We start from the raw sequence: 57671 nt of genomic DNA, 5'->3' as shown, positions 1-57671 counted from the left end.
CAAACGGAGAAAGTGTTGCATCACACTAACCTGTTGCAACCCAATACTAACGAAACGATCTATTTCATTGCCCCCACCAAACCCGGCGAATACACCTACGAGTGCTCGGTCCCCGGCCACTTCTACGTGATGCAGGGTATTATGAAAGTGGTGCCGTAAGTTGCCCATTAACTACCGCTTAAGAAACGGCGCTCGGTCACGTACATGAACGGGTGCCGTTTTTCGTATGTTCGTAATCCGCTTCGCAGGGAACCGGCACTACTACTTTCATCGTCTTTCATGAACAAACACACTACCGCATTTTTGGCAGCATTAACGCTGTATAGCATGGCGCACGCACAGACATTACCCAAGCCCCCGGTGGCTTCGATTAAACCCAAGGAAATAGCCGCTCCCGGTGGTACCCGCCTTGATAATTACTACTGGCTCAACGACAGGGAGAACAAGGAGGTCATTGACTACCTGAACGCCGAAAACGCCTATACTGGTGCCGTTCTGGCTCCGCAAAAGGCACTGGAGGAAACGCTTTTCAACGAGATGAAAGGCCGCATCAAGCAGCAGGATCAATCGGTACCGTATAAGGATGGTGCGTATTATTACCAGACCAACTTTGTGCAGGGTGGCGAATACCCGATCTATGTTCGCAAAAAAGGCTCGCTGACGGCCCCTGAAGAACCGATGTTCGATTGTAACGCGCTGGCAAAGGGGCACAATTATTACAATCTGGGCGGCTTCGAAGTGTCGGATAACGACGAACTGGCTATTTTCTGCGAAGATACCGTCAGCCGCCGCCTGTATACGTTGCGGGTGAAGAACCTGAAAACCGGACAGATTTATCCCGAAACAATCCCGAACGTGGAAGCGGGCGACTTTGCCTGGGCAACCGACAACAAAACGTTTTTCTACGTGAAGAAAGACGTTCAGACGCTGTTGGGCTACCAGGTTTACCGCCACGTGCTGGGCACTGATCCGAAGGCCGATGTGCTGGTGTACGAAGAGAAAGATAACCAGTTTTACATGGGTCTGTACCGGATGAAGTCGAAAAAGTATGTGGCCATTGTTAGCGATCATAACGGCGTCACCACCGAATACCGACTGCTGGAAGCCAGCAAGCCCACCGGCACGTTTAGTGTCTTCTACCCCCGTGAGCGGGGTCACGAGTATGACCTGCAGCACATTGGCAATAAGTTCTACGTGCGCACCAACTACAAAGCGCAGAACTTCCGGCTGATGGAAGTAGCCGACAACCTGGCCACCACAACTAAGCAAGCCACCTGGAAAGAAGTGATTCCGAACCGGCCCGATGTGTTCCTGCAAAACATGGACGTGTTTACCAACCACCTGGTGCTGGGCGAGCGGAAAGACGGACTGGCCAAACTGCGGGTAATCAACCAAAAGACAAAAGCTGACGAGTATCTCCAGTTCACGGATCCAGCCTACGTGGCAGGTATCGGCAACAACCCCGACATCAACACCAACGTGCTTCGGTTCGGCTATTCGTCGATGACCACGCCCTCATCGACCTTCGATTACAACATGGATACGAAGGTCATGACGCTCATGAAAGAGCAGCCCGTTCTCGGTGGCTTCGACAAGAATAACTATGTATCTGAACGTGTCTTCGTGACCGTTCGTGACGGCGTGAAAGTGCCCATATCGATTGTGTATCGGAAGGGCACGCCGAAAGATGGTACCTCACCCGTACTGCAATATGCCTACGGATCGTACGGCAGCAACACTGAACCGGGTTTCAGTGCCAACCGCCTCAGCCTGCTCGACCGGGGCTTTATCTACGCCATTGCCCACATTCGCGGTGGTCAGGAAATGGGCCGCGCCTGGTATGACGACGGCAAGTTGCTGAAGAAGAAAAACACCTTCAATGATTTTGTCGACGTGTCGAAGTGGCTGATTGCCAACAAATACTCGGCACCCGACAAGCTGTTTGCGCTAGGCGGCAGCGCCGGAGGCCTGCTCATGGGTGCCGTGATCAATCAGGCCCCCGAACTGTACCGGGGTGTGGTGGCGGCTGTTCCGTTTGTCGATGTAGTTACGACCATGCTCGACGAAAGCATTCCGCTGACAACGGGCGAGTTTGAAGAGTGGGGTAATCCGAAGAACAAAGAATCCTACGACTATATGCTGTCGTATTCGCCCTATGATCAGGTGTCGAAACAGGCGTACCCAAACATGCTGGTGACCACCGGTCTCCACGACTCGCAGGTGCAATACTGGGAGCCCGCCAAGTGGGTAGCCAAGTTGCGCACCATGAAAACTGACAACAACGTATTGCTGTTGCACACCAACATGGAAGCCGGTCACGGTGGTGCGTCGGGTCGGTTCAACGCCCTGAAAGAAGTAGCGATGGAGTACGCTTTCATGCTGAACCTTGCCGGTAAGGCAATGTAGACAGTTATTAATCAATCCGTATTCCGCAAAATAGGAGTTCCGCTTGATCGACCATGACAATAAAACCCGGCTCGTTTGGAGCCGGGTTTTATTGTAACTACTTATCTAGCATTGAATTTTTGGTGTCCTGAGGCAGATCAATTAGGGTCTGCCTTTTTTGATAACGCGAACCAAGACAGGCACACATTGGGCTGGCGGACAGCCACAGTTGGTAGGCGTAAGAACCACCACAACATCGGTGAAGCAGCCACTGGCCGAGAAGATACGCACGGTGTATATATCACCCTGTGGGTTGGTTGGGTTTGTCAGTCCGCTGGCCAGCACACTACCTGCGACTGTAGGTAGGGGGCTGTTGGTGGCCAGGAGAGGTGCCGTTGCTGTAAATGAACTGCCCTTCACGATATTGTAGCTGAGGCCGGCAAGTGCTGTTCCTGACAAAATGATCCGGGCATCGTTATTCGCTACCGTCGCCGTTTGGCTGTTACAGGTGGCCGATACAACCGTGAGCGAAGGAGCAACAGGCGTTGGTCGTTCGGTAATAATGACCGGGCAACACGATCCGTCAGGGCACGTACTGATTCCATTTTTGGTAGACACAACGTCGTACTCGCCCGCCTGGGTGGCGACGTAAGTTGTTGCCGTTCCGCTTTGGACGATGGTGCTGGTTGTTGAGCCCGGAGCCGTAAAGCGCCATTCGTAGGTGGCGTAGCCAACCGGAGCATCCAGTTTGAAGGCGTAGTTACTGCCCTGGCAAGCGGTGAAAGGCACCGACACACAGACTGTAGCGGTGGTGCTGCAACCAGCCTGATTGGTCACGGTCACAGTGAAGGGATGCACACCGGATGGTAGACCTGCCGTAGTAACAGTAGCGGTGTTGGCCGTGACCAGTGAAATGCCCACAGGTGCGCTCCAGGTGTAAGTCATTGAACCCGCCGATGTGACGTTGGCCGTTAGCGTGGCAGATTGCCCTTCGGCAATTGTGCTACTACTAGCCGAGGTTAGCACCACGGGATAAATACACCCGCTGCAACTGGCCGGAGTTGTGTATGTCGTACTGGCCGACAACGTACCTAGCGTAGCATTCACGAGTCGAGTGGCCGGTCCGTTGCTAATTCCCGTCAGGCTGAAAGTAACCGTGAGTTGGCCCGCCGTTACGCTGATTACGGCAATGGTTGATCCGTTGTCGGTAATGGTTAGTGAACCCGCCAGGGTGTTAGTCAGTGAGACGGTACCTGTGGTGGTATACGTATTAGTGACTGGGTTACAAACGGGGGGGACAACAACTACTGCCATCGCTGGCTGTGCAGTAGGGTCAATCAGGAAAGCAGGGAAAGGCACAGTTGCCGAACAGCTTTTGGCATCGGTCACGACGATCGTGATGGGGAATGGACCGCTCGCAGTAGGCGTTCCTGACAATATACCGGTAGTTATCGATAGTGTTATGCCTGCTGGCAACGTACCTGATAGTACAGAGAAACTAAGAGGCGCAGTGCCCCCCGTCGCCGTAATGGTCTGGCTGTAGAATACGCCAACTTGGCCTTTTGGTAAGCTGGTGGTGGTGATGCTGGTCGAGCAGATCGAGCAGGCTACCGGAGCCGAATAGGTCGTGTTCAGGCTCGAACAGCCAGGCAGCGAGACACTCACCGTGTGTAGTGAACCATCCGAAGCCAGTCCGTTAAATACGGCCGGGGCCGTTACGGTACCCACCGTGGCCGATATGGCAAACGTCACGCTACGAACCCCGTCACTGACCGTCAACGTGCCGGCCGTGGGGTTGGTCATGGTTACCGTCACCGTGTTAGAGAAGGTGTTGGTCGCCGTGGCACATTGGCCTGTGCTGACCACGGCGCTCAGTGAACAGATCGGTGCTGCCGAGCAGGCTACTGGTGCTGTATACGAGGCTGAGGTTGTTCCGCAACCAGGCAGACTGACTACTAGTGGGTGAGTGGTACCATCCGAGGGTAGTCCGTTAAAGGTCGCCACAAACGTATTCTGACTGATGGCCGTCGTAGAGAAAACCAAGGTCCGTCCGCCCGTCACTACAGACAGGCTGCCACCCGCTGATGGGTTGAGCGCCGTGACGATGGCTGTGGCCGAGTAGGTGTTGGTGGCCGTGGCACACGTACCTACACTCACCGCCACCGATAGCGAGCAGATTGGAGCCGTCGAGCAGGAAGCCGGGGCGGTGTAGGTGGTCGTGGTCGATGAACAACCGGGCAATGTAACCTGGACGGCGTGTAGACTACCATTAGATGCCAGACCAGCGAAAGCAGCCGTAAAGGTGGCGCTGCTGCCCGCGGTTGTCACAAACGTGGCGCTCTGCGGCCCATCCGTGATAGTCAGCGTACCAGCCGTTGGATTGGTCAACACTACCACGGCCGTTGACGAATAGGTATTCGTTGCCGTAGCACAGAGCCCTGCCGTTGCCGTAGCGCTCAGGCTACAGATCGGTGCTACCGAGCAGGATACTGGTGCGTTGTATGTTCTGGTGAGCGTACCACAGGCGGGTAAGGCAGCGGTGATGGTACGTGACGAACCATCAGAGAGGATACCGGCAAAAACAGCCGTGAAGGTAGCCGTGGTCACTGCTGTTGTGGCAAAAGTCTGGGAGGCAGGTCCGTCAGTAATGGTGAGTACACCCACCGTTGGATTAGTCAACGTCACTACAGCGGTGGTGCTAAACGTGTTCGTCGCCGAGTTACAAACGCCCGCCGTCACCACGGCACTGATTGAGCAAACGGGAGCTGTTGAACAGGAAGCCGGGGCGGTGAAGGTAGCCGTTGTCGAGCTACAGCCGGGCAGCGTGATGGTGGCCGTGCGGGTGGCTCCGTCGGAGGTTAGTCCGGCAAAGACGGCCGTGAATGAGCTGGTGTTGGCAGCCAGCACTTGGGTGATGGGGGCTGATCCAGGCAGACTAACGGTGATAGTACCCGCCGGAGCGTTGGTCAGAGCAACGACTACACTAGCTGAGTAGGTATTGGTAGCCGAGGCGCAAATACCAGCGGTAGCAATGGCACTCATAGCGCAGACGGGCGCTGTTGAACAAGAAGCCGGTGCCGTGTAGGTCTGGCTGACAGGCGCACAGGCTGTATTGGAGAAGTTGGCGGTGACGGTATACGTCTGTCCGTTGCTGATCAGGCCAGAGTAGCTAAGCGGTCCTGAGGCGTTACCGGCTGGTAGGGCGATTGTCCGGTTGGCAAAGGCACCTGACGAGATAGTGACAGTGCCGCTAACAGGCAGGTTGGTGGCAACGAGTGATCCTGAGAGGACATAGGTGTTGTCGGCCGTCAGGCAGAGTCCAGGCGTCACGGTTAGGGCCAGGCCGCAGGGAGCCACGGAGCAGGAAGCCGGTGCTGAATACGTAGCTACCGCCGTACCACAACCCGGCAGACTGACCACGACCGTATGCGAACCAGTGCCCGACGTCAACCCGCTTAACGAGTAAGCCACTGAGGTGGCCGAAGACGCCACCGCTACCGTTGTGCTCTTAGCTCCATCGGTTATGGTAGCCGTGCCGCCAGTAGTACCCGTCAGGCTTATCGTGCCCGATACACTGTATTGATTGGTGGCCGGGCTACACGTACCTGGGATGGCGGTAGCTGTCAATGAACAAACCGCAGTCGCGTTACAATACAGATAGGTTACCGTCACGGTGGCATCGGCAGCCGTTCTGATAATGGTATTGACATTGCCAGCACCCGTAACGTTTGAGTTTCCCCGGGCATTGGCGGTCAACGCCAAATTACCGGTGCCTGTAAAGTTGGCCAAATCGGTGGGACTGTTATAAAGAATGCACTTCGAGCCGTCTGAATACACCGGCTTAAAGTAGGTCATGTCATCATCATCGGTAGGGTCACCCGTTACGTTTGTTACCCAACTGGCTGACAGTGTAGGATCGACTAAGTTGTTCAAGTCCGCGTTGACGGCAGTTGACATCGCAAACAGCGTTGACGGATTTGCTCCGGCAGTGTTATCGCCAGGCCATGCTCCCGTTGCTGGTACTAGAATGCCTGCCGCAACGGTTTTGGGGTAGTTGGTAGCCGTGAATGTATTGGTTGTGAGCACCACCCCGTTGAGTGAAAAGGAGGTAACTCCCGCCGTTTCAATGTTTATGTCAGTCACTTCATTATCTGAACTTTCTGCTACCCCCCAGTTTCTAATCGACTGGTTGATGGTAAAGAGCACGTTCTTCAAGATCCTGGTGCCGCCTTGTGTATCGAACTTAGGCAGGGTAAGCGGGTTCGTCCAATTGGTACGCGTCAGCGGAACTGCATACGAATATGACTCTGTACCACCCGTTTCAGGGCTCACGCAAACAGACGGTAGGCACATGGCTGGTGCCGTGTAAGCTGCCGTAGCGCTACAGCTTCCATCACTAAAGGAAACCTCTACAGCCGAAGCAAGGGCATCGGAGTTTAATCCTGCAATAGAATAAGATAGAGGTGATGTAAAAGGAGCTGTAAAGTCCTGGTAGCCTTTGCCCGGAATGCGAACCCGGAGCATGCCAGACGTAGGTGCATTAGTAAACGTGACCTGGCCGGTTAGATTGAATTTGTTTGTAGCAGGGGTACAGGCACCAGGAACCGCCGTGATTACCAGGGTACATGGCGGAGTTGCCGTGCAGGAAGCCGGAGCCGAATACGTAGCTACCGCCGTACCACAACCCGGCAGACTGACCACGACCGTATGCGAACCACTGCCCGAGATAAGTCCCGTCAGCGAGTAAGCGACTGAGGTTGCTGAAGCAGATACGGTAACGCTGGTTGACTTAGCTCCATCGGTAATGGTGGCTGTGCCGCCGGCTGTATTGTTAATTAGGCTAATCGTACCCGTCACACTGTATTGATTGGTTGCCGGTACGCAAGCTGTTGGCGTAGCCGTGACTGTCAATGAGCATGTAGCGGCTCCATAGCCTACATCGAAAGTATGATCATTGGCTCCGAAACCAGCCGTCGAAAAGGAAATAACCCCGCTAGCAGAAGCATCAGAGTCGATGTTATCTGCTATGGTATTGGCTGTTACCAGCGACTTACCACCCGTGGTAGTGGGAAACTTGAGTTGATAGGCCGTGTTTGCCGTTAAGCCAGCAACACTGTAAATAGCGCTGCCAGTAGTTGTACCACTACCCGATGAGAAATAGTAGTTGCCGTTGGCATCGGTTGTGGCTGTAGCGATGGGCGTAGTCGGCGCAGAAGCCAGACAGAGTTGTACCGTCACCCCCGAAATACCGGCTTCACCGGCATCCTGAATGCCATCACTGTCGGTGTCATTCCAGACTCGGTTTCCGATTTCGATGGGAGCTTCAATGCCCGAAAGCTCTATGTCGCCCAGGCCGTTTGCCTTAGCAAAAACGCCGGGAGGATTGTTTCTGTAATAAAGTTGATAATAATCACCAAAAGAACCGTCGGTGGTAGATAACTTCAGGGTACCTGCATCTCCCGAATTCTTATTCATGGCAAAGGCTGACGATATTACCTCACCTTGCCCCTTCAAAACAGCTAAAGATCCTGTTGCCGATTCGTCATGGGGATCACCAGAGGCCGAATTGTCATCATAAAACTCTCGCCCGCCAGGTCCCTCAGGCGTGGAGGTGCTCGATCCTGTAAGCACTGAGCCATTGGCAGAAGTGAAAGCGCCGTTGTTTTCCAGGGTGAAAGCACCAGTGCTACAATTCAGGCCCGCAGCCAGTATATCTCCTGAAGTTGAAATCGTGACTGTATTGGTACTTGATTTTAGAAATCGATAATTTCTCTCACCCCATTGGTGTCCAGACCTGTCCATAAAGCCCAATAACATATCGCCATTGTCGGTAAATTCAATGTCAGAAAGCAATGGAGTTGCATACCGTTGGTCAAGGGTAGTTGATGAAAAGATATCACTATCATTGGTCCAGGGTTTAGGATCATTCTCTTTATCATAGGTTAAAGGCAACGCTGACACTGCAGTTGCGTTGAATGAGGCGGCTCCTGTTGGATTGGTCAACTCGAAGACAGACGCACTTAGGTCTGCTATTGCGCCGCCATTTTCTCCGCTACAAACCACTCCAACATAGAGCTTATTCCTGAAGAACTTTAATCCCCAGGGGCGATATGTTCCTTTCGTACAAGTTGTGGCAGGTACGTCATAACTCGTTACACTTACCACGGATGTTGGGTTGGCAGCATTGTTCAATTCAAGTCTGAATACCTTTCTTGAATACAAATTCATCACAAACAAGTATTTGCCGTCATCGCTGATTTCAATATCGCCTATACCTACTTTCCCCACCTGGTCAAAAGCGGCAGGGTCATAACTTGGGTCTAATGGGTTGGAAGTCAAGCCCCGTTGTTCATTGGTGCCGACTACGCCCAAACCTGAAGGTTTTCCCGTCAGTGGGTCATTTGAACCGAGATAGGTAATGGTAGAATTATCGGCTGCTATTGAGTAACTCGTTCCTTCGCCATAAGCAGGGGCAGATGCTAATGCCCTTGTTCTGCTTGTGACAGAGGCATCCATATCATAAAACTCTGTGACTGTAAAAGAGGTAGTGGTGGGCGTTAGCAAATAAATTCCGCCACTACCCGTTTTCCCCAATCCGGTATGTCTTTTTAGCAAGGCCGAGGTGAATATTTTTTTGGCTTGTTTACTGTAAGCCACACCCCAGGTAGGCCCAATGATTGCTCCATTGACTTTTTGGCTTGGTGCTGTACCTGCCCCGGTAGCTGTACCTGAGGGACCGCTATTGGTATAAGGGTATCCTACAAACCAATCGCCATTTGCTGCCGCTCCAGATACCAACGGGTCACCACTGATGTAGCAGGGTATAAACACGCTGACCCCCGTTGTGCCCGTGTTATAATCGCCAGGGTTGTAAACGGCGAAGTTGACATTGGTGCTATTCCCCTTCACAAACTGCACCGAAGAGCCATAGGTTATACCGCCCAATGAGGAATAATCGATACCACTGTTGACACAAGCCCCAGACGCAGGTAGCACAAACTCTACCCGAACGTCATCGGCACTGCAACCGGCAAGAGAATAGTTTGGGGCTGCATTACCGGATGTTATGACTGTGCCGCAAGGAGTGGTAGCATTGGCCAAATAGGCATTGACCGTAACACCGGATACCAATGGTTCATTTGTATCTCTTGTCCCGTTGCCATTAAAGTCTCGGAAAACTGTTCCGGTAACCTGCGCCTGTACAGAATGTGCCAATAGAATAGCACAAAAAGCAAATAGTAACCGTAGCGGATGTAGCGTTTTTTTCATGTGAAGCACCTTGTGAAAATTTTGACTCACGCCTTAAACAGACGGTGGTCATACCAGATGCGAGACACATATCAACTATCATACAAGTGATCCTAAGTAACGATGACAAGGTGACTATCTGAACATTTTTGTACAGTATCTAAAGTTATCTTGCAACAAGACGCTTATCTCAGGAACGGCAACAAGACTTGTCAAAAGTGACGCCAGATATTATTCATTTTCTCATACGTACTATTACTTAATTAATTAGGGTAATCTTTTGTGATATAAGAAGATATGAATAGTGTATGATTATTATTATCTGTTCACTTATACTTAAGTTAGATGCAGATTGCACGTTATGAATAGTGGAGATCACTCACCGCTATGGACACTTAATCGCCGGATATAACTGATAACTGTTGTGTTGAATCGAATGGGTTTTGTGCTACTGCTCTATTGTGGCCTGTTACTGGTAGCCGTCAAGGGACTATCACAACCATTCACCTTTGCCGAGACACACCCCGTCAACAATCCCGATAGCCTGGAAGCCTGGCTGCAGGCTCACCCTAAGGCCCCGGCAGTAACAAGGCTCAAAAATCTAATTGCCTTAGAACGTACCCACGACTGGGTGAGACTGGGCGACATGGGACGTCATCTGCCAGAAATTTACCAGTTGGCCACACAGACCCGAAACGCCACCGCTCTGGCTGCTTACGAATACATCAAGGCCGAGAAATCGTATCTTCTTAATGATTATCAGCAGGCCACTGTCCACGGCTTCAATGCACTGAGCAGGTTTGAAGCGCTTAACGATGTATCTGGTCTGATTAATACTCATTTTTCACTGTGTTCAGTGAGTGGCAATCGGTTTGGTGAGGTAACAACGGCCGACTCGCTGCTCGCCAACGTGCATTGGAAACAAGCCTTGGCTTTGTTGGCCATAAACCCAAACCCACATGACCAACTCGTTGCCGACTGGATGGCCTTCGATAAGGCCTATAACAGGTCTGATGCTCCCACAATGAGGCAATGTCTAGCCAAGGCACTCCGGCAAATAGCTGCCTATCCGTCATGCCTGTATGCGAAGCGTGTCTTTGAGCGATCGAGTGCCATTCTTTACTTTTTGGAAAAAGACTACCTGAAGTCGTATAATACCGATATAAGACTCTTAAATGCTTCGCAGAAAGCAGATACCTACGAACTAGCCAGTCTTTATCATAACCTGGGTGATGATTGCCTTGCGCTGAACCGACCTCAGGAAGGGCTAACTTATTACGACAAGGCCGCTCAATATGCTAAAGGATGCTTGCCGGTTCGGTACCCTATTATCATTAAATCGTATGAAAGTGCCGGTGAACTAGCGGCCGGAATTGGCCTGCATGAAAAAGCGTATACGTACCTGATGCAGGCGAGAAGGTATGAAAAACAGGCAAATAGCCAGGAGAATAGCCGCCGGATGCAGGAATTGCAGGCCCGATATGAGTCGGCTCGGCGGCAACGCCAAATTGATTTGCTACAGCAAAAACAGGAAATCGCTCAGTTACAGAGCAATACGTACATGGCCGCTCTTGGCCTGGCGGTTGTAGCGCTTGTAGCAATCAGTCTATTAGCCCGGCGGCTTTACCAGAATCGTCGGAAACTACAACAAACAAATCGTCGATTAGAAGCAGCGCTGACCGACGTGCAGCAACTCAATACTACCCTCGGGCACTTCATCGGCATTATCGCCCATGACATGCGCAAGCCCTTGATCTCGTTTCGCAGTCTGGCCGAACTGGTCGGCGATCGGCTCAAAAAACGTGCTTATGGCGATATTCAGCTTATCTCAAGGGCTATCGATCAGGCTGGTAGTCAGATCGAAACCATGCTCGACAACCTCCTGCGCTGGGCACTTGCGCAACGCGAAACGATTCCCTACAAGCCCGAAAACATACCATTACTTTCCCTACTGCACCGCGTAACCGATCTATACCAAAATCTGGTTCAGTTTCAGAACATTCAAATCACAGTCGCCTGTCCTGATACGCTGCACGTCTGGGCAGACGACAATGGCCTGCAACTGATCGTCCGTAATCTGCTCGATAACGCCCTCAAACACCTCGGGGCAGTAGGCGAGGTACGCATCACAGCTACCGTCACGGCTGATCGACAGGCTCTGATCCAGATCAAAGACTCTGGGGAAGGAATCGCCTCTAATCGGCTGGCTTTTTTGCTGAGCTTTTTCGCCGGGGATATTGAAGGGCATGTGGGCCAGAAAGGATTGGGGCTTGGCTTACTGCTGGTCCGTGATTTTGCCGCCCGTAACCAGGGGCATGTCGAGGTAGTCAGTCAGCCTGGGCACAACACCTGTTTTTCGGTTTATATGCCCCTAAGCATCAATGAACCAACTATTGCACAAAATAAGGAAGTGTTGAATTTGCAACAATAGCCTGTGATAATCACCCTTTTTTCTCTGTTAATCGCCGCGCAGATGAGCCCGAAAAACAGTAGGGTGCATATTAGCCAGAAACCTACCGTATGCTGAAGCTCGATGAATACTATTCTCCTTATTGAAGATGACCTGATTGAGCAGGTTCGGGTAAAAGCCATGCTCGAAGAATTTGGCTATACACAAATTTGGGTGGCTTCATCCCTGAAACAGGCCCGCATGGCTCTTCAGAAAACCAGCCCCTCCTTGGTCATTGCGGATATATTTCTGCAAGACGAAACCTCCCTCGACATGCTGACTGACATGCAACAGCTGGCTATTCCGGCGATCTTTATCACCGTTTCAACCGACGAAAAACTGTATCGGCAGATTGACGATGGGCAATCATCTTATGGCTATCTGGTTAAGCCTTTCGACAAATTGACTCTCTTTTCTACGCTAAGGCTCATTTTGACGAATAAAACGCTAACAGCGAAGCACAGTAGCGATTTCATGATGGTGCGCACGCCAAAAGGACAGAAACGGATTATGCTGCATGATGTTCTCTGGCTCGAATCATCCGGCAACTACACGCTTGTGGTGACGGCTTCTGAAAAATTTGCGGTGAAACAGTCGTTGCGTCGGTTAGCCGAAACCATGGGTGATTCCTTTATGCGGGTTCATAAACGCTACTGCGTAAACGTGACCAAAATGACCCACCTGAAAGCACACTCTCTGATTATCAATGCGCAGGAAATTCCTGTCAGCTACATGCGTAAAACGGCCTTATTGGAAAAGCTGAATGAGCCGAGCAACGTTTAATAAAGCGACCCTTAGCCGAGAAAGGAGGCATGTAAACGTACCTGACTTATCGGTACGGACTCCACTCAGTAGAACCACGGTTGACCGGCCCTTCTTAGGCTGATTAACCGTGGTTCTACTATGAAATCGATCCTCAATCAATGGCTTCTTTGCCTGTTTATTTTCCCGGCTTCAGCGCAGGTAGTGGCTCCTGAACGGGTGAAAGACGACATGGCCGATGCCGCGCAGGCTTTCCTGAAAGCACTCTCGCCCGACCAACTGAAACAGGCAACGTACCCATTCACCGACAACGAACGGGTCAACTGGGATTTTGTGCCGCACGCCCGTAAAGGACTTATGCTGAAGCAAATGCAGCCTGAGCAACAGAAACTGGCCTGGGCTCTGCTAAAAACCGGCTTAAGCGATGAAGGGTACAGCAAAGCCACGCAAATTTCTGACCTGGAAAACGTGCTGCGTGTGGTTGAAAAACGTCCTGCAACAGATACCTACCGTGATCCCGAAGGCTACTACGTAACTATTTTTGGTAACGTTGGCGGAAACGACCCGTGGGGATGGCGATTTGAAGGGCATCACCTGTCGGCTCAGTTTTCGTCGCTGACAGGTAAAGTGATGTCGCTAACACCGATGTTTATGGGCAGCAACCCCGGCGAAGTGCGCATTGATGTACCTCAGAAAGGCAAACAGGTATTGCGGGAGGAGACAGCGATGGCCTTCAAACTGCTGCACAGCCTGAACGAAACCCAACGTACCCAGGCAACGCTGGCTAAAAAAGCATTCGGCAACATTATGACCGGTAATAGCCGCCGCGCATCGCTCGAACGTATGGATGGCTTGACCTATGCCGACATGACCACCAGTCAGCGACGCCAGTTTCTTGATTTGCTGAAGCTCTACGTGGGCCGTTACCGAATTACGCTGGCTAAACAGCAAATGGATCGGATTGAGAAGGCGGGACTCGATCAACTTCGTTTTGCCTGGGCGGGCGATATGGCCGAAGGAAACAGCATTGGCTATTACTACCGCATTCACGGCCCCATGTTGTTGATTGAATACGACAACACCCAGAACAACGCCAACCACGTGCACACCGTGGTGCGTGACCTGACCAACGACTTCGGCGACGATCTCCTCCGCGAGCACTACGAACGGGCCAAACATTAGGGCGGGGCGTGGAGCCTTCGCGTCATTATGCTTCGCTGTCATTAGGTGGTCATTTGTTGTCATTAATCGGAAAAGACAATCAATGACTACCTAATGACCACTTAATGACGCGAAGCCTTGAAACAAAGGCCCTGATTTTTAGATTATAGCAGGAAAGCGGCTTGCCATACTGGCTGGTTGCGCCTTCATCATGGACTTCGGAAAAACCACTAATCTCGATACAGGTACGCTGTCTCTACCTCCCGGTCATGCGTTCAACGCGCGGGTGTGGACCGGCGTGACGCCCACGAATCAGCCTAATGTATTCATTGGCGGGCCCGTTTGGGCAAACAAAGATTACGTCGGTAAAGTGTATCCGGCAACGGCGAAGGATAAAGACTTTCTGCACCATTACGTTCGGCAGTTCAATACCATCGAGCTAAATCTGACGCATTATCAGATTCCAACGCCGAACATGATTGAGAAGTGGAAAACAGAAGCTGCTGGTATGGTGGCTGAGCGTAATAAAACAGGTACGTCATTTCTGTATTGCCCCAAATTTCCGCAGGCAATCAGTCACGAACGGCTGTTGCAGGGCGCCGAAAACCTGACCAACGAATTTGTGAATGCTATTTTCGGGCTGGAAGAATTTCTGGGCATGTCGTTTCTGCAACTACCGCCTATGTTCGGCCCCGATAAATGGCCGGTGCTGGAACGCTACCTCAGTCACCTGCCCGACGACCTCGACGTGGCCGTAGAGTTTCGTCATCCCGACTGGTTTAAATCGGCCGCCGTTTGGGGGCAAACACTGGAGCGCCTTTATGGGCTTCACCGCCATACAGTGATCACCGACGTAGCCGGGCGTCGAGATGTGTTACACATGGGACTTAGTAGTCCGGTGCTTACCCTGCGTTTTATTGCCAACGAAGGTCATCCAACCGATTATACGCGTACTGATGAGTGGATTCAACGCCTCAAAAGCTGGTTCGATAAAGGGCTACAGACTGCTTATCTGTTTGTGCATGGCGGCGGCGATAACGATACCGCACCAGAGTTGATTCGTTACTGGATACGTGAACTAAACAAACACTGCGGACTGAATCTGCGTGAACCTGTTCTTCAACCGCAGGTAGTTCAGGGAAGCCTGTTCTAATTGGTTATTTATCCTGTAATAGTTTTCGTAGCCGGTCAGGATACGATAGGTAGGCCTGAGTTCCTTCAACACGCATTGGGAAAAGGCTATATCGGCCTTCATAGTACCAGTAATACTCTTCATTAACGGTATATACTTCCTCGTTGTAAAAGCCATGTACCATTTCGTGGGAGGCGGCAATGTAGTCGAGTACGGTATCGGCCTCCAGCGGATGGATAAATACCGATCCTTTAGCCGGAATATTCACCACCGCGCCGTAAGGGCCAACGGTTGTGTCGGCATTTCGTTCTAATTCGATGGCGCAGGCTACCGCAAAGTCATTATGAAACAGGGTATAGAGCGGTAGTTTGCCGGTCAACTCATAGCCCGACAGGTCTGGTTTCTCACGGGCAATGTTGTCCAGGGCGAGGTCGAATAGGTACGCGTCTGATACGTCCCATTCGCCAATTTCGCTGCGGCGCACGTAGTGCAGGGCATCGTCGAAATCAATGACCAAAAACGTATTCGTCTGTGGAAAATCCTGCCGGTATACGCAATCCTGCATGATGTCCTGTGCAAACCCGACGGGCTTTACCTGTACTTTCAATAAGGGAACGGCGAACTCAAAATCTTTATAGATATAGGTAATGGCCGCGCTGTTGATCGGCAGAATTTTTACGTGTCCGGCAACGATTGCCTCCCATTCTGTGGGCTCTGCGGTCTTACATTTACGCAGCAGATTGTCCATATAGAAGCGAGTTGGCCCTTTCTGCCCGTCGAATTGAACGTGAACGGTGCCCTCATTCGTTATCTCATCAATACGTCCTTTCAAACTCAGCTGATCGATAGTAAGGGCGAGAATCTGGTTATACTGGTCGATAGATAGCCAATCGACCATGTGGCCGGGTAGCGGATAAAGCGGAAGCGAGCTGGGAGCTGACTCCTTGTCTTTGCGTCTGAATAGTCCAAACATAATAGATACAATATACGTACTATTAACAACAGATAGTACTGCTGAACCAACTTCCTGCCCAACCCGTTAAGTGGCTTTTGCAAGGCATGTCTTGGAAAAAAATGTATTTTTGCGGCTTAATGCAAGTAACATTCGACCCTTGCGTTATTTTTAATTAGAGAGGTTTCTGGTACTAATCTTGAGATCGTCGGCGTTTGACCGATAAATTGTTAAATTTTTTCAATCCTTCATGAAAAACGTATTGATTATCTGCGCCGGTTTGACTTTGTTGTCATCGTGCGCTGCCAGCAAAAAGCAGAAAGCAGAGCTGGCCAACCTACAGTCGGCCCATGAGAAAACGCTGGCTGATCTGAATAACTGCGATAAGCGTACGACTGAATTGCAGGGGACGATTAAAAGTAAAGATGCTGAACTGGCTAGCAAAGTCACTCAGCTGGCTGATTTGCAGAGCCAGGTCGATTACTTGAAAAAAACCAGCAACAACCTGCTCGATCGCATGTCTGACCTGTCAGTGGTGAGCAAGCAAGGTGCTGAAAGCATCAAGAAATCGATGGAAACGCTGAACGAGCAAACCAAATATGTGAACAACATCAACAACCAGATTCGCAGCAAAGATTCGCTGAACCTGGCTCTGGTGATGAATCTGAAGCGTTCACTGGCCGATATCAACGATCAGGATGTGCAGGTTGAAGTGAAGAAAGGCGTTGTATACGTATCTATTTCAGACAAACTGCTGTTCAACTCGGGTAAATTCGACGTAAATCCACAAGCCGAAGCCGTATTAGGTAAAGTTGCTAAAGTGGTAAACGATCACAACGAGCTCGATATTCTGGTTGAAGGCCACACAGATGCGGTTCCATTCGTATCGGGTGTACTTCGCGATAACTGGGACTTGAGCGTACTGCGGGCAACGGCTGTTTCACGGGTGCTGCAATCTAAGTTCGGTGTAGCGCCAACTCGCCTCACCGCAGGTGGTCGCGGCGAATATGCACCTAAAGATGACAACGCAACGCCCGAAGGTCGCAAGACTAACCGTCGTACAGAGATTATCCTGACTCCGAAACTGGATCAGTTCTTCAATCTGCTGTCGAGCGGTCAAGGCAAATAAGTTGACTTTTGCTCTTACAAAAAATGCCCTTGGTCACTATGATCGAGGGCATTTTTTGTGGGTACGTTCAGAACGACTGTACTTAGTTGGAGCGGAACATATTGCCTAATCCAATAGCCACCGTGCTGTATAATCGCATGAGCGGGGCGGGCACAATGTATTCTTGAATAATCTCTTTGCGCTCCTCGCCTGTTAACTTAGCCAACTTCAAGTATTTAATAGCCAGCATGTTGCGGGGGTAGTACTCGTCACGGTATTGCTCACTGTCGAGCATCCAGCGGTAGTAACGAGCTATGTTCCGGTTGAGCACCTCATCATATTTCCCCTCTAATTCCTTTCCGATCGCTTCATACATCGCAATACGGTTGCGTAGGAAAACGGCGTCGTCATATTTATCGGTGAAACTGGTACCGCCCTGATTTTTGCGGTAAACCGACATGAGGTCAGGCAGGAATCCGATTTTGCCCTGTTTTGCTTTCAGCACCAACCGTGGAATATCGCCGCTTACCGATGCTTTGAACCAATCGGGGTACTCGGCTATGCTATTTCGATACATGGTGCTCGATGTAGCCATGAACCAGATTTCTTCTTCACCGATCAGGTCGTCGACGGTGAAAAATGGTTTTGTATCGGGTCCGTTCAACTCATGCGCGGGTGTACCATCTTCGTAGGTAATCAGCGCATTATGGAAAACCATCGAGTAATCGGGGTGGGCGTCGAGGAAATCGGCCTGCTTCTGCAATTTCAGTGCGTCGGTCCAGTAATCGTCACCGTCCATCAACGCGTAATACTCGCCGGTTGCTAGCTTAAGGGTTTCGAGGAAATTAATGCCCCCGTTTTTACCCATGTTACGCGGGTGCAAAACGCCTTTGACCAACCCCGGATGCAGGCGCTCGTATTCCTGAATAATCTCCCGTGTTCCATCACTGGAGAAATCGTCTCCCACCAAAATTTCGATGGGAAACGATGTCTGTTGAGCCAGAGCGCTGTCGATAGCCTTTCGGATAAAGCGCTGCTGATTGTACGTGATAATGAGTACGCTGACTTTGACTTTCATTAAACGGCTACTTCTTTCGCCTGGACAATTTGCTTGCTCCATCCCTGCGGCTCTTCATTGTCGGCAGGTTTGGCCCAGGGGTCATAAAACGGCAGAATGCTCACCCAACGCCCGGCGGGGTTATCCCAGCTGAAGCGATCGGCAAAGCTCGACGGGCTAACCCAGTGCGGCAAATCATACCGGAACAGGATCATATCACCTACATCCTGATGGCCTTCGGTTTCTACGATGTGGTTGTTGATCACGTACCCGGTACCGCCCGAATGGTAATCGTTACCGTACTGGTTCAGTGCCAGAATCATGCCCACTTTTTGGGGGTTAAGCGGGTGCCAGTGCCGACCAAAAAAACTGCCTCCCAGCGGGTAATGCGTTACCTGGGGGTGAAAATAGGGTTGCCCCTTATGAATGCCATACTCCTCATTATTGCCCGTCATGCTGTTCCAGAAGCGACGAACAGGATCAAATACAGTCAATAGCGTTTGGCGAAACTCGTCGTCGAGGTCCAGAATCGCATCGAATGTGTGGTCATGAAACAACTGCGGAGCCTGCTGAATTTTAGCAATGTGCAGGCGCTGCTTATGTTGATTGTTATCGAACGTGTCCGGTCCTTCGGCCAGGGGCGTTTTGGCTGCCCAGGCAATGGTACCATCAATCACGCTACGAAGCGTTTCCGGTGAGAAACCCGTCTTGATAATGACAATGTTGGGCTCGTTTACCAACCGCATTACCTCTTCGTAGGGTATTTCGGGCACAATCTGCCCGTCTTTTATGTCGGCGTTAACTTTGATGATGTACTTAGCTACCTCCTGCATAGTGAGTTGTGATAATGTGAGACAAGTTAGACGTCAGCCAAGCTATAAACCAGCGATTAACGGGTTTGTTAGCGAATGGAGATGCACAAACTTAAGGTGTACGTTAAAGCCAACGTGCTGACTATACTCAGGGTTCAAGCTGATTCAGCGCATAGCCGAAACCCGAGGCCCCGAAGCCATTTCCGTTGTAGAGCATCACCCACTGATTGCGGTTGGGGAAGATGTGACAGTAATCCATCATCATCGAATCCCATCCTTCTTCCGACCGTTCAATGCCGGCTTTGTCATCGGTACGTGTCCAGTTTATACCGTCGGTCGATTCGGCACAGCCAATCCGGTAACTCCGGCGCACATCGGTACGGTAGTTGGTGGCGCTCCGGTACGAGAAATACATACGATATACACCCCCGTCGCGGAATACCGTTGGCCGGCCAATGGCATCGGTGAACGCATCGTAGCCCACGCAAACCTGACCTGTTCGGTTCCAGTGAATACCATCCGTCGATTCGGCGTATTTCACGTCATAAAATGGCTCCGGATGCCCGTCGATCACGTCAATTTTTGTGCACGACAGATACCACATGCGCCACAGATCAGGGCGCTCCCGAATTACGCAGGGTTGGGCTACCCACACCTGATCGAAGATGTAGCGGTCCAAGATAGGGCCCGTAAACATGCGCTCGAAGGTCAAACCACCGTCGCGGCTTACGGCCAGGCCAATGCCAAGGCGGTACGAGGCGGTTTCGCTCTTGTTCCAGCCGGTATAGTACAACCAGATTTCATTGTCGACCTGCACGAACCACGATGGCATAGCCCCACTCTCATCGAACGTACCTACGTCGCCTTTCGTCAGACAGGGCTTGTCGTGTACATACAATACGTTGGAGAGGTCATCCGGGTCTAGTTCAACAAATGATGTAGCCGACTGAATATCCTTATCCCGGGTTGAGAAGTAGACCCGCAACCGGTCGCCCATCGGAAAACCGAACGGCACCTGCGCGTGCGTCTGACTAAATGAAAATTCGCCCGTGGGTTTATAAACGAGCCCTTTTTTCTGCCAATTCATGATCATTGATAATGTCTGTACCACTGCTGAAACACCATGAGTGTCCAGAGCAGTTTACGATGATTTTGTTTGCCGGTATAATGCTCCTGCTGAAGCTGACGAACATACCCGGCGTTGAATAAGCCGTGCTGTTTCAATGACTCGTCGGAGAGTAGATCGTCGCACAGCGGCTTTAATTCATTGCGCAACCACTGCGAGAGGGGAATACCGAAGCCCTTTTTGGGTCGATCAATAATATCGTCGGGAATCTTGTTGCGCATCAGCGTTTTCAGGATGTACTTCCCTGTTAAGCCTTTACGCTTATACGATTCGGGCAAACTGTTGGCAAAGTCAACAATGCGGTAATCGAGAAAAGGCGCGCGCACTTCCAGCGAATTATACATACTTGCCCGGTCAACCTTCACCAGAATATCGTCGAGCAGGTACGTCATGTAATAGATGTACGACGTTTGATCGAAGTCGTTGGTACCGGCAGGTAAATTGGCCAAATGGCTGTCGATCACTCCTAAACCCGTTTTGTCGGTAAGTTGGGCCTGTACGTCGGCGCTGAGTAGCTGACGTTTCTGTTCGGGCGAAAAACTGCCCAGCCAGAGCGTGTGCGTATAGGCTGGCTTTTCCTCAAAACCCTTTAAAAACTGCTTTGCCTTAAAATCCAGACTAATATTGGAGTCGCTGACGGGCAGTAAATTAGCCACGCGGTTGGCCAGCGCCTTAATAGGCCGGGGCATGGCACCGTAGGCCCCCCGAACATAGTCAGAGGCGAAGGTTGGGTAGCCGGCCAGCAATTCGTCGCTGCCATCACCACCCAGCGCCACCGTTACCCGTTCGCGGGTGAACTGCGAGAGTAGGTACGTTGGAATGATAGACGCATCGGCAAAGGGTTCGTCTAACTGAGCCGTAATGGCGGGCAGCAGGTCGAGCGAATCCTGGGCAGTCAGTACTTTCTCGTAGTGATCGGTACCCAGGTGTTTGGCTACTGACCGGGCATAATCGGTTTCGTCGTACGATTTTTCCTGGAATCCGATCGAGAACGTTTTGATTTTGGTCTCGCTGTTTTTCTGGGCATAATAAGCCACCGCCGAACTGTCGAGACCGCCACTCAAAAACACACCCAACGGCACATCGGCCACCAGTCGGGAAGCGGTGGCGTCGTTAAGTAGTTCGTCGAATTTGGTCAGCGCTGCATCGAATGAGATAGGCTGATGGTTGAACTGAATGGTCCAGAACGGTTTGTTGGCCGTTACCTTTCCGTTCTCGAAAATCAAGTAGTGGCCGGGTGCCAGTTTCTGAATATCCCGATAAATGCTGTAGGGCGTAGGTACGTATTCAAACGTCAGATAAGCATTCAGCGCATCAGGGCTAATGGTTTTGCTCACCAGCGGATGTTGCAGCAGCGCTTTTGGTTCAGAGCCATAGATGAGCGTATCGCCCATCACGCTGTAGTGCATCGGCTTTTTGCCCATTCTGTCGCGCGCCAGTAACGTTTTTCCGGTTCGGAAATCGTAAATGGCGAAGGCGAACATACCGTTGATCTTATCGAACAGTTTTTCGCCATGCTCCTGATACAGATAGAGTAATACCTCGGTATCCGACGTGGTGCGGAAATGGTACTTACCCAGGGCCTGAAGCTCTGTTTTCAGCTCAACGTAATTGTAGATTTCGCCGTTAAAGACCATACCGATCTGCCCGTCTTCGGTATAAAACGGCTGATTAGCGCCTGAGCTAAGATCAATAATGCTTAGACGGGCATGCCCCAACCCAACCGATATATTAGGTGGCAAACCCTGCGACTGCGACTTATAAGACTGACCGGGTTTTAAGTCGCCCCCCTGAAAATCGGGGCCCCGGTGTTTCAGTTGCCGAATCATCCGTAACAGATCGTCTTCGCTACCGCGCCCCGTAAACCCTGCTAATCCACACATAATTTCTGTTGGTTCAATTAACTCATCCGTAGCCGGTCAGTTGTCTGATTCACCGTTTCGCCAGGTACGTCGAAATTGATCAGTTCCTTCACGGTATAGGGCATTTTGCTCTGCGACTCATAATACGTTCGCATCAGAATTTCGGCAATTACGCCCATCAGCACCAGCTGAATACCCACCACAAAAAACATAGATGCGATGGTCGGTAGCGGGGTTTCAACCAGATCTTTCTGGCCTGTCAGCTTGAAATAGGCGGCCATGATCGTGGCTACGAACGTGACCAGAAAAGCCAGAATACCAGCGCCGCCAAAAAAGTGGATAGGCCGCTGCATGTACTTTTCCAGAAACTTGATCAGGACCAGATCAAGCAACACCTTGTAGGTTCGGAAAATGCCGTAATTACTTTTTCCAAACTGTCGTGGCTGATAATTAACCGGCATTTCGGTGACCTTACCACCCTGCCAGGCGCAATAAACCGGAATAAACCGGTGCATCTGCCCGTAGAGCGTCACGTCTTTGATCACATCCCGACGGTAGGCTTTAAGGGTGCAGCCATAATCGTGAAGCGGCACACCAGAGATGCTGCTAATCAGTTTATTGGCTGTCATCGAAGGTAGTTTCCGGGTCAGGAACTCGCCCTTCCACCGGTTTTGCCGCCAGCCGCTCACTACATCGTAGCCATCATCTAGCCGATCAACCAGTTTTGTGATATCGTGCGGATCATTTTCCAGATCACTGTCGATCAACACAATAACCTCGCCTGAGGCATGCTGAATACCCGCATTGATAGCCGCTGTTTGCCCGAAGTTACGCTTGAAATTGATGGCCTTTACCCGTTTGTTGCGGGCGCACACGATGCGCAACTGTTCCAGCGAATCATCTTTGGACCCATCATTGACGGCCAGAATTTCATAATCATACTGGCCGATGGCGTTTTCGAGCGTATCGAACAGAATGGGGATACTCTTCGATTCATTATAAATCGGTACTATAACGGAGAGGTAGGCCATGTATGAGTATGTTTTTTAGACTGTCGGTAACGAATGATAGACAAGAATAGGGTAACGGCACTGAGTACTAAAAATGGGTAAAAGGGAGCCAGATACCGTGTTTCGGGATGCCGAAGTACCATCACGTAGACAACGATGCAATACGCAAAAGCAAGCGGAATAAACAAAAGCCGATCGTCGCGTTTTAATCCACGCTGGGTTAGCAAAACAAGGCCAAGGAGTCCTGGAATAAGCACGAATATATAGTGATAAAGTCGAAGCAGGAACCGGGGCCACTGCGTTTTCACGATGTCGTCCAGAAATGTGTATCCCCAACTTCCATGCAAGAAAGTAAAGGTATAACGCAGGGGTGCCCACACATAATACACCAGCGGATTGTCTTCACGTACCGATCGGGTATACCGGTTCAGCTTTTCTTTGATCTGCGCCGAGATGATACTGCGTTGTACTGAATCGAGTTCGGGGCCATTTCCCAGCCGGTAGCAGAGGTTCCGCACCGAGGTTATGGAGTCGCGGTTGAACCGGGCTGTATATACGTAATTGGGTGGTGGGCCAAGATCTTCTTTTACGTACCAACGCACCGGCGGCAGAAAGTTATTGTTACCCCAACCCTGAATCCACCGAATGCCAGTGTTCGGAAACCAGTACGAAAAATCTTCACCATAGGTCTGGCAAAAGGCCATCAGGTCGAAGTAGTTGGCGGGCCAGAAACTCTCGGGATACCAGGGGCTCTTGAGCAGCGGAATTACTTCTTTATAACTGCGGTAGTTACGCACCATCCAGGCACCATCGGCCAGCAGGAAGGGAACCAGAAATAGCAGACTATACCGCAACAACTGCTTAAAAGGTAATTTACCCCGAAGCCAGCGTAGCCCCCAAATGGCTATCGGAATAGCCAGTAGAGGCAGGTGAGCGGGTTTTAGAAAGACAGACCAGGTTAGCCAGGCACCGGCTGCCAGCAATGAAAACCAGCGCGTTGGTTTTTCGTGGAAACGCAACCAGGCGAAGAGAAAAAAAACGGAGGCCGAAGCAGCCAGGCTTTCGGTCAGGAAATAGCCGTCGAATACGCTAACGAATGTGCTGAACAGGTAGATGAAATAAGCCCAGTAAAAGGCACGTTCGGTCTGAAACAGCTTTTGGGCACACAAACCCAGCACATAAACCGATAGGGCCGATACTACTACCTGAAGTAGAATGACCAGGTTACAGGCTACCGCCGCACTGAAAAATAGCCGGAATAGGAGATATACCGCCGGATAGGCGGGCATTCTGACATCGGTTTTGAACCCCTGATGAGCCAGCAGGCTTTCGACCGGCTGAATGTACGTCATCATATCACCGTTGCTCTGCCCCCAAAAACCATCGATGTCGTGGTAATAGGTTTGAGTCAGAAACCAGCCCAGAAACAGACCTTTCACCACCAGTGCAATAACCGTCCAGTAGAGCCAGTTACTGGCTGGTTTCAGCAACAGTGGTTTTGTCATAGGTACGTCATTTTATACCAGGCCACAAAGCGGCTCAATCCCTCTTCCAGCGTCACTTTGGGTGTATAGCCCAACAGTTGCTTCGCCCGCGATACATCCGCGTAGGTGCGGTCAACATCGCCGGGTTGCATGGGCAAGTATTCAATCTGTGGCGACTTGTCCATCAGGCGGTACAGGGTCGTCACCAGCGTTTGCAGCGTAACGGGGCTATGGTTGCCCAGATTGATGATTTCGTAGGCCGTTGGGTTGGTTTTCAGGTACGTTAGGGCGGCCATAATACCATCTACGGTATCGCTCACGTAGGTATAATCACGCGAGGTAGTGCCGGTGCCGAACATCGGAATAGGTTGATCGGCGGCCATCATCCGCACAAACTTGTGGATGGCCAGATCGGGCCGTTGCCTTTCGCCGTAAACGGTAAAAAACCGCAAGTTCACAATGCCCATTCCGTAGAGGTGATGGTAGTTGTGAGTCAGCAGTTCGCACGAGCGTTTGGTAAACGCGTAGGGCGATATAGGCTGTTCAACGCTGTCGGTTTCACTGAATGGTATTTTCTCGTTGTTGCCATATACCGACGACGATGAGGCAAAGACCATCTTGCCAACTCCATGCTGCTGCATCCAGGCCAGCAGGTTGTTGGTGCCGGCAATGTTGGTACTGATGTAATCAGCAGGTTGTTCAATCGAGGGGCGAACACCCGCTTTAGCCGCAATGTGAATGACGGCATCAACGTTGGTATCCAACTTGCTTAGCCACTCAGCCTCACGAATATCGGCTTCGATAAACGTGAAATTCGGGTGGGTCAATGCCCCCGACAGATTTCGCTCCTTGACGGAACGTGCGTAGAAGGAATCGAAATTATCAACGCCAATAACCCGGTATCCACTGGCAAGTAGCCTATCCGTGAGGTGACTGCCGATAAAGCCCGCGCATCCAGTGACTACTAATTGGGTAGAAGGTTTCATCTTATAATTATGCCGATACCGTTGACCAAGGTCAACGGTATCGGCTCCGATTAGGCTTTTTGCCCTAAACGAGCCACCATACTATCGTGAATTTGCACCAAAGTTTGCTGCAAATCGTAGCTCCAGTTCCAATCTGGGTAGTGCTCTTTGAATTTATTTAGGTTCGAAATATACCAGATGTGGTCACCAATGCGGTTGGTGTCTGAGTAGGTATAGTTCATGGTGTTACCCGAGATCTCTTCGCACACTTTCATGGCTTCAATCATCGAGCAGTTGGCATGGCGGCCACCACCTGCGTTGTATACTTCGCCGGCGCGTGGGTTCTGGTAAAAGTGCCAGAACATATTCACGAGGTCGTAGCTGTGGATGTTGTCACGTACCTGCTTGCCTTTATAACCGAAGATTGTGTATTGAGTGCCTGTGATAGCGCATTTCATGAGGTAACTCAGGAAACCATGCAATTGAGCACCCGAATGGTTGGGCCCCGTGAGGCAACCACCCCGGAAAACGGCCGTTTTCATGCCGAAATAGCGGCCATATTCCTGAACCAGAATGTCGGCTGCTACTTTTGATGCACCAAACAGCGAGTGTTTGGTATGGTCAATACTCATGAATTCGTCGATACCATCTTTAAAATACGGGTGGTTTTCGTCGATTTCCCAGCGGGTCTCTGTTTCGATCAGCGGGAGGTAGTTTGGGTTATCACCATATACCTTGTTGGTCGATGTAAAGATAAATACAGCCTCAGGTGCGTGTTGCCGGGTCATTTCCAGCAAATTCAGCGTGCCGTTGGCGTTTACCGTAAAGTCGGTAAAAGGCTCGCGAGCCGCCCAGTCGTGGCTTGGTTGAGCCGCCGCGTGAATAATCAGTTTAATGTCGGCCCCGAACTCTTTAAAGATCGGCTCCAGTTGTGATACTTCCCGAATATCGGCGGGGCGGTGCGTGTAATTGCTATACGCGTCGCTCAGGCGATTACGGTTCCACTCCGTAGATCCCTCTGCGCCAAAGAAGTACTGACGCATGTTGTTGTCGATACCCACTACGAGATCGAACTTATCTGAAAAAAAGGCAACTGATTCGCTGCCAATGAGTCCTGCCGAACCTGTAACTAATGCAACATTCATACCTGAAAAGCCTTGTTTATCAGCCTACACTAACCAAAAAATCCTAATTCACCGGGTTTAGTAGCGGGGCAAAGTAACGCAAAAAAGTTATATTCCGTGACACCGCTCCATAACAAAGGAAGAGGCGATGCCACCGGGTATCGCCTCTTCCTTCGCTAATAAATACAATCAGCCGGTTTATGCTCCTTCGCCGATTGTACCGGTGCCGAACATTTTCTCGCGAATTTTCTGCGTCCGGGCGTCCAGTTCTGGATTTGCTTTGTATTTGTAGGTCGATTGAACGGCGGCCGAATCAGGGCCGGTACCGTACACCTCGCCGTCGCCAGCTTTATAGCCTGACCGGAAATCCTGCTTGCGGAAATCTTCCTGACGGATGGTGTTATTCTTTTGGTAATCGCACGAAGCCAGTGAGAGACCAGCCAGTACGAACATGCCCATATAAACGACGCGTTTCATAGCTGCTTGATTGTGAATCGAAAGTTCCGCAAAGGTAATCACAAAGTGGTTAGTCGACAGAGGTTCGTTATGGCTTTTTTAAGGTATTGATCTCCTTTCGCACAAAAGTCATCAACTCACCGATATGCGCCTTCGAAAAGTCGAAGGGCACGCGGGCGGCGGCATAGATGTCGCGAATAGGGGCCTGATAGCCGAGTTTCAGGGCGTCTTTGTAGCCTTGTAGCCCTGTTTCAGCGTTTTGGCGGTAATTGCGCCATACGCCAATAGCCCCCAACTGAGCAATACCGTATTCGATGTAGTAAAAAGGTACTTCGTAGAGGTGCAGTTGTTTTTGCCAGACATACTCTTTGTAATGGTCAAGCCCGCTCCAGTCGGTTAATGAGTCGGCAAAATGGTCGTAGGTACGTACCCAGGCCGCGCGGCGCTCAGCGTGTGTATGAATGGAACCCGACTCAGGCGGTGTGGCATAGAGCCAATGCTGAAACTGGTCGACGGTTGCTACCCAGGGGAGGGTCTCAATGATCGATTCCAGATGCGCCAGTTTAGCCCGACGTAATTCATCAGGGTTCTCGAAGAATACATCCCAATGGTCCATCGACATCAACTCCATCGACATCGATGCCAGTTCGGCTACTTCCATCGGCGGGTTCCGATACGCTTTCAGCGGCAACTCTCGGGTCAGGAACGAGTGAACGGCGTGGCCACCTTCGTGCACCATCGTGACCAGATCGCGCAGGCTTGACGTAGCATTCATGAAGATAAACGGTACGCCAATCTCTTCGAGTGGGTAGTTATAACCGCCAGGTGCTTTGCCTTTCCGTGAGTCGAGATCAAGATGGCCCATTTTGCGCATGATGCGCAGGTAAGAGCCCAGTTCGCCGGTTGCATCAAGCCGATCGAAGCAGCGGATTGTTTTATCGACCAGATCGGCGGCGGTAGCGAAAGGCACTAGCGGCGGGTGCCCGTCGGGGTCTACTTTCGTGTCCCAGGGGCGCAACGTTTGCACCGACGCGTCGATGCGCTGAAGCTTGGCGAGCCGCTCGGCGGCCTGTTCGTTCAGTATTGGTACTACGGCCTCGGCCACTGATTCATGAAACGTAACACAATCGGCGGGCGTGTAATCGAACCGGCCTAGGGCGGCAAACATGTAATCGCGAAAATTGGCAAAACCGGCGTTTCCGGCCACTTTCTGCCGTAGGCTAATCAGCTTATCGAATAACTCGTCCAGCTTTTCATGGTCTTTAAAACGGCGCTCCTGAATCAGGAACCACGCGTTTTCGCGTACTGTCCGGTCGGTCGACTGCAACAGATCAGAGGCTTTTTGCAGCGTAACTTCTTCCCGAATCCCTTCGTTTTCAACAACTACGGTCATTGCCCCTACCACAGCGCCGTACTGCCGTTCTTCGGTTTGCATTTCGGTTTGTAGGGGTACGTTCTCTTCCCGGAAAATAGCATTCGCCATTTGCATTCCCCGCAACATCACCAGCTCGGCGGTGTTGGTCAGTTCGGCCAACCAAGGGCTACCCAGCGCTTTTTGATCCAATTCATTACCCAGCGTACTCATGTGAGGCTGAATAGTCTCGATGAAAAAGTTGAGTTGTTCTACCAGTGCGGCATTGGCCGTATCGCAGGTCATGCGGATATAGCGCCAGGCAAAGTTTTCAGACAGGTATGATTCCAGCTCGCTCCGGTCGCTGAACCACTGCCGTAGCGAGTCCGCGTCTGAGATGGTGCGGCTCAGCAAGTCGTCGTAAAAGGGCTGCACGTCGGCCCAGGCGTGAAGTTGGTAGGCGTCGGGCAGAAAATGCCGGGGTGGCCGGGCGAGGGTTAATTCAGCTTGCATAGAGGGTCAAGATACAAAATCAGTGACTCTGTATACGACACCCAAACCCGGTTTTTTGTTGCACAATCGCCAAACAAGGCTACTGAACCAGCACTTTCACCCGTTGCCCGATACCGCCATCGCGTACATCGAACAGGTAAATACCCGGACTTAGCGGCGTATTGGGTTGCCAGACCGCATTGGATGCAGTCATCTCCAGCCATTTACCCTGAATTTGCTGTCCGGTCAGGGTTTGAATGGTAGCTGTAGGTGTCGTTAAATTGCTGAGTTGAACCTGAAGGTAACGACCATCGGTAGGGTTAGGATAGACCCGTACCGAAGGTTGATCAGCGTAGACGGTTACGGCGATGATCTTCGAGTAATTCACCGACCCATCCAGGTCTACCTGCTTCAGTCGGTAATAGTTGGTTCCCTCGGTGGGCTGGCTATCAGTCAGCGTGTAGGTACGTTGCCGATTGGTGGTTCCAGATGCCGGTAGCGTACCTACTTCGGCAAACTCGGCGGCATCCCGGCTACGCTGAACAACAAATTGACTGGCGGACTGCTCCCAGGCGGTTGCCCAGTTTAGTTGCACCGCATTGACCATTGCCCGGCCCTGAAAGCTAATCAACGAAACGGGTAAGGCAGGTGACTGTACAGTTCCTTTTAAGCCCACACTCCCGATACGGATTAAACGGGCCGGATCGGTAGCTCCCCAGAAATAGATGCGAACCGTATACGTGGCGGTGCTCGGACCATAACCCGTAACCGGAACGATAATGTTGGTGGGTGTTTCGGTAACGGTCCCGATACTCAGCGAGGTGTACGACGAAACAAACCCATCGGTACTGCTCCGTATTTCAAAACCAGATGGCCCCGATAATATCGTTGTTGTATTGTTATTTTCTACGTTGATATTGAACTCGGTGATGGTGGCGCTATACGATGCAGCTGGCGTTACACTTATTTCCAGATAACGATTCAGGTCAAGCCCTGTATTCGTCCACTGCGAACAGTTGAAGCGGCTGCTGCTAATTGCTGTAGTGGCACCTGCATTCGTGTATACTGCGTTGCTAGCTAGTATGTTGAGGGCAACAGGCGTTGGCCCAACACCCGTTGTGCCAAATGACCAGGTGGCAATATTTTGGCTGTGGGCGACGGTGTAGCTTGTACACAGTAGCAAAAAGAGGGGCGCCAGTTGGCTTAAAATTCGTTTAGAAATGGTAGCGGATTGTAACATGAGGCAGCTTGACAATGTAGGTGAGTGGTCAATCTTAGTCAATAACTGCCTCAAATAAAATACGAATTACGTAAGTATAAAACAAATGCATATACATGATAAATGGTTGATTTTCAGAGATTTGTTTCTAAAACTACATGCATTGGTCACTTACTATTTAAAACATACAAAAAGCCCGAACCAGAAATATCCGGCCCGGGCTTTTGTCGTACAGTTTATTGAAAAAGCGTTAATTCTTTATACGTTCATCAGCGATTCACGGCGGCGCATTTTACCGGCCGGAATGCCAAACATCATTTTGAAACGACGGCAGAAATAGGCCGTGTCTTTATAACCTACTTCGGCACCAATAGCCCGGATGCTTTTCTTGCTGGTTCGCAACAAGCCAACCGCCGCTTCCATGCGCTGATACTCAATGTAATCTTGTGGGTTAATGCCTGTCAGCATTTTGAAATACTGACCCACGTAATCTTCTGATACGTTGGCCACGTTGGCCAGCACTTTGTTCGAGAGGTCGCCGCCGATGTTGTCTTTTATGTAGGCAAAGATGTCGATCAGGCGGGGGTCTTTGAAGTAGGTGCTGTTGGTTACCAACTGCTCAACGAACAGCCGCTGTTTCAGGATGTAGCGGATCACCTCGATCACAATCTCTTCGGTCTTGATCTTGATCACCCGACCTTTCCCGGCAATATCGGTCATGTCTTCGATCAGAATTTGCCGAATAGCTTGTGCCAGCGTTTCATCGTGCTTGATGATGAACGGGGGCACGTCGAGCGAATTGAAGAAGTTCACCGAATCAAACACCTTCGCTTCAAACGACACGTACCCAAACGAGTTGGGCATATTGCCAATTCGGGTTGGGTCGCGGTTTGCTTCAAAGTAATGTTCGCGATGTGTCATGAACTCTTCGTTCGTGACAGGCTTGGGGTTCGATGGTTCGCCGTAGGTAACCGTTACGTGTTTGCCGCCCGGAATAAACAACATATCGCCGATCTCGACTTTCTGATGTTCATCACCGTACGCCACTTCACCGTTATATAGGATCAACAACGTATTCTCTACGTCGTAGAAGTTCTTGATCACGATTGGCTGAAGGATGCGGATATTCCGTGCCTTGATAAACTTCACCCCCAGCGATTCGATAATTTTATTGTAGTCTTCCATAGTCGGAACCGGATTGCATAAGTCGTGTTGCGCTGCAATATTGCACAAAACTAATAAATTGTACAAAACTAATACAACTGCAAAAGTTTCCGTAGCCTAAAAAAAAATGGCCCTATCTGCCAAGAATAGAGCCATTCATCTGAAAAAATATAGTTTTTTTAAGAATTCATCTACCGAACGAGTTCTCGGGCAATCACTAATTTTTGGATTTCAGAGGTACCTTCATATATCTGAGTGATTTTGGCGTCGCGCATCAACCGCTCTACATGGAACTCCTTCACGAAGCCATACCCACCGTGAATCTGCACGGCTTCGGTAGTGGCCCACATGGCAATATCCGACGCAAATAGCTTGGCCATAGCCGCCGCCTGTACGTAATCCTTGTGTTCATCTTTTAACCGGGCAGCCTTGTAAACCAGTAGCCGGGCAGCTTCAATGCGGGTTGCCATTTCAGCCAGTTTAAACTGAATGGCCTGATGCTCGAAGATGGCTTTACCAAATGCCTTACGCTCCTGACTGTATTTAAGGGCCAGTTCATACGCACCCGCTGCAATGCCAAGTGCTTGAGCAGCAATGCCAATCCGGCCTCCGTTCAGGGTTGACATGGCAAATTTGAAGCCGAACCCGTCATCTCCGATGCGGTTTTCCTTAGGCACCTTCACGTCGGTGAAAAGCAGCGAATGGGTATCCGACGCCCGAATGCCAAGCTTGTCTTCTTTCTTGCCGACCACAAAACCCGGCGTTCCCTTCTCAACGATCAGGCAGTTGATGCCCCGGTGCCCTTTCTCGCGATGTGTCTGCGCAATGACCAAAGCCACGCTCGATGTACCGCCGTTGGTGATCCAGTTTTTTGTACCGTTTACCACGTAATGATCGCCGTGATCGTCGGCGGTGGTGCTCTGCGAGGTCGCATCCGAACCTGCTTCGGGCTCCGATAAGCAGAACGCGCCGATTTGTTGGCCGCTCGCCAGCGGAATCAAATATTTTTGTTTCTGCTCTTCCGTGCCGAACGCTTCCAGCCCGTAACAGACCAGCGAATTATTGACCGACATGATCACCGACGCCGATGCATCAACCTTGGAAATCTCCTCAATAGCCAGCGCGTAGGAGACAGTATCCATGCCACCGCCGCCATATTCGGGGGAAACCATCATGCCCATGAAACCAAGTTCACCCATCTTACGGACCTGCTCGGCAGGAAATTGCTGGGCATTGTCGCGTTCGACTATTCCCGGCAGCAGTTCGGTTTGCGCAAAGTCGCGGGCGGCTTCCTGAACAGCCTGTTGCTCTTCAGATAAATTAAAATTAAGACCCTGAAGGTCGTGAGGTGCCGTTGTCATACATTATTGCTGATTGATGAAGTAAAAATACAAGAAAATTAGTATGCATGCATAACAATAGTTACGACGTGCGATTTACGATGTACGATTTTTGCTGCCGCATGAGTAAACCGAAATAGGATACGTATGTGACAGCAAAAATCGTACATCGTACGTCGTAACTCAACTGGCTTGCCCACCATTCACGCCCAGTACTTGCCCGTTCACGAACGAGGCTTCATCGGAGGCCAGGAATAGATAGGCATTGGCAATGTCTTCTGGCTCGCCCATACGGCGGGCGGGAATTAGTTTAATGGTTGCCTGTCGGGCTTCTTCGGGCATAGCGTCAGTCATATCGGTGCGGATGAAGCCGGGTGCAACGGCGTTGGCCGTAATGCCTTTTGACCCCAGTTCTTTAGCCCAGGTGCGGCACATGGCCACCACACCCGCTTTGGTAGCCGCGTAGTTGGTTTGGCCAAAATTACCGTGCACACCCACCACCGATGAGGTGCAGATGATACGCCCATACCCCCGCTCCACCATGTGCGGCACCACAGCTTTGGTACAGTTGAACACGCCCGTAAGGTTCACATCGATCACCTGTCGCCATTCCTCATGACTCATTTTCAATAAAGTGCGATCACGGGTAATGCCAGCATTGTTGACCAGAATATCGATTTGTCCGTACTGATCGAGCACCGCCCGAACGGCTTCTTCTACGCCAGGTACGTCGGTTACACTCACCCGCATGAAAGTAATGGCTCTTCCCTGATCGCGAAGTGTCTGTGCAGTGGTTTCGCCCTCATCGAGCATATCCCAGATAATGACGGTAGCACCCTCGCGGGTGAACACCTCGGCGGCAGAACGACCAATGCCGCGTGCCCCGCCGGTAATGATGGCAACTTTGTTTTGTAGACGCATAAGGGTGACCTCACCCCCAACCCCTCTCCCAAAGGGGAGGGGTTGGGGGTGAGGTAGTTTATTCAAACAACAGCATAATCAACTCAGCAATACAGGCGGGCTTGGTTTGGCCTTCTACTTCGAAAACGCATTCGATGATGGCCCGAACGCCAGTTGACCCCTCGTTGGCGTTTGTGGGTTCTACGTGATGCAACCAGGCCTTCATACGTACCTGGCTTCCGCTGGGTACAGCGTTAGTAAACCGAATTTTGTTGGCTCCGTAGTTTACGCCCATTTTCACCGATTCTACCTTGTAAATTTCGGCCAGCAGGCGCGGCGCAAGTGATAGGGTCAGAAAGCCGTGGGCAATGGTAGTTTTATATGGCGATTCGCGAACGGCGCGTTCAGGTTCCAGGTGAATCCACTGATGATCGCCCGTAGCATCGGCAAATTTCTGAATTTGCTCCTGCGAGATGGTAGTCCAGTCGGTTGTGCCGAGTTCCTGACCGGCATGGGCGGCAAAGGCCTCCAGGTTTGGGAATGTTTGCATAAGATTTAAACGTTGGTTTTTAGCATCCAACATTCACACTGTGTTGACATTTATCAAATATGGTTCAGGGCCAATTGTCTGGCTGGCCTTTCACGGAATTGGTCAGGATAGCTCTTGTTTTGACCCATTCGCTCAGAAACTGGCTCAGACGCATACCATTTATAGCATTGACCTACCTTTTCACGGGAAAAGTCGACACACCAACTGGCCCGCGATAATAACCATCCCGTATTGGCAAAGTTTACTAACCGATTTTACAGCGCAACACCAGATTGACCGGTTCTCAGTAATTGGCTTCAGCATCGGCGGGCGATTTGCTCTGGTTACGACCGAGGCCTTTGCGACCCGCGTCGACGAAGTACTTCTACTCGCTCCCGATGGTGTAACCGACGATCCCTGGTTTAGGCTGGGTACGTCGACATCTGTTGGCCGGGCTTTACTCCGCTTTTTCTTACGGAATACCGGGTTTATTCTGGCCCTGGGGCGCGGGTTTGTTCGTTTGGGCTTACTTAATGATGCTCTGCTTCGCTTTGTGGAAGCTACGATGCAGACCCCTGATCAGCGTGAACAGATTTACCGATCCTGGACGGGCTTCCGAAAACTTGGCGTGAGCATACCCCATTTTGCTACGGTTATAGCCGAACACGGTATTCGGGTGCGGTTATTTCTGGGTCTGTACGATGCGGTGCTCCCGCGTCAGCAAACACGACCGCTGGAAACAGCCTTACCAACTTGCGACGTAATTGTCTTGCCAACAGGCCATACATCGCTGGTTAGGCGGGTAAGTACGCAACTACAAATCGACTAGAATGTTACCCCCATTTGGTCCATTCGATCAGTATATACTAAAGAAATACATGAGTTATCCACACTTTGGCCTGTTTTCGATGTGGATAACCTAATTAATTGTGGATTACTTTCTTTGTGCCCCTCATACTGAAGTATTACTTTAGGTTCAACTTTTCCAGTGAATCACCATCATGTCGAACGAAATTGCTTTCTCGCTGGCCAATGCGCTGGTGTTTCCACAGTGGTTGCTGATGATCGTAGCTCCCCGCTGGCGCGTCACCCAATGGCTGACGCGTACGTTACTGGTTCCGGCCCTACTGGCTGTCATGTATGCTTATTACCTGTTCAGCAGTACCGGCGGTTCGTTCGACTTTATGTCATTCGCCAGCCTGAAAGGAGTAATGACGTTGTTCCAGCAAGGTGGTGAGCGGGTCATGCTGGCTGGCTGGATTCACTACCTCGCTTTCGATCTGGTGGCGGGCTGCTGGATTCTGCGCGATGCTCAACAGTACAATGTTGCTCACGGCTGGCTGATTCCCTGTCTGCTCTGTTGCTTTATGCTCGGTCCGCTCGGTATGTTGCTCTACGTAGTAGTACGGGGAGGCCGGGGGCTGAGGGAGTAGGGCTTGTAGTCATGTAATTCGCGCAGCAGCTCCCCAAAACGCATGCTACGCCCCGCAGGGGCTAAACGTCAGAAATGCCACCACCCGGCAGCTACCGATGCCTCGGCCCCCTGGGCCTGGGTACGTGAAAAAGTTCGAAGTTAAGGGGCTAAAAAAGGCCAATACTGAGTAGGCCTAGCGGGCCGTAGCGTCGGTAGCCTCCGGAGGGCGTCTTTCTTAAGCTCAGGCCCAGAGGGGCGCAGCATGGGTTTAGGCAGATAAACAGTCCGTTTAAGTTGTAAAAACTAATCTGGCGAGCGACACCGAACGCGGAGCATTTACCCTAAGCCCCTTGCCCCACGCCCACCAGCAAGGCTAGAATAGGCTTTGCCACCAGGTCTGTGTGAAAGGCCAGGTTGAAATGGTCGCCGGGTGTTTCGGTACACGGTTCGTCGGGGTAACGGATAATGGGGTCGGGGCGGGCGTGTATGCGGAGATCGGGTTCGGCAGGCGCTACAGGATACGGAGCCAGCAACACACGCAATTGCTGATAAATGTACCGGCGCGACTGGCTCATCAGTCGTTCGACTAACTCTTCGTGCAAGGCCCGTGAGTCATCGAATCGGTAAATCCGCAACGCATACCGGGCAAGCCACGGACTTTGCACCACTCCCAGCTTCACCAGCCACTTCACCACAGTCATGTTACGCGTGTAGGTGATTATCTTTTTCTGGTCGGTAAACCCGGCAATCAGCACCGCCCGGCAGCCCGTTTGCGCTTTCAGATTAGCCGCAATCCAGCCACCCATCGAGTGGCCGATCACCACATCAGAAGGGCTAATCTGGTACGTATTGACCAGGTACGTTGCCAGGGTCGAGACGTTTACGGTACTGTCTTTAGGGTTCCAGCGCGCAAAATCGGTCTCTAAATCCAGTTTTACGATCGATTCGGTTGGCAATAATGGAATCAGCTTATCGAAAATGCTGGCATCTTCAACGTACCCATGAATGTAAATCAGGCGGGGCATAGGAAGGGGAGTAGGCGGTTGGGTAAATGGGTTAGTGGGTAGATAAGAAACGAAAAATAGTCAAGCCAGTATGAACTCGCCAGTTACGTACCTATCTGTTACCACACCGTTACGAAAACATCTCTACAGCCGCGATAGCTAACAGATTCATAATCGCTGCTCAATATACACGTCACAGGAACGGGTGACTTTTGTAGTAAGATAACGGACTATGAATCGCCGGAACCTATTAAAAAGTGCAAGTGCGAGTTTAGTTGCCTTGGCTACCCCTTCGCTTACTGCCCACGCTACCTCACGCTACGCCGAGCAACCCGCATCGGCAAGGAATTTCCCACCGCTACAAACAGCCTCAGCCCCCAATCGCTCGTTGCGGATTGCCCACCTGACCGACGTTCATATGCAGTCGGTAGTGGGTGCTGCCAAAGGGTTTGCCCGCTGTCTGCACCACGCCCAAAACTTGGCTTCACCTCCCGATTTGCTCATCAACGGCGGCGACGCCATCATGGAAGCACATGGCCGAAGCCGAAACAGCGTTGAACGACAGTGGAGTTTGTTCCGCGAGGTACTGCAACAGGATAACAGTCTGCCTGTGCTGAGCTGTGTAGGTAATCACGACATCTGGTGCCACGAAGAGTCGGCTCTTGGGTTAGCGGATGGGCGTAAATGGGCGATGGATGAACTCACCATTTCGCGACCATACTACAGCGTCGACCGAAATGGCTGGCACCTGATTATGCTCGACAGCGTACAGGCCAATGCCAACGGAAGCTGGTACACAGCCCACCTTGATGAAGCACAATACGAATGGTTAACCGCCGATCTGAAAGCAACCCCCGCCAACGTACCTGTGCTGGTGATCACCCACATTCCTATTCTGGCCGCCTGTGTTTTTTTCGACGGAAAACGCTACGAGGGGCAAACCTGGAACGTACCCGGACGCTGGATGCACAGCGACACACGCCGCCTGGTTGACCTCTTCGATAAACATCGTAACGTGAAAGCCTGTCTGAGTGGACATATTCACCTGACGGACCGCGTTGATTATAATGGGGTTAGCTACTATTGCAATGGAGCCGTAAGTGGTGCCTGGTGGTTTGGTACCTACCAGCATACAGAACCTGGTTACGCACTTGTAGATCTATATGACGACGGTACTGTGCATAATCAGTACGTAACCTATCGGTAGGAGATTCCGGGTTTGCCTACCTTCGTAGCGCTAATCCTACTACCTACCTCTTCATGAAAGCTATTCTAGTTGGGCTGCTTGCGCTGGCGTTGCCCACTTTTGCCCAGCTTCCGCTTCCCGCCCTTATTCCACAACCCCAGTTTATGCAGGCGGGCGCTGGTCGGTTTACCATTACCGCCAACACGCAACTGGCTGTGCTCACACCCGTAGCCGAGGTTCGGCAGATGGTGCAAACCAACCTGCCCGGTCTACGCATCAACGACCTGGCCCGGCCCACCAATAACATCACCGTCAGGCTGGCTCCGGTGACCAATATCGGTCGCGAAGGCTACGAACTGGTGGTATCGCCAACGGGCATTCGGCTCACGGCTCCCGAAGTGGCGGGCATTTTTTACGGCCTGCAAACGCTGCGGCAACTGCTTCCGCCCGACCGTGAACGACCAGGGTTTCGGTTTACAGGTACGTCGTGGGCAACGGCAAAAAACAGCACACTACCCGCCGTTACCATTCGCGACCAACCCCGGTTTGGTTGGCGGGGCATGATGCTCGATGTGAGTCGCTCTTTCTTCACGAAAGAATACGTGAAGCGCTTCATCGATCAGATGGCGCGGTATAAATTCAATGTCTTTCACTGGCACCTGACCGACGATCAGGGCTGGCGAATTGAGATAAAATCGTTGCCCCGCCTCACGGAAGTAGGAGCCTGGCGCGCCCCGCGAACCGGCCGCTGGAACAGCCGTGAGAACCCCATTCCGGGCGAGCCACAAAGCTACGGTGGCTTCTACACCCAGGACGATATTCGCGAGGTGGTGCAGTACGCCGCCCAACGGCAGATAATGGTGGTGCCCGAAATCGATATGCCGGGGCATATGCTGGCGGCCATCGCGGCGTACCCGAACTTGGCCTGTAGTGGTGAAGTGCTACCGATCTATCCCAACGGTAAGTTCTACAAGGTAAAAGACAACAACCTGAACCCCTGCAGCGACAGTACGTACCTGTTTGTCGATAAGGTACTGACCGAAATCGCGCAACTTTTTCCCGGTCCGTACATTCATATTGGAGGCGACGAAGCGTACAAAGGATTCTGGGAACAATGCGCCGCCTGTAAGCCGGTTATGGCTGCCAACAATCTAAAAAATGTGGAGGAGCTTCAGAGCTATTTTATCCGGCGCGTGGAGAAGATCGTGCAGAGTAAAGGCAAACGCATAATTGGCTGGGATGAAATTCTGGAGGGGGGGCTGGCTCCTGGGGCAACAGTAATGAGCTGGCGGGGTATGAAAGGTGGTATTGCCGCCGCCAAACAGGGGCGACCCGTCATCATGACACCCATTCAGCACTGTTACCTCGATCTGTACCAGGGCGACCCATCGGCCGAGCCTAGCACCTACAATTTGGCTCTGCTCAGTACGTCGTATGCTTTTGAACCTGTTCCTGACAGCGTACGGGCTGAGTTGATTCTGGGCGGACAGGCTAACCTCTGGACGGAGTCGGTGCCTACCACGCGCCACGCCGAGTACATGATCTGGCCACGCGCTTTTGCCATTGCCGAAGTGCTTTGGTCGCCCAGAGCCACGCGCAACTGGCCCGATTTCGTTCGGCGGATCGAAAGCCATTTTACCCGGTTCGATGTGGCGGGAATCAACTACAGCCGCAGTTACCTGAACCCATTCGTGACGGTACAACGACAGACAGCGGGTGTGCTCGAAATTCTGCTGAGTCACGAACTGGCTGGAACCGAGCTCTTCTACACCACCGATAATACCATTCCCGATACGCAGTCGCCGCGCTATACACAGCCGTTTGTTTTCCCGAAAGGGGCCGACCGGTTGCGTGTGGCGGCTTATCGGGAGGGTAACCCCGTTGGTCGTGTGCTGGATATTCCGATTGCCGACCTGGCAGCGCGGGCGCGGTGAAGTGTAGCTTTGTGCTCAGTTTAAATTACAGTAGCAAAGCAACCCTTTTCCCTACTAACAACGTACCTGCGTCAGATGAACGCGGGGCAATTCATTAGCCAATCAATTTTCTTATGTCCGTTTCAATAGCGCCTCTTTCCGAAAGTCTGCCACAGTTCATTGCTCAGCAAAACCCGTCGTCGCTGGCGGTGCTGGTCGATAACCATACAGCTAAGCATTGCTATCCGCTGGTGAAGTCTCTGTTGCCTAAACACACTCTGATCCGGATTCCGGCGGGCGAAGGACACAAGCACCTGGCTACCTGCGAAACCGTCTGGAGCGCCCTGACCAAAGCCAGTTTCGACCGGCACGGGCTGTTGCTGAACCTTGGCGGCGGTGTTATTGGCGATATGGGCGGTTTTTGCGCCGCAACCTATAAACGTGGTATTGCCTTTGCTCAACTGCCCACTACCTTGCTTTCGCAGGTCGACGCCAGCGTTGGCGGTAAGTTGGGCATCGACTTTCAGGGATTGAAAAACCATATCGGTGTATTTCAACTGCCCAACACGGTGCTCATCGACACGGCTTTTCTGGGTACGTTGCCCGAGCGGGAACTGCGGTCGGGCTTTGCCGAAGTGATTAAACATTGCCTGATTGCCGACGCCGACGAGTGGGCACGGATACGGCGCTACGACCTGGAAGATCTCGACTGGAACCGGACGGTGGCGCATTCGGTAGCCATCAAAGAACGGGTTGTTGCCGAAGACCCAACCGAGAAAGGAGTGCGGAAAATTCTGAACTTCGGCCATACCCTGGGGCATGCCGTTGAAACGCACTTTCTGAACCGCCCCAAAGGCCGATTATTGCACGGCGAAGCCATTGCGGCTGGTATGGTGATGGAAGCATACCTGAGTGTACAGCTCGGCCTGATTGACGAGACGTTGCTGGAGGAAATCGAAGAATATCTTTTTGCCGTATATGGTCGTGCCGGTCTGAAAAATGAGGATATGGAGCCTATTCTAGCGCACACTTTACAAGACAAAAAAAACAGGGCTGGCCAGGTGCGTATGTCACTTATAAGTGGGCGTGGTAGCTGTGCTTACGATATACCGGTTGGTAAATCAGTAATGCGCCAAGCCCTTGATTACTATCGGGGTTAATTAATTATCAATTCACACCGTTATTGCTTGGAACGCCAAACAATAGTTGGTAGATTGCTGTTGAAAGCATACATCATTTCTCTTCACTTGAACTTTACAATTATCTGAACTAACAACATTTACACGTATAATCTCATGAGCAGATTTTTTGGCTTATCCGTTGTACTGGCTCTGGCCGGTTTTAGCATGGTTTGCTGTTCGCCGGGAGGCAATAAGCTATTTGTTGAACATGATTATAGCTATGAAGGCCACTTCAAAGACTACAAATCATTCAACTTTCTGGAATGCGAATTCATCGACTCAACCCTGCTCTGCTCCGATATTCAGGATGCCATTCGACACCAAATGGAAGCGCGGGGTTATAAGGTGAGCAATCGTACTCCGAATCTGCTCGTTTCGTACAATATCTTCCGCAGTGACCTCCGTTTCCGGGGTTACCAACAGCCTGTAATCAGAGACTGGGTGGTACGCGAAGATGACGACGCTACCTACAAACGCGTCGACTATAACCTTGATGAGGGCACGCTGATGATTTCGCTCATCGACGCCGAGACCTATCAGGTTATATGGAAAGGCTACGCCTCTAAAATGATGCGCAACGCCAATTTCAAGAACAACTACTTCAAAGGTATTGTCCGCTCCATCTTCGACCAGTATCCGCTAATGGCTACCAATACGGAGAATACGGGCTACGGGCGGTAAGTAAAAGAGTTCAAAGTCCAAAAGTTCAAGGTCCAACGTTGCTCTGCTTATTCACAAGTTGTGGAACAGCAGAGCAACGTTGGACCTTGAACTTTTGGACTTTGAACCCTTCCTTTAATACCCCGCGATTTGCTGGTGTACGTAGCACCAGACCCATTGCTCGCCGGGTTCGGCTGAGGATACTACAGGGTGTTGGGTCGTCAGGAAATGCGCTGTGGCGTGTTTGTTGGGTGATGAATCGCAACAGTACGTTTGCCCGCAGGTTTGGCAGGTACGTAGGTGAACCCACGAATCGCCGGTCTTTATGCATTCTTCGCACACATTCGCTTGAGCTATTTTTATATCAGTCAATGCGCTTAATTCGTCACACGGTTTTGGACGTATCATATCTGCTTGCGCCGCTGATTGGCTCATAACGTAACGCCGACGCATAAGCAAAATACGAAGAAGTTGCTTATGCGTCGGCGTCGATAAAAAACTGTTGCCCTGCTGATTCACAGATCGTGAAACAGCAGAGCAACGTTAGACCCTTGGACATTAAACTTTGAACTCATTTTTACTGCTGTCCTGGCTTATTCCGCTTGGCGTTGTCGCTGGCTGAACCTTCTTTTTGGCCTTCTTTGGTCAACCGAACATTGGTTGCCCCTGGTGATGTCTCACCGTTACTCCCCGTCTTTTTAGCAGTATTAGCCTGACCTGCGGCTGTAGGTTGGTTTTGTGCTGCCTGGGCGTCCATGGCCGCAGCCCGACTCTTTGGTTTTACCGAACGAACGGTTTTCGTTCCGGTGCCGGGTGCGCCACCTGCCGAGGGTACACTGGCGGTCCCTTCAGATGTGCTTCCCTGCGTACGCATGGGCCTTGTTCCGCTTGGGGCCGTGTTACCATTACGGGTGCCTGTTCCTTTCGGCTTAGCTGTGGCGGGTGCCTTTGTCTCAACCGATGGTGATTGAGCTGCACTCACTGCACCTGCTGGTGAAGCTGGCTTGTCGCCACCCGGTGCCGGAGCATTGGTTGGTGAGGTGGGCGATAGGTTTGAGTTGCCCGATCGCGACACGCCATCCTTCATTTTCGTGCTCCCCCGCGTACCCACATCTTTGCCCCCTTTACGATCGAGGCCCGTTTTTGATGAGGTATTGCGCTGCGTAGAGGGTGTCGACGTGCCCTGGGTTTGCTGGGCGTACCCAGCTGTGGTGAGGCAAAGGGCTAGCGCTAGGCTGGCCATCCATATCTTTTTCATGCTGTTGAGTCTTTTAAAGCGATATGCTATTAACCTATAGTCTATATAGGATGTTTAGCCAAGCAGCAGCGATTCGCCCCCGTCGATCCAGACAGGTGTACCGGTAATATGGCTGGCGCGGTCAGAGGCCAGAAACATAACGAGGTCAGCCACTTGCTCCGATGTACCCGGCTTACCGTCGGTCAGTGGAATTTCACCTTCCGGAAACTCGACAGGTTCGGTAATGCTCTCCAGATTCCGGTGTTGTGTGTTATCATCGATCTCGGTGTCGATTGCGCCGGGGCAGACAACATTGACCCGAATTTTATGTTTAGCCAGTTCCAGCGCGAGCAGTTGTGTAAAGGCCACCTGCGCCGCTTTGGTGCTCGAATAAGCCGTTGAGCCCGTATTGGTAAATATGCGGGTACCGTTTACCGACGCCGTGATAATGATCGATCCGCCCTGCCGTTTCAGCAGTGGTACACCGAAATGCACCGTCATATACGTACCGGTCAGGTTGATGTCGATCGTTTTGCGCCATTCGTCTGGTGTCAGTTCATCGATCGGCGCCCATACGCCGTTGATGCCCGCATTAGCAAAGATGATGTCGAGTCGTCCGTAGGCCTTGTCGAGTTGGTCATACACCCGTTCCATGTCTTTCTCGCTCGAAATGTCGGCGGTGAGAGCCAGCCCTTCGCTTCCCGCTTTTTCCACCTCGGCAATCGTTTTGTCTATTTCTTCCTGCGTGCGGCTTATGGCCACGATTTTGGCACCCGCCTTCGCCATCATAATGGCCGCCGCTTTACCGATACCTGACCCTGCGCCCGTTATCAGCGCTACTTTACCAGCTAATTCGTTGTTTTCCATACCCGTTTTTCTCTAAATAAGCGCTGGGCCGACTGAATAGTTACGAACATTTAGGAACGGGTCTTTGTCCGGGGTGATCGGATGGGCGTGTGCAGAGCAACCAAATTAAGGAAGGTAGGCCTCATTGATTCAGTGCTTTACAGGATTCATGTCTCCCCATTCTGATTCTGGTTAAACCCATGAAAAAGCAGATCTTCCTGAGTTACCTCATCGGTTGCCTTATTTTGCTCAGCGGCTACACATCGACAGCGCCAGCGACACGCTCTGAGGTGGCGGCCCTTCGTCGGGCCGATGTGATTATCTACGGCGGCACGTCGGCGGCGGTCATGGCGGCGGTGCAGGTGAAAAAGATGGGAAAATCCGTCATCATTGTCTCGCCCGATAAGCACCTGGGCGGACTATCGTCGGGTGGGCTGGGCTTTACTGATACGGGTAACAAAGAAGTGATTGGTGGTCTGTCGCGTGAGTTTTATCAGCGGCTGTACGCTCATTACCAAAAGGATGAGTCGTGGACATGGCAAAAACAGAGCGAATACGGCAACAAAGGCCAGGGAACACCCGCCATTGACGGCAGTAGCCGGACGATGTGGATTTTTGAACCGCACGCCGCCGAACAGGTATTCGACGATTTAGTCCGTGAACACAAATTGACCGTTTATCGCGATCAATGGCTTGATCGCTCGGTTAAAGGGATTCAGAAAAAGGCGGGCGCCATTCAGTCGTTTCGCACGCTGAGCGGACAGGTTTACGCCGGGCGCATGTTCATCGACGCTACTTATGAAGGAGACCTGATGGCGGCCGCGGGCGTCAGCTACCACGTTGGACGGGAAGCCAACAGCGTGTATGGCGAAACGCACAACGGTGTTCAGGTCGGTGTTTTCCAACACGGTCATTACTTCAAAACTAACATTAGCCCCTACAACGTACCTGGCGACCCAACCAGTGGTCTGCTACCCGAAGTAGCGAAAGAGAAACCCGGTGTGAACGGTTCGGGCGATGCCAAAATTCAGGCGTACTGCTTTCGGATGTGCCTTAGCAATCACCCCGACAATCGAGTGCCATTTGCTAAACCCGATGGCTACGACCCGGCGCGCTATGAACTACTGGCGCGGGTGTTTGCATCGGGCTGGCGCGAGACGTTCAACAAGTTCGACCCCATTCCGAACCGCAAGACGGATACCAACAACCACGGCCCGTTCAGCACCGACTATATCGGCAAAAACTACGACTACCCCGAAGCCACCTACGAACGGCGACAGCAAATCATCCGCGATCACGAACTGTATCAAAAAGGGCTACTGTATTTCTTGCAAAACGATGCCCGCGTACCCGCCGATGTACGCGAAAAAATGCAGCAATGGGGACTGGCTAAAGACGAATTTGCCGATAATGGCAACTGGCCGCATCAGCTCTACATTCGCGAAGCGCGGCGCATGAAAGGCGTGTTTGTGATGAAAGAGGCCGACGCCCTCGGTAAAACGAACGTACCTGACCCAATTGGCATGGGATCGTATTCGCTGGATGCGCACAACGCCCAGCGGTTTGTGAAGGCCGATGGCTTTGTGCAGAACGAGGGCGATATTGGCGTACACCCCGACAAGCCGTATTCTATCGCCTACGGGTCTATTTTGCCCAAAGAGTCGGAATGCACGAACCTGCTGGTGCCAGTCTGTATGTCGAGCTCGCACATCGCCTACGGCTCTATTCGGATGGAACCCGTTTTCATGATTCTGGGTCAGTCGGCGGCCACGGCGGCGGTGCTGGCCATCAACAAAAAAGTGTCGCCGCAACGGTTGCCTTATCAGGTATTGAGTCAGGCTTTACTGGCCGATAAGCAACGCTTAACGTTGTAGACGAGTCACCTAATTTGCTTCCTATGAACCGTTTTCTCGTCTGCTACGTCTGGCTGTTTGCTTCCTGCGCTTTTGCGCAGCAGCAACCCACCACCACAAATCCCTATTTTACGACCCTGCCCGGCAGCCCCGGTGCATCGACCCGGCGCATCGAGTTATCGTCTGACATTGACGCTTCCTGGCACCGTTGGAAAGAACGCGGCTATCACTTCGGATTCGACCCCGCCCTGACACCCATGTATAGCACGATAAATGGGATTCTGAGCACACCTTACATGGTTCAGGTTCGGGGAAACGGCAGTGATGCGGCCGAGAAAAATCGAAAAAGATGGGGGTATCATGTGTTTGAGGGCTATGCCAGCGACGATAAATCACGCATTACGATGCTCGTGAACAAACACATTGAGCTCGATAAGCCCGTGGCCGAACTGTATTACTATGGAACCACCTACAACCATAGCGAACAAGCCTACAATTGGTTTAAGATCGGGTCGGATGTACGCCAGCACTCGTTTCTGTTTGGGCGCGACAAGGCCATCTTCTATGGGTCGCTCCGGCTAACCAACGCCCTGACCCTGGGTGCTATTGGAAACGACGATCTGGAAACGGCAAAACCAGACGGCGACGATGAACGCAACTACGAGAAAGACGCCAGGTACGTTAATTACAAAGAGCTGAAAGACAGCCCCGATGGCACTATTTTTTACGACAAGGATAACAAAATTGTGGTGATCAAGATCGAAGGTAAGTGGATGAAAGTGGCTGTAGAACCGCTGCCCGCCAATGTACAATACAGATTCTAAACCGACCGGAAAAGGCTCAGGTATTCCCCCGGAAACAGCTCAACGCGAATGCGAACGACGAAGACTAGCCATCGTTTATTAGTAGGCGTTATCGCCTTGTTTGGCTTACTAAGCTTAAGAGTCAATTCTGTTGAACCCGACACCAACTGGACGGAGTATAACGGTGATGGTCAGCGAAGTCATTATTCGGCGCTGAAGCAAATCACGCCCGACAATGTTCAGCAACTGAAAGTGGCCTGGAGTTATGCATCGGGCGGTGCCGATACGGTTCGGAACAGCACCCAAATGCAGTGCAATCCGATTATCATTGGTGGCGTGCTCTACGGGGTGTCGGCCAACACGCAGGCGTTTGCGGTAGATGCTGCGACGGGAAAACAGATCTGGAAAACCAACTTGCCTGATACCGACGGCACCACCAGCCGGGGCGTTACCTACTGGGCTGAAGGAACCGACGAGCGCATTTTCTTCGGTGCGGGCGGCGGCCTTTACGCCCTGAACGCAAAAACAGGCGAGGTTATGCGTTCCTTCGGAAACGCCGGGCGAATCAACCTGAAAGACGGCATAGACCGGCCGGGTGCCGACAATTATGTGCGGGCCAACACGCCCAACACCATCTATAAAAATATGTTGATTGTTGGGGCGCGCCTGGCCGAAGGCGAAACTGCGTTGCTGGGCGACGTGCGGGCCTACGACACGCGGACGGGTCGGCTTATCTGGACATTTCATACCATCCCGCAACCGGGCGAATACGGGTATTCGAGCTGGTCACCGGCCAACCCGCGTCAACGCCTGGGTGGGGCCAATGCCTGGGCAGGGATGGCCATTGACCGGCAGCGGGGCATCGTATACGTACCTACAGGCTCGGCGGCCTATGACTTTTATGGCGGTAACCGACTGGGCGACAATCTGTTTGCCAATTGCCTGATTGCGCTGGAAGCTACAACCGGTAAACGGCTCTGGCATTTTCAGTTTGTTCACCACGATATCTGGGACCGTGACCCACCGTCGCCGCCCAACTTATTGACGGTAGTTCAGGCCGGGAAACGCATCGACGCTGTAGCCCAACTGACCAAGCAGGGCCATGTGTTCATTTTCGACCGGGTAACGGGCAAACCGCTGTTCCCGATTGTGGAAAAAGCATTTCCCGGGGATGGCGTGGCGGGTGAAAAAACGAGCAGAACGCAGCCCATTCCGGTGAAACCGGCGCCGTTTACCCAACAAACATTTACCGAAAAAGACATTAATTCGTGGGCATCCAACCGGCCCGCCATTGTGGCTATGTTGCGCAAAGCCCGTACTGGTAGTCCTTACATACCACTCACGGCTGAAACAACCGTTTTCTTCCCCGGAACAGATGGCGGCGCACAATGGGGCGGTGCCGCAACCGATCCGGAAGGAACGATTTACATTCCGGCCAAACAAAACCCGTGTTTTTCAACGCTGATTCTGAAAGAACAGCCCGTTGCCAATGCGCTGGTAACCAGCGGTCAATTATACACGGCAAACTGCGCCGCCTGCCATGGAGCCGACCGGTGCGGTAATCACGACGGTTCGTATCCGTCGTTACTCGGGATCGACAAGCGGTTAACTGCCGAAGCCATTCATCAGGTGCTGCTCAAAGGCCGGGGCATGATGCCGTCGTTTTCGCACTTGCCCGAAGGCGAACGCAAAGCCATTGTCGATTTTCTCCAGAATACAGGCAGTGCGGCACAGGTGGCTCAGGCCCGAACAGGAGACGTACCCTATCAGCATACGGGCTACAATCGCTGGTACGATAGCAACGGCTATCCGGTTAGTGCGCCACCCTGGGGTACGCTAACGGCCATCGACCTGAATACGGGCGAACACCGGTGGCAGGTACCGCTGGGTGAATACCCCGAATTAATCGCCAAAGGCATACCGGCAACCGGCACCGACAACTATGGCGGGCCGCTGGTAACGGGTAGTGGCCTGCTCTTCATTGCGGCCAGCAAAGACGGGCAGTTGAGGGCTATCGATAAAAAAACGGGCAAAACAATCTGGCAAACAACCTTACCCACGGCGGGGTATGCATCACCGTCAACTTACTCGGTGGGCGGCAAACAGTTTATCGTCATTGCCTGCGGTGGTGGAAAGCTGAAGTCAAAATCGAGCGACAGGTACGTTGCCTACGCCCTGCCTGACTGATGGCAGCGTTTTATCGGATGAACTATCCTTCGTAAACGAATCATCAACTGCTTAAATGCGGTATATTCAACACGACAAGTAACAAAGTAGAATTGGTTTAACACAGAGGGGGCTGACCTCTATGTTAAACTAATTTCTCTTCACTACGTATAGTCATTTACGTAACTATGAAACAGTTTTTTAGCCCCAAACTCGGTGTTATGCTGCTTTTGCTAACAGCCGCACTCGCCAGTCGGGCTCAGGTAGCAACCACCGACAGTATGGGCGTACGCCGTTCGGAAACGGCTCAAAAAGAAATATTTCGTCTGAAAACAACCTTGTCTGGAACGGTTAATTTATTGTCTTTATCCGATTCGGTACTTACTATTTCGCGGCAGCAACCTTCGGTGCCGAAGCAAATCATTGCGCTGTGTCAACTGGCCAGTCGGGAGTTGCAGGAACAACCGCAAAAAGCAGCGGCTCGCTTACAGGAAGCCAATCGACTGGCTGCACAACTCCGCGATTTGAGAGAAGCAGGATGGGTTATAGGGCAGGTCGCTAGAATTCAGGCTGGTGTCATGCGCAGTTCACCATCGCAAGCCACCGCATTTTCGCCTATTCTGGAAACGTTGGGCCGGTCAATGGGAGCCAGTGTTGTGGTTGGCGGGAGAAGTAGGGGAAATGCCCCATTCGTGTTCGAGTCGAATCCGTTTTCCGACAAGCGCGTTTACGACCGGCGATCGCAGCCCGAACGGCCGGCAGAGCCTGCACCGCCGCTTTTACCAGAGATTGACCCCACCCAACTACGCCGCATTCGTGTGCGGCCTGATTTTGTGGATCGGTTGCTCGACACCCTGATATTATTCGATAAAAGTAGCCCACAGGTCGTTCAGCAGTTGACCGCCCGCAAAAAGTTGCGCGATTCGAACCAGGCCTTGAGTACGGCCTTTGCCAAAGAAGGCGATTACGCCCAGGCTTACCGCTACTTTTTGCAGTACACCGCCTATAAAGACAGCCTGACAGCCGAGGCCACCAGCCGACGATTGGCCTCGCTGAGGTATAAGCAGAACCTGCTCAAGAAGGAATCACAAATACAACTACTGACAAAAGACCGGCAGCTTCGCGAACAGGAGTCGAACCGGCAGCGGCAGTACGTGTTGCTGTTGATTGGCTGCATTGCCCTGCTGGCTGGCGTTGCGTTTGTCCTGATTCGGAATAACCGCGCCAAACAACTGGCCAATCAGCAGCTTAGCGAGCAAAAAGAGGCGTTACAGGAAACCCTGGCCCAACTGAAAACCACACAGACGCAACTGATTCAGGCCGAAAAGATGGCGTCGCTCGGGGAACTGACCGCCGGTATTGCGCATGAGATTCAGAACCCGCTGAACTTCGTCAATAACTTTTCGGAAGTCAGCGCGGAACTGGTTACGGAGCTGATCGAGAACCGGCAGTTGGCCGAGCGTGACGACGAACTGGAAAACGACCTGCTGAGCGATCTGAACCAAAATTTGGGGAAAATTATCGAACACGGTAACCGGGCCTCGTCAATCATCAAGGGTATGCTGGAACACGCCCGTACCACCGGCGGCCAGAAAGAGCCCACCGATTTGAACGCGCTGGTTGATGAATATGCCAAACTGGCGTTTCACAGCCTTCAGGCAAAAGATAAATCGGTTATGGCCCAACTGATCACTGAACTGCATCCAACGCTGAGCCGGGTGATGGTGAGTCAGCAGGAAGTGGGGCGGGTGATTTTGAACATTATCAATAACGCCTTTTATGCGGTACAGAAACGACAGCAACGGGGCGAAGCAGACTACCAGCCAACTGTTGTTGTATCGACTTATGAGGAGGCCAATCAGGTTTGCGTGTCCATCCGAGATAATGGCACAGGTATGCCGGAAACGGTAAAGGCAAAGATTTTTCAGCCGTTTTTTACCACCAAACCTGCCGGACAAGGCACCGGACTGGGCCTGTCGATCAGCTACGATATCATCACGAAGGGCCACGGGGGGATGCTCCTGATAAACAGCGAAGAAGGGCAGTTCAGCGAGTTTACGATCAAATTACCCATCGTGGGCTAGTAGCGGTTAGAATGTCTGTGGAAATGTCTTACCTGCCTAAACACCGCGAGTAGGCAGGTAACGTACCCAGGTACGTCGCCGAAACCTCAACGAAAAGGATGGCAAATCTTAATCAGTTCGACGTTATTGTGGTTGGGTCGGGCATAAGTGGCGGTTGGGCTGCCAAAGAACTAACCGGCAGGGGGCTGCGAACATTGCTACTGGAACGGGGACGCAACGTAGAGCACGTCACCGATTATCCAACCGCCATGATGAACCCCTGGGATTTTGCCCATCGGGGGCCGGTTAGTCTGGAAACGAAACAGGCGTATTCGGTGGCCAGCCGGAACTACGCTTTCTACGAGGGTAGCGCGCATTTCTACGCCAAAGACAGTGAGAACCCCTACATTCAGGAGAAACCCTACGACTGGATTCAGGGCAATCAGGTGGGTGGTCGGTCGTTGCTTTGGGGACGGCAAACCCAGCGCTGGAGCGATTTCGATTTCAGCGGCCCCGCCCGCGATGGGTTCGCCGTAGACTGGCCCATTCGCTACGCCGACCTGGCCCCGTGGTACAGCTATGTTGAAAAATTTGCCGGTATCTCAGGTAACCGCGACGGGCTGGCAACTCTGCCTGATGGCGAATTTTTGCCGCCCCATCAGATGAGCTGTGTGGAAACCTATTTCACGAAGCAGATGAGTCAGAAATTTCCTGATCGTCCGGTTGTGATTGGTCGGGTGGCTCACCTGACAAAGCCAAATTCAATTCATACCAAACAGGGCCGGGCCCAGTGTCAGCACCGTACCCTTTGCGAGCGTGGTTGCCCTTTCGGCGGTTATTTTAGCAGTAATTCGTCGACCATTCCGTGGGCGATGAAAACCGGTAAACTCACCCTCCGTCCCGATTCGGTGGTACATTCGGTGATTTATGACGAGAAAAAAGGTAAAGCAACCGGCGTTCGGGTGGTCGACGCGCATACCGGCCAGATGACCGAATATTTTGCCAACATTCTGTTTCTGAACGCCTCGGCTCTGAATACCAACAAAATTCTGCTTAACTCAACGTCTGGCCGTTTTCCTGCTGGTTTAGGCAACGATAGTGGTTTGTTAGGCAAATTCATGGCCTTTCACAGCTACCGGGGGCGGGTCACGGCCGATTACGACGGCTTTGCCGACTCAACAACCTGGGGGCGGCGACCAAATGGCTGCTACATTCCACGCTTTCGGAATGTGCACAAACAGGAAACGAGCGGTCCGGCGTCCCAGTTTCTGCGCGGCTATGCGTCCACCTTCTACGCGTCGAGGCCTTCGCAAGTGAACCGCGATGGTTTTGGGGCGGATCTGAAAGAACGACTCACCAGCTACACCCCTGGACTCTGGCACGTATCGTCGGGCATGATGGGCGAGACTATTCCAAAGGAAATAAGTACCGTTCACTTGGACCCAACTCTGAAAGATCGTTGGGATGTTCCGCTCCTGCGGGTGTCGGTGGCCTACGATGATAACGACGAAAAAATGCTCCGCGACTTCTGGGAGCAGCTATCGGAAATGTATGACCGGGCGGGCTTCACCAACATTAAAACGCACGATACTGGCCGATTGCCTGGCAGTGAAAATCACGAGATGGGCGGCGTCAGAATGGGCCGCGACCCGAAAACATCGCTGCTCAACAAGTGGAATCAGCTACACGCCTGCAAAAACGTGTTCGTGACCGACGGTGCGTGCATGACCTCGACGTCAACTCAAAACCCGTCGCTGACCTATATGGCGCTCACCGCCCGCGCCGCCGACTATGCCGTGAAGCAGTTAAAACGGGGTGATTTGTAGAGGGAACTGGCGCGAGGATTTCCTCGTGCCTATAATTCGCAAGCATTTGCTTGCACAGCGCGAAGGCGCAATTGTAGCTGGCTACTCATACTCATTTTTGCACTACCATATTGCGCATTCGCGCTGCAAGCGGATCGGTCCGGCGTCCCGGCTTGCGACATAAAAGGCACGAGGAAATCCTCGCGCCAGCCAGCCTATAACAGTTAAAACGGGGTGATCTATGAGCCAACTAACACGACGCGAAGCACTTAAAGCCACTCTTCTTGGCGGACTGTCAACCGTCGCGCTGGGCGAATCCACGCTGGGTATGTCATTGCCCTTTACGGCTAAAAAGCCGCAGCTTGCTTTCTCTACGCTTGGTTGCCCAAAGTGGGACTTGGCGACTATTCTGGACGTTGCGGCCAAATCGGGGTATCGGGCCGTGGAATTCCGAGGGCTGATGGGCGAACTGGATTTGCCGAAAAGTCCGGCGTTCGACACGGCGGCGCATATTCGGGATACACGTACCCGGTTTGCCGACCGGAACATCCGTATCTGTAACCTCGGCTCGTCGGCGCAACTCCACCATGCTGACGCCACGAAACGCCGCAAAAACCTGGACGATGCCCGCCGGTTTATCGATCTGGCCCATCAACTCGATTGTCCGTTCGTTCGGGTATTTCCCGACTCGTTACCGCCCGATCAGAACCGCGACGACACGTTGCGCCTAATCGGCGAAGGCTTGCTGGAGTTGGGTACGTATGCGAAAGAGAGTTCAGTGACGGTGTTGCTCGAATCGCATGGTGAACTCACCCGCAGCGATTTATTGATCCCCATTATGCTGGCAGCAAAACATCCGAACGTGGGCTTGATCTGGGACATTGTCAATATGTGGATCGATGCGCAGGAATCGCCGGCATTGGTGTACCAAAAGCTGAACCCATTTATCCGGCACGTACACGTTAAAGACCTTCGCATTGTAGCCGGGAAGCACCAATATGTATTGCTGGGTGAAGGAGAAGCGCCACTACGCGAGGCCATCAACGCCTTGACGAAGGGCGGTTACAAAGGCTATTACAGCTTCGAATGGGAGAAACTTTGGCACCCCGACATTGCCGAGCCCGAACAGGCTATTCCTCACTACACCAGGGCGATGAACGCTTATTTCTGACGCTAATCTGCTGTATTGACTAAGTAGGCGACTGGCTTACGTAGGCTTTTACAGACTCCTTGTTTTATTATTTTCCCCCAACCAGACTTCATTCGTGAAAAACTCCGTTCTCTTTATCGTCTTTCTGTTGAGCATAAGCTCGGTTCAGGCCCAGAAAAAACTATTTCCGCAAAAACCCGGCATGGTGTCATACACCTACCGGAATAGCTTTTCTAAAAACGTGGCGGCCACCCTCGACACCATCAAAGGGCTGGGCATCACCGATATGGAGTTCTCGAACCTATTCGGTAAAACTGCCGCTGATCTGCGCAAACTTCTCGACGAACGCGGCATGAAATGCTCGTCGTTTGGCGTGGGTTATCCCGACTTGCAAAACAAGATGACAGAGGTTGGTAACAACGCCAAAGCACTGGGAGCCAGCTATGTACGCGTTGCCTGGGTGCCACACAATGGCCCGTTTACCCTCGACCTGGCCAAAAAGACAGTGGCCGACTTCAACAGCTTCGGCAAACAACTAAAAGATCAGTTTGGCCTTACTTTCTGCTATCATAACCACGGTTTTGAGTTTGAAAAGCACGAAGATGGCACCCTGATGGACTACATCATTCAGAACACCGATCCTAACTACGTGAGCTTTGAAATCGATATTCTCTGGACGTTTTTTCCCGGTGCTGATCCGGCGGCGCTGATCAATAAATACCCGAAACGCTTCAAGCTAATGCACCTGAAAGACCTTCGCAAAGGGGTTGCCGGTAATCTGTCGGGAGGCACGCCGGTGACGAATGATGTGGCGCTCGGAACGGGCCAACTGGATTTGCCTGCTATTCTGAAAGCGGCCAAAAAATCGTCGATCAAGCATTATTACATCGAAGACGAAAGTCCCAGCTACGCCACGCAGGTGCCACAAACCATTGCCTATTTGAAGGATCTGAAGTAACAGGTCGAACTCCGCTAACAGACGTGTTTTGCTGTTAGCGGAGACAGCTCTTAAATCTTAATTCTTAATTCTTAACTCTACCGGTCTACTTCACCCATGACCAGGTCGAGGGAGCCGATGACGGCCACCAGGTCGGCCAGCATACCGCCCCGGCTGATCTCGGCAATGACCGACAGGTTATGAAACGAGCACGACCGGCAGTGTGACCGAACCGGAATGTCGGACCGGCCGTCGGTGCGGAAGAAGAAGCCTAATTCACCTTTTGCGCTTTCGCCCCGGAAATAATAATCACCTGCTTTCGGCCGAATTTTCTTCGGCACCATCGCCTGTGGGTTATAATCGGGTGTGCGTTTATGGTCGGTGGTGAGCCGGTCGAGGCATTGCTCAATGATCTTGACCGATTCCCAGCATTCCTGAACGCGCACGTAATTCCGATCCCAGCAATCGCCCACCGCGCCAGCCTGACCGGTGCCGATGGGAATGTCGAAATCCAGCTCCGGGTACACCGAATACGCATCGACGCGGCGCAGGTCGTAACGTAGGCCCGAGCCACGAAGTACCGGGCCGGTGCATCCGTAATCAATCGCTACGGCGAGGGGCAACACGCCTACGTTCCCGGTGCGTTTCCGGAAAATTTCGTTGTCGATCAGGACTTCCTGTAATTCAACCAGCTTGGGTTTCAGGTACGTGACAAACTCGCGGCAGCGTTCCTCGAAGCCTACGGGCAGGTCGTAGAACAGGCCACCAATCCAGATGTAGTTGTAGAGCATTCGAGCTCCAGATACCCATTCCAGCATACGCTGAATGTGCTCACGGTCGCGCATGACCCACAGAAACGGCGTAAACGCACCAATATCGAGGCCATACGTACCTATCGCCACAAAATGCGAAGCAATGCGGTTCAGTTCGGCCACCAGCACCCGGATATACTCGGTCCGTTTCGGAATGTCGTTTTCAATGCCCAGCATCCGTTCAACGGCCATCGCCCAGATGTGCTCGCCGTTCATGGCGGCCAGGTAATCGAGCCGGTCAACGAACGGAATGCCCTGATTGAACGGTACGTTCTGCGTATGGGCCTCGAAGCAGCGGTGCAGATAGCCGAGGTGCGGCACCACATCCTGCACAATTTCACCGCTGGTAACAATCTCGAGCCGCAGTACGCCGTGGGTACTGGGGTGTTGTGGCCCCATGTTCAGAATCATCTCGCCCTCGCCGAGTTGCTCCGACTCGTAAACGTTCGGCTCCGACGCCCGAAAGTGGCCGGGGCTGTACTCGTACTGAATGCGGGACTCGAGCGGTTGTTCTGTTATCATGGCTGTGCAAAAGTAACAGCCATTCGGGGGAAATATGTTCGCGGACTTTTAGGTGAAGGGTGAGGGGTGAGGGGTGAGGGGTGAAGGGTGAGGGGTGAGGGGTGAAGCTTGGCTGGCACGAGCACATGCTCGCGCCAGCGCCAAGTCTTCACCCCTCACCCCTCACCCTTCGCCTCTCACCCCTCACCCCTCACTAGGTTACTCAAAACATAGTATGATCTATAGAGTTAGTTGTGTTTAAGATAACTTTATTCATCATATGGGAATCACGTTAGAACAGGCAGAGGGGTTGATCGCTGCTGCCAAAGCCAAATCAACCGAATTGGGCCTGAAAATGAACATTGCCGTCGTAGACGCAGGTGCCAATCTGGTTGCCTTCGCTCGTCAGGACGGTGCGTGGCTGGGCTCGGTCGATATTTCGATTAAAAAGGCAAAAACGGCCCGTTTCTTCGACATGAATACGGGTGATCTGGGTCAGGCATCACAGCCTGGCGGCTCGCTGTTTAACATCGAACACTCAAATAGCGGCTTGATCACCTTTCCCGGCGGTATCCCCATCAAGGATGCCAGCGGCGAAGTAATTGGCGGTATTGGCGTGTCGGGTAGCACGGTCGAAAATGACCACACGGTAGCTCAGGCTGGCGTCGATGCGCTTCAGTAACGCTTGTTGGTCAATCCGAACAGGCGATTTGGCAGGTAGCCTTGCCTAACCACACCAATAAATAATCGGTTTCACAGTACAAAACTACAGATCAGTATGGCGAGTAACCGTGGTGTCGTGTATACCGGGCCGGGCAAAGTAGAAGTGCAAAACATCGACTTCCCCGAACTGGCAAACCCTAAAGGCAAGAAAATTGGCCATGGGGTGGTTCTTAAAGTGATTTCAACCAATATCTGCGGCAGCGATCAGCACATGGTTCGTGGCCGTACAACAGCTGAGCCGGGCCTCGTTTTGGGGCATGAAATAACAGGCGAGGTGATCGAAAAAGGGGCCGACGTTGAATTTCTCGACATTGGCGATATCGTATCGGTGCCCTTTAACGTAGCCTGTGGACGCTGCCGCACCTGTAAAGAGCAACAAACGGGTATCTGTCTAAATGTCAATGATTCACGCGCTGGTGGTGCCTACGGGTACGTCGATATGGGCGGTTGGATTGGCGGTCAGGCCGAGTACGTGATGGTGCCTTACGCTGATTTCAACCTCCTAAAATTCCCGGACAGAGAGCAGGCGCTTTCTAAAATTCGCGACCTGACCATGCTCAGCGATATTTTCCCGACGGGTTTTCACGGTGCCGTTAAAGCGGGCGTCGGCCCCGGAACCACTGTCTATATTGCCGGTGCTGGTCCAGTAGGGATGGCGGCGGCAGCCTCGGCGCAGTTGCTGGGCGCGGCGGTAGTCATCGTGGGCGATATGAACAAAGCGCGACTAGCCCACGCCCGGTCGATCGGTTGCGAAACCGTTGATTTGAACGAAGACGCGTCGCTGGCTGATCAGATTGCCCAGATTCTGGGTGTTCCCGAGGTAGACTGTGCCGTTGACTGCGTTGGTTTTGAAGCGCGTGGCCACGGTGGACAGGTACAAAAAGAAGTGCCCGCCGCCGTATTGAACTCGCTGATGGAGATTGCCCGTGCGGGTGGTGCCATTGGTATTCCCGGTCTGTACGTAACGGAAGATCCGGGCGCCGAAGAGGCCACCGCCAAGACGGGCAACCTCTCGATCCGGTTCGGATTAGGCTGGGCCAAAAGCCATTCGTTCTTCACGGGTCAAACGCCGGTGATCAAGTACAACCGCCAGCTGATGATGTCGATTCTGTACGATAAAGTGCAGATCGCCAAAGCGGTGAACGTCGAGGTAATTACGTTGGATCAAGCACCGGAAGGCTACGCCGAATTTGACAGCGGCGTCGCTAAGAAGTTTGTCCTGGACCCTCACGGGCTAATTCCTGCCTGATTTTTTTGATGTTATATCGGCGTAGCCCCCCGCCCTGAAGGGAGCCCGCTAGCGCGCAAGCAATACCTGCGCGCTAGCGG

At 52.0% G+C, this 57671-nt stretch carries 44 protein-coding genes (1 of these 44 running past the window's edge); 22 read left to right on the top strand and 22 right to left on the bottom strand.

Going from position 1 to position 57671, the window contains the following annotated elements:
* A protein-coding gene (locus ACAW87_RS21445) for a plastocyanin/azurin family copper-binding protein (protein WP_370725698.1) crosses the window boundary here: on the top strand, positions 1 to 159 show its final stretch. It extends 2016 nt beyond the left edge of the window; only the last 159 of its 2175 coding nucleotides appear in the window; its start codon lies off the left edge, out of view; the stop codon is at positions 157 to 159.
* Positions 160 to 279: 120 nt separating this feature from the next.
* On the top strand, positions 280 to 2406 hold the full coding sequence (locus tag ACAW87_RS21440; protein WP_370725697.1) for a S9 family peptidase: 2127 nt from the start codon (positions 280 to 282) through the stop codon (positions 2404 to 2406).
* 141 nt (positions 2407 to 2547) lie between these two features.
* Here ACAW87_RS21440 and ACAW87_RS21435 read toward each other — a convergent pair whose 3' ends face one another.
* A complete protein-coding gene (locus ACAW87_RS21435; protein ID WP_370725696.1) occupies positions 2548 to 9654 on the bottom strand; it encodes an SdrD B-like domain-containing protein in 7107 nt (2368 codons plus the stop codon).
* Positions 9655 to 10057: 403 nt separating this feature from the next.
* Between ACAW87_RS21435 and ACAW87_RS21430 the strand changes: the two genes are divergently transcribed.
* From ACAW87_RS21430 to ACAW87_RS21415, 4 genes are all read left to right on the top strand, one after another.
* Positions 10058 to 12064, top strand: a complete 2007-nt coding sequence (locus ACAW87_RS21430; protein ID WP_370725695.1) for an ATP-binding protein — start codon at positions 10058 to 10060, stop codon at positions 12062 to 12064.
* 102 nt (positions 12065 to 12166) lie between these two features.
* Positions 12167 to 12865, top strand: coding sequence for a LytR/AlgR family response regulator transcription factor (locus tag ACAW87_RS21425; RefSeq protein ID WP_370725694.1), 699 nt, complete (start codon positions 12167 to 12169; stop codon positions 12863 to 12865).
* Between the two features lie 120 nt (positions 12866 to 12985).
* Positions 12986 to 14026, top strand: a complete 1041-nt coding sequence (locus ACAW87_RS21420) for a DUF3500 domain-containing protein (protein WP_370725693.1) — start codon at positions 12986 to 12988, stop codon at positions 14024 to 14026.
* Between the two features lie 190 nt (positions 14027 to 14216).
* Entirely contained in the window at positions 14217 to 15158 is a 942-nt protein-coding gene (locus tag ACAW87_RS21415) for a DUF72 domain-containing protein (protein WP_370725692.1), read from the top strand.
* A gap of 4 nt (positions 15159 to 15162) precedes the next feature.
* On the opposite strand, the gene ACAW87_RS21410 is transcribed toward ACAW87_RS21415, so the two are convergent.
* Complete coding sequence (locus ACAW87_RS21410) at positions 15163 to 16110, bottom strand: DUF1444 domain-containing protein (protein ID WP_370725691.1); 948 nt, start codon at positions 16108 to 16110, stop codon at positions 15163 to 15165.
* 229 nt (positions 16111 to 16339) lie between these two features.
* On the opposite strand from ACAW87_RS21410, the gene ACAW87_RS21405 reads away from it, so the two are divergent.
* Positions 16340 to 17218: an OmpA/MotB family protein gene (locus tag ACAW87_RS21405; protein ID WP_370725690.1), complete on the top strand. Its 879-nt coding sequence runs from the start codon at positions 16340 to 16342 to the stop codon at positions 17216 to 17218.
* Between the two features lie 82 nt (positions 17219 to 17300).
* Here the strand turns inward: ACAW87_RS21405 and ACAW87_RS21400 are convergent, their stop codons facing one another.
* From ACAW87_RS21400 to ACAW87_RS21330, 15 genes are all read right to left on the bottom strand, one after another.
* On the bottom strand, positions 17301 to 18275 hold the full coding sequence (locus tag ACAW87_RS21400; protein ID WP_370725689.1) for a glycosyltransferase family 2 protein: 975 nt from the start codon (positions 18273 to 18275) through the stop codon (positions 17301 to 17303).
* A complete protein-coding gene (locus ACAW87_RS21395) occupies positions 18275 to 19087 on the bottom strand; it encodes a hypothetical protein (protein WP_370725688.1) in 813 nt (270 codons plus the stop codon). The genes ACAW87_RS21400 and ACAW87_RS21395 overlap by 1 nt, the downstream gene beginning before the upstream one ends.
* Positions 19088 to 19214: 127 nt before the next feature.
* Positions 19215 to 20153, bottom strand: coding sequence for a glycoside hydrolase family protein (locus ACAW87_RS21390; RefSeq protein WP_370725687.1), 939 nt, complete (start codon positions 20151 to 20153; stop codon positions 19215 to 19217).
* 2 nt (positions 20154 to 20155) lie between these two features.
* Positions 20156 to 22075, bottom strand: coding sequence for an asparagine synthase (glutamine-hydrolyzing) (gene asnB / locus ACAW87_RS21385; RefSeq protein ID WP_370725686.1), 1920 nt, complete (start codon positions 22073 to 22075; stop codon positions 20156 to 20158).
* A gap of 17 nt (positions 22076 to 22092) precedes the next feature.
* Entirely contained in the window at positions 22093 to 23085 is a 993-nt protein-coding gene (locus ACAW87_RS21380) for a glycosyltransferase family 2 protein (protein ID WP_370725685.1), read from the bottom strand.
* Positions 23064 to 24569 (bottom strand): glycosyltransferase family protein, encoded by a 1506-nt coding sequence (locus ACAW87_RS21375; RefSeq protein ID WP_370725684.1) that lies wholly within the window; start codon positions 24567 to 24569, stop codon positions 23064 to 23066. Before ACAW87_RS21375 ends, ACAW87_RS21380 begins: the two co-directional genes overlap by 22 nt.
* Positions 24566 to 25534 carry a GDP-mannose 4,6-dehydratase gene (locus tag ACAW87_RS21370; protein WP_370725683.1) on the bottom strand — a complete coding sequence of 323 codons (969 nt, stop codon included), beginning with the start codon at positions 25532 to 25534 and terminating at the stop codon, positions 24566 to 24568. The genes ACAW87_RS21375 and ACAW87_RS21370 overlap by 4 nt, the downstream gene beginning before the upstream one ends.
* Positions 25535 to 25584: 50 nt before the next feature.
* Positions 25585 to 26658, bottom strand: coding sequence for an NAD-dependent epimerase/dehydratase family protein (locus ACAW87_RS21365; RefSeq protein WP_370725682.1), 1074 nt, complete (start codon positions 26656 to 26658; stop codon positions 25585 to 25587).
* A 177-nt stretch (positions 26659 to 26835) separates the two neighbouring features.
* The gene (locus ACAW87_RS21360) at positions 26836 to 27114 is read right to left on the bottom strand and encodes a hypothetical protein (protein ID WP_370725681.1); all 279 of its coding nucleotides are present in this window, start codon (positions 27112 to 27114) and stop codon (positions 26836 to 26838) included.
* A gap of 67 nt (positions 27115 to 27181) precedes the next feature.
* Positions 27182 to 28957, bottom strand: a complete 1776-nt coding sequence (locus ACAW87_RS21355; protein WP_370725680.1) for a M3 family oligoendopeptidase — start codon at positions 28955 to 28957, stop codon at positions 27182 to 27184.
* Positions 28958 to 29036: 79 nt separating this feature from the next.
* On the bottom strand, positions 29037 to 30176 hold the full coding sequence (locus ACAW87_RS21350) for a T9SS type A sorting domain-containing protein (RefSeq protein ID WP_370725679.1): 1140 nt from the start codon (positions 30174 to 30176) through the stop codon (positions 29037 to 29039).
* Between the two features lie 237 nt (positions 30177 to 30413).
* Positions 30414 to 31340 carry an AraC family transcriptional regulator gene (locus ACAW87_RS21345; RefSeq protein ID WP_370725678.1) on the bottom strand — a complete coding sequence of 309 codons (927 nt, stop codon included), beginning with the start codon at positions 31338 to 31340 and terminating at the stop codon, positions 30414 to 30416.
* Positions 31341 to 31510: 170 nt separating this feature from the next.
* Entirely contained in the window at positions 31511 to 32680 is a 1170-nt protein-coding gene (locus ACAW87_RS21340) for an acyl-CoA dehydrogenase (protein ID WP_370725677.1), read from the bottom strand.
* Positions 32681 to 32842: 162 nt separating this feature from the next.
* Positions 32843 to 33580, bottom strand: a complete 738-nt coding sequence (fabG, locus tag ACAW87_RS21335) for a 3-oxoacyl-[acyl-carrier-protein] reductase (protein ID WP_370725676.1) — start codon at positions 33578 to 33580, stop codon at positions 32843 to 32845.
* A 58-nt stretch (positions 33581 to 33638) separates the two neighbouring features.
* On the bottom strand, positions 33639 to 34109 hold the full coding sequence (locus ACAW87_RS21330; protein WP_370725675.1) for a MaoC family dehydratase: 471 nt from the start codon (positions 34107 to 34109) through the stop codon (positions 33639 to 33641).
* A gap of 40 nt (positions 34110 to 34149) precedes the next feature.
* On the opposite strand from ACAW87_RS21330, the gene ACAW87_RS21325 reads away from it, so the two are divergent.
* Both ACAW87_RS21325 and ACAW87_RS21320 read left to right on the top strand, forming a co-directional pair.
* Positions 34150 to 34917, top strand: coding sequence for an alpha/beta fold hydrolase (locus ACAW87_RS21325; RefSeq protein WP_370725674.1), 768 nt, complete (start codon positions 34150 to 34152; stop codon positions 34915 to 34917).
* Positions 34918 to 35089: 172 nt separating this feature from the next.
* A complete protein-coding gene (locus ACAW87_RS21320) occupies positions 35090 to 35521 on the top strand; it encodes an ABA4-like family protein (protein ID WP_370725673.1) in 432 nt (143 codons plus the stop codon).
* Between the two features lie 322 nt (positions 35522 to 35843).
* On the opposite strand, the gene ACAW87_RS21315 is transcribed toward ACAW87_RS21320, so the two are convergent.
* Positions 35844 to 36527 (bottom strand): alpha/beta fold hydrolase, encoded by a 684-nt coding sequence (locus ACAW87_RS21315; protein WP_370725672.1) that lies wholly within the window; start codon positions 36525 to 36527, stop codon positions 35844 to 35846.
* A 211-nt stretch (positions 36528 to 36738) separates the two neighbouring features.
* Between ACAW87_RS21315 and ACAW87_RS21310 the strand changes: the two genes are divergently transcribed.
* The 4 genes from ACAW87_RS21310 (at position 36739) to ACAW87_RS21295 (ending at position 41467) form a co-directional block, all read left to right on the top strand.
* Positions 36739 to 37713, top strand: coding sequence for a metallophosphoesterase family protein (locus ACAW87_RS21310; RefSeq protein WP_370725671.1), 975 nt, complete (start codon positions 36739 to 36741; stop codon positions 37711 to 37713).
* Between the two features lie 53 nt (positions 37714 to 37766).
* A complete protein-coding gene (locus tag ACAW87_RS21305) occupies positions 37767 to 39626 on the top strand; it encodes a beta-N-acetylhexosaminidase (protein ID WP_370725670.1) in 1860 nt (619 codons plus the stop codon).
* Between the two features lie 113 nt (positions 39627 to 39739).
* On the top strand, positions 39740 to 40765 hold the full coding sequence (aroB, locus tag ACAW87_RS21300) for a 3-dehydroquinate synthase (protein ID WP_370725669.1): 1026 nt from the start codon (positions 39740 to 39742) through the stop codon (positions 40763 to 40765).
* 135 nt (positions 40766 to 40900) lie between these two features.
* Entirely contained in the window at positions 40901 to 41467 is a 567-nt protein-coding gene (locus ACAW87_RS21295) for a DUF4136 domain-containing protein (RefSeq protein WP_370725668.1), read from the top strand.
* 114 nt (positions 41468 to 41581) lie between these two features.
* Here the strand turns inward: ACAW87_RS21295 and ACAW87_RS21290 are convergent, their stop codons facing one another.
* From ACAW87_RS21290 to ACAW87_RS21280, 3 genes are all read right to left on the bottom strand, one after another.
* Positions 41582 to 41854 (bottom strand): UBP-type zinc finger domain-containing protein, encoded by a 273-nt coding sequence (locus tag ACAW87_RS21290; protein WP_370725667.1) that lies wholly within the window; start codon positions 41852 to 41854, stop codon positions 41582 to 41584.
* Positions 41855 to 42023: 169 nt separating this feature from the next.
* The gene (locus ACAW87_RS21285) at positions 42024 to 42704 is read right to left on the bottom strand and encodes a hypothetical protein (RefSeq protein WP_370725666.1); all 681 of its coding nucleotides are present in this window, start codon (positions 42702 to 42704) and stop codon (positions 42024 to 42026) included.
* 54 nt (positions 42705 to 42758) lie between these two features.
* The gene (locus ACAW87_RS21280; protein WP_370725665.1) at positions 42759 to 43550 is read right to left on the bottom strand and encodes an SDR family oxidoreductase; all 792 of its coding nucleotides are present in this window, start codon (positions 43548 to 43550) and stop codon (positions 42759 to 42761) included.
* A gap of 179 nt (positions 43551 to 43729) precedes the next feature.
* Between ACAW87_RS21280 and ACAW87_RS21275 the strand changes: the two genes are divergently transcribed.
* From ACAW87_RS21275 to ACAW87_RS21245, 7 genes are all read left to right on the top strand, one after another.
* Positions 43730 to 45403 (top strand): FAD-dependent oxidoreductase, encoded by a 1674-nt coding sequence (locus ACAW87_RS21275; protein ID WP_370725664.1) that lies wholly within the window; start codon positions 43730 to 43732, stop codon positions 45401 to 45403.
* Between the two features lie 23 nt (positions 45404 to 45426).
* Positions 45427 to 46206 (top strand): hypothetical protein, encoded by a 780-nt coding sequence (locus ACAW87_RS21270; protein WP_370725663.1) that lies wholly within the window; start codon positions 45427 to 45429, stop codon positions 46204 to 46206.
* A 48-nt stretch (positions 46207 to 46254) separates the two neighbouring features.
* Positions 46255 to 48372 carry an outer membrane protein assembly factor BamB family protein gene (locus ACAW87_RS21265; protein WP_370725662.1) on the top strand — a complete coding sequence of 706 codons (2118 nt, stop codon included), beginning with the start codon at positions 46255 to 46257 and terminating at the stop codon, positions 48370 to 48372.
* Between the two features lie 167 nt (positions 48373 to 48539).
* Positions 48540 to 50435 carry a sensor histidine kinase gene (locus ACAW87_RS21260; RefSeq protein WP_370725661.1) on the top strand — a complete coding sequence of 632 codons (1896 nt, stop codon included), beginning with the start codon at positions 48540 to 48542 and terminating at the stop codon, positions 50433 to 50435.
* 98 nt (positions 50436 to 50533) lie between these two features.
* Positions 50534 to 52240, top strand: coding sequence for an FAD-dependent oxidoreductase (locus tag ACAW87_RS21255; protein WP_370725660.1), 1707 nt, complete (start codon positions 50534 to 50536; stop codon positions 52238 to 52240).
* A 220-nt stretch (positions 52241 to 52460) separates the two neighbouring features.
* Positions 52461 to 53390, top strand: coding sequence for a sugar phosphate isomerase/epimerase family protein (locus ACAW87_RS21250; RefSeq protein WP_370725659.1), 930 nt, complete (start codon positions 52461 to 52463; stop codon positions 53388 to 53390).
* A 94-nt stretch (positions 53391 to 53484) separates the two neighbouring features.
* The gene (locus ACAW87_RS21245) at positions 53485 to 54327 is read left to right on the top strand and encodes a sugar phosphate isomerase/epimerase family protein (RefSeq protein WP_370725658.1); all 843 of its coding nucleotides are present in this window, start codon (positions 53485 to 53487) and stop codon (positions 54325 to 54327) included.
* A gap of 77 nt (positions 54328 to 54404) precedes the next feature.
* On the opposite strand, the gene ACAW87_RS21240 is transcribed toward ACAW87_RS21245, so the two are convergent.
* Positions 54405 to 55640 carry an NADH-quinone oxidoreductase subunit D gene (locus tag ACAW87_RS21240; RefSeq protein WP_370725657.1) on the bottom strand — a complete coding sequence of 412 codons (1236 nt, stop codon included), beginning with the start codon at positions 55638 to 55640 and terminating at the stop codon, positions 54405 to 54407.
* A gap of 259 nt (positions 55641 to 55899) precedes the next feature.
* Between ACAW87_RS21240 and ACAW87_RS21235 the strand changes: the two genes are divergently transcribed.
* Both ACAW87_RS21235 and fdhA read left to right on the top strand, forming a co-directional pair.
* Entirely contained in the window at positions 55900 to 56301 is a 402-nt protein-coding gene (locus ACAW87_RS21235) for a GlcG/HbpS family heme-binding protein (RefSeq protein WP_370725656.1), read from the top strand.
* Positions 56302 to 56397: 96 nt separating this feature from the next.
* Positions 56398 to 57591, top strand: a complete 1194-nt coding sequence (gene fdhA / locus ACAW87_RS21230; protein ID WP_370725655.1) for a formaldehyde dehydrogenase, glutathione-independent — start codon at positions 56398 to 56400, stop codon at positions 57589 to 57591.
* The last annotated feature ends 80 nt before the right edge of the window (positions 57592 to 57671 follow it).

Origin of the sequence: Fibrella aquatica, assembly GCF_041321135.1 — a bacterium.
In the GTDB taxonomy this organism is placed as follows: domain Bacteria; phylum Bacteroidota; class Bacteroidia; order Cytophagales; family Spirosomataceae; genus Fibrella; species Fibrella aquatica.
This window is presented reverse-complemented; position numbering and strand designations above follow the sequence as displayed.

Coding starts and splice junctions, on each gene's coding strand:
- ACAW87_RS21365 (WP_370725682.1), bottom strand. CDS start 26,658: ATGAATGTTGCATTAGTTACAGGTTCGGCAGGACTCATTGGCAGCGAA.
- ACAW87_RS21410 (WP_370725691.1), bottom strand. CDS start 16,110: ATGTTTGGACTATTCAGACGCAAAGACAAGGAGTCAGCTCCCAGCTCG.
- ACAW87_RS21340 (WP_370725677.1), bottom strand. CDS start 32,680: ATGACAACGGCACCTCACGACCTTCAGGGTCTTAATTTTAATTTATCT.
- ACAW87_RS21310 (WP_370725671.1), top strand. CDS start 36,739: ATGAATCGCCGGAACCTATTAAAAAGTGCAAGTGCGAGTTTAGTTGCC.
- ACAW87_RS21380 (WP_370725685.1), bottom strand. CDS start 23,085: ATGGCCTACCTCTCCGTTATAGTACCGATTTATAATGAATCGAAGAGT.
- ACAW87_RS21235 (WP_370725656.1), top strand. CDS start 55,900: ATGGGAATCACGTTAGAACAGGCAGAGGGGTTGATCGCTGCTGCCAAA.
- ACAW87_RS21355 (WP_370725680.1), bottom strand. CDS start 28,957: ATGCAAGCTGAATTAACCCTCGCCCGGCCACCCCGGCATTTTCTGCCC.
- ACAW87_RS21425 (WP_370725694.1), top strand. CDS start 12,167: ATGAATACTATTCTCCTTATTGAAGATGACCTGATTGAGCAGGTTCGG.
- ACAW87_RS21285 (WP_370725666.1), bottom strand. CDS start 42,704: ATGAAAAAGATATGGATGGCCAGCCTAGCGCTAGCCCTTTGCCTCACC.
- ACAW87_RS21440 (WP_370725697.1), top strand. CDS start 280: ATGAACAAACACACTACCGCATTTTTGGCAGCATTAACGCTGTATAGC.
- ACAW87_RS21250 (WP_370725659.1), top strand. CDS start 52,461: ATGAGCCAACTAACACGACGCGAAGCACTTAAAGCCACTCTTCTTGGC.
- ACAW87_RS21360 (WP_370725681.1), bottom strand. CDS start 27,114: ATGAAACGCGTCGTTTATATGGGCATGTTCGTACTGGCTGGTCTCTCA.
- ACAW87_RS21435 (WP_370725696.1), bottom strand. CDS start 9,654: ATGAAAAAAACGCTACATCCGCTACGGTTACTATTTGCTTTTTGTGCT.
- ACAW87_RS21280 (WP_370725665.1), bottom strand. CDS start 43,550: ATGGAAAACAACGAATTAGCTGGTAAAGTAGCGCTGATAACGGGCGCA.
- ACAW87_RS21330 (WP_370725675.1), bottom strand. CDS start 34,109: ATGCAAACATTCCCAAACCTGGAGGCCTTTGCCGCCCATGCCGGTCAG.
- ACAW87_RS21260 (WP_370725661.1), top strand. CDS start 48,540: ATGAAACAGTTTTTTAGCCCCAAACTCGGTGTTATGCTGCTTTTGCTA.
- ACAW87_RS21375 (WP_370725684.1), bottom strand. CDS start 24,569: ATGACAAAACCACTGTTGCTGAAACCAGCCAGTAACTGGCTCTACTGG.
- ACAW87_RS21370 (WP_370725683.1), bottom strand. CDS start 25,534: ATGAAACCTTCTACCCAATTAGTAGTCACTGGATGCGCGGGCTTTATC.
- ACAW87_RS21400 (WP_370725689.1), bottom strand. CDS start 18,275: ATGAAAGTCAAAGTCAGCGTACTCATTATCACGTACAATCAGCAGCGC.
- asnB (WP_370725686.1), bottom strand. CDS start 22,075: ATGTGTGGATTAGCAGGGTTTACGGGGCGCGGTAGCGAAGACGATCTG.
- ACAW87_RS21255 (WP_370725660.1), top strand. CDS start 50,534: ATGGCAAATCTTAATCAGTTCGACGTTATTGTGGTTGGGTCGGGCATA.
- ACAW87_RS21415 (WP_370725692.1), top strand. CDS start 14,217: ATGGACTTCGGAAAAACCACTAATCTCGATACAGGTACGCTGTCTCTA.
- ACAW87_RS21295 (WP_370725668.1), top strand. CDS start 40,901: ATGAGCAGATTTTTTGGCTTATCCGTTGTACTGGCTCTGGCCGGTTTT.
- fdhA (WP_370725655.1), top strand. CDS start 56,398: ATGGCGAGTAACCGTGGTGTCGTGTATACCGGGCCGGGCAAAGTAGAA.
- ACAW87_RS21315 (WP_370725672.1), bottom strand. CDS start 36,527: ATGCCCCGCCTGATTTACATTCATGGGTACGTTGAAGATGCCAGCATT.
- aroB (WP_370725669.1), top strand. CDS start 39,740: ATGTCCGTTTCAATAGCGCCTCTTTCCGAAAGTCTGCCACAGTTCATT.
- ACAW87_RS21305 (WP_370725670.1), top strand. CDS start 37,767: ATGAAAGCTATTCTAGTTGGGCTGCTTGCGCTGGCGTTGCCCACTTTT.
- ACAW87_RS21395 (WP_370725688.1), bottom strand. CDS start 19,087: ATGCAGGAGGTAGCTAAGTACATCATCAAAGTTAACGCCGACATAAAA.
- ACAW87_RS21345 (WP_370725678.1), bottom strand. CDS start 31,340: ATGGAAGACTACAATAAAATTATCGAATCGCTGGGGGTGAAGTTTATC.
- ACAW87_RS21265 (WP_370725662.1), top strand. CDS start 46,255: ATGCGAACGACGAAGACTAGCCATCGTTTATTAGTAGGCGTTATCGCC.
- ACAW87_RS21420 (WP_370725693.1), top strand. CDS start 12,986: ATGAAATCGATCCTCAATCAATGGCTTCTTTGCCTGTTTATTTTCCCG.
- ACAW87_RS21270 (WP_370725663.1), top strand. CDS start 45,427: ATGAACCGTTTTCTCGTCTGCTACGTCTGGCTGTTTGCTTCCTGCGCT.
- ACAW87_RS21240 (WP_370725657.1), bottom strand. CDS start 55,640: ATGATAACAGAACAACCGCTCGAGTCCCGCATTCAGTACGAGTACAGC.
- ACAW87_RS21275 (WP_370725664.1), top strand. CDS start 43,730: ATGAAAAAGCAGATCTTCCTGAGTTACCTCATCGGTTGCCTTATTTTG.
- ACAW87_RS21320 (WP_370725673.1), top strand. CDS start 35,090: ATGTCGAACGAAATTGCTTTCTCGCTGGCCAATGCGCTGGTGTTTCCA.
- ACAW87_RS21390 (WP_370725687.1), bottom strand. CDS start 20,153: ATGAATTGGCAGAAAAAAGGGCTCGTTTATAAACCCACGGGCGAATTT.
- ACAW87_RS21290 (WP_370725667.1), bottom strand. CDS start 41,854: ATGATACGTCCAAAACCGTGTGACGAATTAAGCGCATTGACTGATATA.
- ACAW87_RS21405 (WP_370725690.1), top strand. CDS start 16,340: ATGAAAAACGTATTGATTATCTGCGCCGGTTTGACTTTGTTGTCATCG.
- fabG (WP_370725676.1), bottom strand. CDS start 33,580: ATGCGTCTACAAAACAAAGTTGCCATCATTACCGGCGGGGCACGCGGC.
- ACAW87_RS21350 (WP_370725679.1), bottom strand. CDS start 30,176: ATGTTACAATCCGCTACCATTTCTAAACGAATTTTAAGCCAACTGGCG.